At 53.2% G+C, this 50,452-nt stretch carries 51 protein-coding genes, 1 pseudogene and 1 CRISPR repeat array; of the genes and pseudogenes, 45 read left to right on the top strand and 7 right to left on the bottom strand.

Going from position 1 to position 50,452, the window contains the following annotated elements; translation table 11 throughout:
* Window positions 1-242 precede the first annotated feature (242 nt).
* Window positions 243-416 (bottom strand): annotated as a pseudogene (locus tag ETC02_RS10820) (terminase gpP N-terminus-related DNA-binding protein); the annotation flags it as partial.
* Window positions 417-578: 162 nt separating this feature from the next.
* Between ETC02_RS10820 and ETC02_RS10815 the strand changes: the two are divergent.
* The 8 genes from ETC02_RS10815 (at window position 579) to ETC02_RS18085 (ending at window position 8,556) form a co-directional block, all read left to right on the top strand.
* The gene (locus ETC02_RS10815) at window positions 579-2,771 is read left to right on the top strand and encodes a CRISPR-associated helicase/endonuclease Cas3 (protein ID WP_047818728.1); all 2,193 of its coding nucleotides are present in this window, start codon (window positions 579-581) and stop codon (window positions 2,769-2,771) included.
* A gap of 26 nt (window positions 2,772-2,797) precedes the next feature.
* Window positions 2,798-3,508, top strand: a complete 711-nt coding sequence (cas5c, locus tag ETC02_RS10810; RefSeq protein ID WP_063330856.1) for a type I-C CRISPR-associated protein Cas5c — start codon at window positions 2,798-2,800, stop codon at window positions 3,506-3,508.
* Window positions 3,489-5,264, top strand: coding sequence for a type I-C CRISPR-associated protein Cas8c/Csd1 (gene cas8c / locus ETC02_RS10805; protein WP_227412609.1), 1,776 nt, complete (start codon window positions 3,489-3,491; stop codon window positions 5,262-5,264). Before cas5c ends, cas8c begins: the two co-directional genes overlap by 20 nt.
* A complete protein-coding gene (cas7c, locus tag ETC02_RS10800; RefSeq protein WP_049625190.1) occupies window positions 5,264-6,376 on the top strand; it encodes a type I-C CRISPR-associated protein Cas7/Csd2 in 1,113 nt (370 codons plus the stop codon). Before cas8c ends, cas7c begins: the two co-directional genes overlap by 1 nt.
* A gap of 24 nt (window positions 6,377-6,400) precedes the next feature.
* Window positions 6,401-7,015, top strand: a complete 615-nt coding sequence (gene cas4 / locus ETC02_RS10795) for a CRISPR-associated protein Cas4 (RefSeq protein ID WP_047818725.1) — start codon at window positions 6,401-6,403, stop codon at window positions 7,013-7,015.
* Window positions 7,008-8,039: a type I-C CRISPR-associated endonuclease Cas1c gene (gene cas1c, locus ETC02_RS10790; protein ID WP_049625189.1), complete on the top strand. Its 1,032-nt coding sequence runs from the start codon at window positions 7,008-7,010 to the stop codon at window positions 8,037-8,039. The genes cas4 and cas1c overlap by 8 nt, the downstream gene beginning before the upstream one ends.
* 6 nt (window positions 8,040-8,045) lie before the next feature.
* Window positions 8,046-8,336 (top strand): CRISPR-associated endonuclease Cas2, encoded by a 291-nt coding sequence (gene cas2 / locus ETC02_RS10785; RefSeq protein ID WP_025949257.1) that lies wholly within the window; start codon window positions 8,046-8,048, stop codon window positions 8,334-8,336.
* A gap of 91 nt (window positions 8,337-8,427) precedes the next feature.
* A complete protein-coding gene (locus tag ETC02_RS18085; RefSeq protein ID WP_255408620.1) occupies window positions 8,428-8,556 on the top strand; it encodes a hypothetical protein in 129 nt (42 codons plus the stop codon).
* A gap of 9 nt (window positions 8,557-8,565) precedes the next feature.
* A CRISPR array of direct repeats spans window positions 8,566-9,533; the repeat unit is 37 nt; unit sequence GTTGCACCCGGCTATTAAGCCGGGTGAGGATTGAAAC.
* A 50-nt stretch (window positions 9,534-9,583) separates the two neighbouring features.
* Here the strand turns inward: ETC02_RS18085 and comER are convergent.
* Window positions 9,584-10,402: a late competence protein ComER gene (gene comER / locus ETC02_RS10780; RefSeq protein ID WP_050367571.1), complete on the bottom strand. Its 819-nt coding sequence runs from the start codon at window positions 10,400-10,402 to the stop codon at window positions 9,584-9,586.
* Window positions 10,403-10,504: 102 nt separating this feature from the next.
* Here comER and ETC02_RS10775 point away from each other — a divergent pair, with 102 nt between their 5' ends.
* The 3 genes from ETC02_RS10775 to ETC02_RS10765 all read left to right on the top strand — a co-directional run bounded on the left by ETC02_RS10775 (window position 10,505) and on the right by ETC02_RS10765 (window position 13,971).
* Window positions 10,505-11,128: a helix-hairpin-helix domain-containing protein gene (locus ETC02_RS10775; protein ID WP_171698264.1), complete on the top strand. Its 624-nt coding sequence runs from the start codon at window positions 10,505-10,507 to the stop codon at window positions 11,126-11,128.
* A gap of 129 nt (window positions 11,129-11,257) precedes the next feature.
* Window positions 11,258-11,725 (top strand): ComE operon protein 2, encoded by a 468-nt coding sequence (locus ETC02_RS10770; RefSeq protein WP_033009609.1) that lies wholly within the window; start codon window positions 11,258-11,260, stop codon window positions 11,723-11,725.
* Window positions 11,722-13,971, top strand: coding sequence for a DNA internalization-related competence protein ComEC/Rec2 (locus tag ETC02_RS10765; RefSeq protein ID WP_050367569.1), 2,250 nt, complete (start codon window positions 11,722-11,724; stop codon window positions 13,969-13,971). Before ETC02_RS10770 ends, ETC02_RS10765 begins: the two co-directional genes overlap by 4 nt.
* A gap of 70 nt (window positions 13,972-14,041) precedes the next feature.
* On the opposite strand, the gene ETC02_RS10760 is transcribed toward ETC02_RS10765, so the two are convergent.
* Window positions 14,042-14,176 (bottom strand): YqzM family protein, encoded by a 135-nt coding sequence (locus ETC02_RS10760; protein WP_011231993.1) that lies wholly within the window; start codon window positions 14,174-14,176, stop codon window positions 14,042-14,044.
* A 283-nt stretch (window positions 14,177-14,459) separates the two neighbouring features.
* Here ETC02_RS10760 and holA point away from each other — a divergent pair, with 283 nt between their 5' ends.
* The gene (gene holA, locus ETC02_RS10755; protein WP_063211681.1) at window positions 14,460-15,497 is read left to right on the top strand and encodes a DNA polymerase III subunit delta; all 1,038 of its coding nucleotides are present in this window, start codon (window positions 14,460-14,462) and stop codon (window positions 15,495-15,497) included.
* A gap of 105 nt (window positions 15,498-15,602) precedes the next feature.
* On the opposite strand, the gene rpsT is transcribed toward holA, so the two are convergent.
* Complete coding sequence (rpsT, locus tag ETC02_RS10750) at window positions 15,603-15,872, bottom strand: 30S ribosomal protein S20 (protein WP_055357967.1); 270 nt, start codon at window positions 15,870-15,872, stop codon at window positions 15,603-15,605.
* Between the two features lie 172 nt (window positions 15,873-16,044).
* On the opposite strand from rpsT, the gene gpr reads away from it, so the two are divergent.
* The 13 genes from gpr (at window position 16,045) to deoC (ending at window position 31,014) form a co-directional block, all read left to right on the top strand.
* Window positions 16,045-17,163, top strand: coding sequence for a GPR endopeptidase (gene gpr / locus ETC02_RS10745; RefSeq protein ID WP_063211683.1), 1,119 nt, complete (start codon window positions 16,045-16,047; stop codon window positions 17,161-17,163).
* Between the two features lie 74 nt (window positions 17,164-17,237).
* Entirely contained in the window at window positions 17,238-18,437 is a 1,200-nt protein-coding gene (gene spoIIP / locus ETC02_RS10740; protein ID WP_171698263.1) for a stage II sporulation protein P, read from the top strand.
* A 15-nt stretch (window positions 18,438-18,452) separates the two neighbouring features.
* Window positions 18,453-18,791 carry a DUF3679 domain-containing protein gene (locus ETC02_RS10735; protein ID WP_033009625.1) on the top strand — a complete coding sequence of 113 codons (339 nt, stop codon included), beginning with the start codon at window positions 18,453-18,455 and terminating at the stop codon, window positions 18,789-18,791.
* A 144-nt stretch (window positions 18,792-18,935) separates the two neighbouring features.
* Complete coding sequence (gene lepA / locus ETC02_RS10730; RefSeq protein ID WP_033009627.1) at window positions 18,936-20,765, top strand: translation elongation factor 4; 1,830 nt, start codon at window positions 18,936-18,938, stop codon at window positions 20,763-20,765.
* Between the two features lie 107 nt (window positions 20,766-20,872).
* A complete protein-coding gene (gene hemW, locus ETC02_RS10725; RefSeq protein WP_033009628.1) occupies window positions 20,873-22,012 on the top strand; it encodes a radical SAM family heme chaperone HemW in 1,140 nt (379 codons plus the stop codon).
* An 83-nt stretch (window positions 22,013-22,095) separates the two neighbouring features.
* Window positions 22,096-23,130: a heat-inducible transcriptional repressor HrcA gene (gene hrcA, locus ETC02_RS10720; protein WP_047818719.1), complete on the top strand. Its 1,035-nt coding sequence runs from the start codon at window positions 22,096-22,098 to the stop codon at window positions 23,128-23,130.
* A 97-nt stretch (window positions 23,131-23,227) separates the two neighbouring features.
* A complete protein-coding gene (gene grpE / locus ETC02_RS10715; protein WP_033014705.1) occupies window positions 23,228-23,899 on the top strand; it encodes a nucleotide exchange factor GrpE in 672 nt (223 codons plus the stop codon).
* A 22-nt stretch (window positions 23,900-23,921) separates the two neighbouring features.
* On the top strand, window positions 23,922-25,742 hold the full coding sequence (dnaK, locus tag ETC02_RS10710) for a molecular chaperone DnaK (RefSeq protein WP_033009632.1): 1,821 nt from the start codon (window positions 23,922-23,924) through the stop codon (window positions 25,740-25,742).
* A 129-nt stretch (window positions 25,743-25,871) separates the two neighbouring features.
* Entirely contained in the window at window positions 25,872-27,020 is a 1,149-nt protein-coding gene (dnaJ, locus tag ETC02_RS10705) for a molecular chaperone DnaJ (protein ID WP_063211690.1), read from the top strand.
* A 5-nt stretch (window positions 27,021-27,025) separates the two neighbouring features.
* Window positions 27,026-27,964: a 50S ribosomal protein L11 methyltransferase gene (prmA, locus tag ETC02_RS10700; protein ID WP_033009663.1), complete on the top strand. Its 939-nt coding sequence runs from the start codon at window positions 27,026-27,028 to the stop codon at window positions 27,962-27,964.
* A gap of 18 nt (window positions 27,965-27,982) precedes the next feature.
* Window positions 27,983-28,759 carry a 16S rRNA (uracil(1498)-N(3))-methyltransferase gene (locus ETC02_RS10695; protein WP_033009635.1) on the top strand — a complete coding sequence of 259 codons (777 nt, stop codon included), beginning with the start codon at window positions 27,983-27,985 and terminating at the stop codon, window positions 28,757-28,759.
* Between the two features lie 67 nt (window positions 28,760-28,826).
* Entirely contained in the window at window positions 28,827-30,176 is a 1,350-nt protein-coding gene (mtaB, locus tag ETC02_RS10690) for a tRNA (N(6)-L-threonylcarbamoyladenosine(37)-C(2))-methylthiotransferase MtaB (RefSeq protein WP_033009637.1), read from the top strand.
* 166 nt (window positions 30,177-30,342) lie between these two features.
* Window positions 30,343-31,014: a deoxyribose-phosphate aldolase gene (deoC, locus tag ETC02_RS10685; protein WP_033009639.1), complete on the top strand. Its 672-nt coding sequence runs from the start codon at window positions 30,343-30,345 to the stop codon at window positions 31,012-31,014.
* Here deoC and ETC02_RS10680 read toward each other — a convergent pair.
* A complete protein-coding gene (locus ETC02_RS10680; RefSeq protein WP_050367564.1) occupies window positions 31,011-31,946 on the bottom strand; it encodes a Na/Pi symporter in 936 nt (311 codons plus the stop codon). The two genes, deoC and ETC02_RS10680, sit on opposite strands and share 4 nt — an antisense overlap.
* Before the next feature lie 164 nt (window positions 31,947-32,110).
* Between ETC02_RS10680 and rpsU the strand changes: the two genes are divergently transcribed.
* The 20 genes from rpsU (at window position 32,111) to ETC02_RS10580 (ending at window position 48,816) form a co-directional block, all read left to right on the top strand.
* The gene (rpsU, locus tag ETC02_RS10675) at window positions 32,111-32,284 is read left to right on the top strand and encodes a 30S ribosomal protein S21 (RefSeq protein ID WP_008879912.1); all 174 of its coding nucleotides are present in this window, start codon (window positions 32,111-32,113) and stop codon (window positions 32,282-32,284) included.
* Window positions 32,285-32,313: 29 nt separating this feature from the next.
* Complete coding sequence (locus tag ETC02_RS10670; protein WP_033009641.1) at window positions 32,314-32,760, top strand: GatB/YqeY domain-containing protein; 447 nt, start codon at window positions 32,314-32,316, stop codon at window positions 32,758-32,760.
* 105 nt (window positions 32,761-32,865) lie between these two features.
* Entirely contained in the window at window positions 32,866-33,159 is a 294-nt protein-coding gene (gene yqfC, locus ETC02_RS10665; RefSeq protein WP_050367563.1) for a sporulation protein YqfC, read from the top strand.
* A complete protein-coding gene (gene yqfD / locus ETC02_RS10660) occupies window positions 33,156-34,343 on the top strand; it encodes a sporulation protein YqfD (protein WP_033009647.1) in 1,188 nt (395 codons plus the stop codon). Before yqfC ends, yqfD begins: the two co-directional genes overlap by 4 nt.
* Window positions 34,344-34,345: 2 nt before the next feature.
* Entirely contained in the window at window positions 34,346-35,308 is a 963-nt protein-coding gene (locus ETC02_RS10655) for a PhoH family protein (protein WP_033009649.1), read from the top strand.
* Between the two features lie 54 nt (window positions 35,309-35,362).
* Entirely contained in the window at window positions 35,363-37,465 is a 2,103-nt protein-coding gene (locus ETC02_RS10650; RefSeq protein ID WP_171698262.1) for an HD family phosphohydrolase, read from the top strand.
* A complete protein-coding gene (gene ybeY / locus ETC02_RS10645) occupies window positions 37,462-37,932 on the top strand; it encodes an rRNA maturation RNase YbeY (RefSeq protein ID WP_033009652.1) in 471 nt (156 codons plus the stop codon). Before ETC02_RS10650 ends, ybeY begins: the two co-directional genes overlap by 4 nt.
* 2 nt (window positions 37,933-37,934) lie before the next feature.
* Entirely contained in the window at window positions 37,935-38,288 is a 354-nt protein-coding gene (locus ETC02_RS10640) for a diacylglycerol kinase family protein (protein WP_033009653.1), read from the top strand.
* A 122-nt stretch (window positions 38,289-38,410) separates the two neighbouring features.
* Window positions 38,411-38,809: a cytidine deaminase gene (locus ETC02_RS10635; protein WP_033009654.1), complete on the top strand. Its 399-nt coding sequence runs from the start codon at window positions 38,411-38,413 to the stop codon at window positions 38,807-38,809.
* Window positions 38,802-39,710 (top strand): GTPase Era, encoded by a 909-nt coding sequence (gene era, locus ETC02_RS10630; protein ID WP_050367562.1) that lies wholly within the window; start codon window positions 38,802-38,804, stop codon window positions 39,708-39,710. The genes ETC02_RS10635 and era overlap by 8 nt, the downstream gene beginning before the upstream one ends.
* A gap of 102 nt (window positions 39,711-39,812) precedes the next feature.
* Window positions 39,813-39,956 carry a YqzL family protein gene (locus ETC02_RS10625; RefSeq protein WP_080985660.1) on the top strand — a complete coding sequence of 48 codons (144 nt, stop codon included), beginning with the start codon at window positions 39,813-39,815 and terminating at the stop codon, window positions 39,954-39,956.
* 31 nt (window positions 39,957-39,987) lie between these two features.
* Window positions 39,988-40,764, top strand: coding sequence for a DNA repair protein RecO (recO, locus tag ETC02_RS10620; RefSeq protein ID WP_033009656.1), 777 nt, complete (start codon window positions 39,988-39,990; stop codon window positions 40,762-40,764).
* Between the two features lie 82 nt (window positions 40,765-40,846).
* Window positions 40,847-41,473, top strand: a complete 627-nt coding sequence (gene ccpN / locus ETC02_RS10615; protein WP_255350126.1) for a transcriptional regulator CcpN — start codon at window positions 40,847-40,849, stop codon at window positions 41,471-41,473.
* A gap of 18 nt (window positions 41,474-41,491) precedes the next feature.
* Window positions 41,492-42,292, top strand: a complete 801-nt coding sequence (locus ETC02_RS10610; RefSeq protein WP_033009661.1) for a pyruvate, water dikinase regulatory protein — start codon at window positions 41,492-41,494, stop codon at window positions 42,290-42,292.
* Window positions 42,293-42,822: 530 nt separating this feature from the next.
* Window positions 42,823-44,619 (top strand): DNA primase, encoded by a 1,797-nt coding sequence (gene dnaG, locus ETC02_RS10605; RefSeq protein ID WP_171698261.1) that lies wholly within the window; start codon window positions 42,823-42,825, stop codon window positions 44,617-44,619.
* 34 nt (window positions 44,620-44,653) lie between these two features.
* A complete protein-coding gene (gene rpoD, locus ETC02_RS10600; RefSeq protein WP_050367560.1) occupies window positions 44,654-45,784 on the top strand; it encodes an RNA polymerase sigma factor RpoD in 1,131 nt (376 codons plus the stop codon).
* A gap of 75 nt (window positions 45,785-45,859) precedes the next feature.
* A complete protein-coding gene (locus ETC02_RS10595; RefSeq protein WP_050367559.1) occupies window positions 45,860-46,378 on the top strand; it encodes a hypothetical protein in 519 nt (172 codons plus the stop codon).
* Window positions 46,379-46,486: 108 nt separating this feature from the next.
* Window positions 46,487-46,849 carry a cytochrome c550 gene (cccA, locus tag ETC02_RS10590; protein WP_050367558.1) on the top strand — a complete coding sequence of 121 codons (363 nt, stop codon included), beginning with the start codon at window positions 46,487-46,489 and terminating at the stop codon, window positions 46,847-46,849.
* A 144-nt stretch (window positions 46,850-46,993) separates the two neighbouring features.
* Complete coding sequence (locus ETC02_RS10585) at window positions 46,994-47,698, top strand: tRNA (adenine(22)-N(1))-methyltransferase (RefSeq protein WP_033007937.1); 705 nt, start codon at window positions 46,994-46,996, stop codon at window positions 47,696-47,698.
* Complete coding sequence (locus ETC02_RS10580; RefSeq protein WP_033007938.1) at window positions 47,695-48,816, top strand: Nif3-like dinuclear metal center hexameric protein; 1,122 nt, start codon at window positions 47,695-47,697, stop codon at window positions 48,814-48,816. Before ETC02_RS10585 ends, ETC02_RS10580 begins: the two co-directional genes overlap by 4 nt.
* A gap of 79 nt (window positions 48,817-48,895) precedes the next feature.
* Here the strand turns inward: ETC02_RS10580 and ETC02_RS10575 are convergent, their stop codons facing one another.
* Together ETC02_RS10575 and vrrA are read right to left on the bottom strand one after the other, a co-directional pair.
* On the bottom strand, window positions 48,896-49,846 hold the full coding sequence (locus tag ETC02_RS10575) for a 4-hydroxy-3-methylbut-2-enyl diphosphate reductase (RefSeq protein ID WP_044743145.1): 951 nt from the start codon (window positions 49,844-49,846) through the stop codon (window positions 48,896-48,898).
* Between the two features lie 123 nt (window positions 49,847-49,969).
* A partial coding sequence (gene vrrA, locus ETC02_RS10570) for a VrrA/YqfQ family protein (RefSeq protein WP_171698260.1) occupies window positions 49,970-50,452 on the bottom strand: 483 nt, incomplete at its 5' end.

Here is a 50,452-nt window from a genome sequence, read left to right as displayed (position 1 = left end):
CGGGGAGCTGATGTTCAATGATCAAAGCCAGCTCTTTTTCCTGCTCAGGGGTCAATCGACGTGGGGCGCCAGGTGAGTATTTCATCTCCAGTCCATCAAGACCGCGCTGGGCGTAGGCATGAATATATATAAGTGGCAATTTTGTTTTACATGGCATTGTTCGCTCTTCTTGTCACCGTGCCAGCTTGTTAGGTGATAAAGTAAAGACGGGACATGGAGGTCGGAAATTCTTTATTACAACCTATATAGTTATAAATAGTTTTCTTGGATCGACCAATAATCGTTGCGATTTCTCCTTTGGTATATCCCTGCAAATGAAGATAAATCGCTTGGTAGCGTTCATATGCTCGTTTACTTTTTGCTTCTTTCATGGCAGTGGACAACTTTTCGATCTCGTCTTTGTGATTTGGCATCATATTTTCTCTCCGTTCCCCTATTTTCTCTTTTATTTATTCGCCGTGGAACGGGAGAAAACCTTTATTTCAATTTATATAGAAGGATTATGAAGATATTGGTTGAAATAAATAAATATAAGGCAAATGTCCTAAGAGAAAATGTCTGATGGAGTCGAATGAAACATGAATGATGTGTATGCTCATACGCCACGGGCAAATGGACAGGAATGGCATCGGTTGGACGAACATTTGGTAAGCGTAGCGGAAATGGCTCAATCATTCGCCGCTCCTTTTCAAGGGGGAAGAGTGGCTTATTTATGCGGCCTTTTGCATGACTTAGGAAAATTCCATCCTCTTTTTCAACAGTATTTGAAAAAGCAAGCAGATGGAGAAATGGGCCAAAGCGTCCCTCATGCGATTTGGGGAGCGGCGTTGATGTACCAAGTGTATTGGAAAAAAACAGGAAATCGACATGCCTGGCAATGGTTTTCGTTGCCGATCGCCGGCCATCATGTGGGTTTGCATTCGTCTCACTATTTATCATCTACCCTTGGACAGAGCTTAAAAGAACAACATTTGCACTTTCGGGAAGTCTTGAAGCAAGCCGAATCGTTCCTAAAGAAATTCGTATTTCCATGCATGCAAAGTGTGGAAAATATTTCTTCGCTTTCTGAAACCGATAGGGAGATGTGGATTCGCCTGATCTTTTCTGCGCTTGTTGACGCTGATTATTTAGATACAGAGCGCCACTTCCAGCCGGAGCTTTCTCCGCTCCGAACGCCTGTGGCTTCGATAACGGATTTATGGAATCAATTTACCGCCGATCAGGAACAATTAACAAGCCGCACGGATGATACAGCGGTGAATCGGATGAGAAGGGAAGTGTATGAGGAATGCGTCCGCTCCGCCTCCAGACCGCAGGGAGTATATCGGTTGACCGTGCCGACCGGAGGGGGGAAGACGAGAAGCAGTTTAGCTTTTGCATTGAAACATGCTGTGGAACATGGACTTGACCGCGTTATTGTCGCCATTCCGTATACAAGCATTATTGAGCAGACGGCGGATGTATACCGCGGCATTTTCGGGAACGATGCGGTGTTGGAGCACCACAGCCAAATTGAGGTGGATGATGAGAAGGAAGAAGCGGATGAAAGGCTCATCCAACAACGCCTCGCTGCGGAAAATTGGGATGCTCCCCTCATTGTCACGACAACCGTGCAGCTGTTTGACAGCCTGTTCAGCAATCGTCCAAGCAAGGTGCGCAAACTGCATAACTTGTCGCGCAGCGTCGTAATTCTCGATGAGGTTCAAACGCTCCCGACAGAACTGCTAAAGCCGACATTAGATGCATTGGCCATGTTGGTGCGTCATTGTCAGACAACCGTTGTCTTATCGAGCGCCACTCAGCCGTTTTTTGAGGAAAGCCGATTTTTGGATGTATTTTCCGAAATAGAGGTCAAAGAAATGTTGCCGTTGCCGACCGTGAATCGTCATTTTCAACAAATGCAGCGGGTGGACTATGAAATATGGAAATCACCCGTTTCATTGCCACAACTTGTCCGTTTCATTCGAGAACAAAAGCAATTATTGGTTGTCTTTAACACGAGAAAAGAGGCGAAAGAGTGCGTCGAGCTCCTTCAAGAAGATGATGGGGTATTCCATCTTTCCACCCTTCTTTGCAGCGCGCATCGTCGCCGAATTTTAGAGGAAGTTCGTGAACGTCTAAAGAAAAATCAACCTGTCCGCCTCATCAGTACACAAGTGGTGGAAGCAGGGGTTGATTTAGATTTTCCGATTGTCATGCGGCAAATGGGGCCCCTCGACCGGATTGTCCAAGCGGCAGGACGCTGCAATCGCGAAGGAAAAATGGATAAAGGAAACGTGATTATTTTTGAAACAGAAGACATGCCAAGCCCAAGAGGATCGTATCGAACAGCGACGGAAACAGCACGGTTCTTATTGGCACAACGCCATCCTGATGATTTGCACGATCCCAATATATTTCGGGAATATTTCCGTCGTTTATTCGCCTCGGTGGATGTGGATTCGAAAAACATCCAAAAAGATCGGGAAATGCTTGATTATCCATTAGTTGCCGAAAAGTATCGCCTTATTGATCAGGATACGGTTTCCGTCATCGTTCCATATGAGGAGGCGTCGGAATACTTGCGAATGTGGGAATCTTCTCCGTCCCGCTATTCGTTTCGCCGTTTGCAGCCATATATGGTTCAGTTGTATCGTTTTGAGGCGGAAAAGAAAGAAAAGGACGGATGGCTGCGGGAAGTGGCGGACAATGTCTATGAATGGCTTGGTGACTATGATGAACGGATCGGAATTAAAGAAGAAGTTTACGATCCACTCAGTTTGATTGGATAGAAATGGCGATGGAAAGGAGACATGAAATGCAACGTCAAGCGAAAGTGCAGGTGAAAGTGTGGGGAGAATATGCCTGTTTTACAAGACCGGAATTTAAAGTCGAGCGCATCAGTTATCCGGTGATGACGCCGAGCGCAGCGCGGGGGATATTGGAAGCGATTTTTTGGAAACCGGAATTTCGTTATGAAATTCGCCAAATCGGGATTTTGAGTTTAGGGGGTCAGCAGGCGATTTTGCGTAACGAACTTAAAAACAAACAAGGTAAAAAACCAATTTTGATTGAAAACGATCGTGCTCAACGAACAAGCTTGATTTTAAAAAACGTTGCTTATTGGGTTGTTGCGGATATCGTTTTAACAGGACGAGCAGTGGATCCAGTCGCCAAATATCGTGACCAGTTTAACCGCAGGATTGAAAGGGGGCAGTATTATCATACGCCATATTTAGGAACAAGGGAATTTGCTGCCAATTTTTCACCTATAAACGAAAAGGATGTCGTGCAGCCTATTGATATGGATATCGGCACAATGTTGTTCGATCTCGCTTTTATCGAAGACAAATCCAGAAAAGAAATGGAGTTTCTCCGTCATGATGAAACAGGAACGCGAGCGGTGGCTGGATTCGCAAAGCCCATCTTTTTTGAGGCAAAAGTAGAAAACGGCTGGATGCATATTCCGAAAGAAAGATATCAACAGTTATATGTATTGGAGGGCCAAGATGCTTTACGAGTTGATTGAGTTGGCGGATCAGTTGCAGAGGAAAAAGAAAATGCCTCCTCTTTGCTATGAAAAAAAACTGATTAATTGGATTATCGATTTAAGCGGAGCGACCCCTTATTTAAAAGGCCCATTTGAAAAAGGGGAGTATCGCATGATTGAAGCTCCTATTCGACAGAGATCGGGACAATTGTCCGAGAATAATGTGAAACCATATTTATTAGTGGACGATGCGCGATATGTGTTGGGAGTTCCAGAAAATAACGAACCAAAAAAGATTCGTGAAGCACAGCTTGCGCATCAGGAATATGTGAGACTCATAGAAGAGGCCTATGATCATACAAATATGGCAGAGTTAAAAAGAGTTCTTGACTTTCTTCAAAGCTCTTTGAAAGAGCAGTTTTTTTCATCGATCAGGCCAAGAGATATTGTTACATTTCAAGTAAATGAAGAATCGCTGATTTGCGAGCATCCGAAAATCCAGCAGTTTTGGGTTCAACATTTAGAACAAGAGCTGGCGTCTAACGATAAAAACAATTGTGCGATTTGCAGAAACTACGCTCCTTATGTGCGCATTTTTCCAAGTGTGATTTCATTATTTGGCCAACGGTGCATACTGACAAGCTTTAAGGAAAAAGCCTTTAAATCGATGGGGAAAGACCAGACGAATAATGCGCCTATATGTTTTCAGTGCGCAACGTTGACTGTAGACGTTTTTAATTACTTGTTACGGGAAGATAAACATCATGCAGAGTTATATAGAGACAAAAAAAAGAGAGACGATTTGCAAGCTCAAATGGCTGTATATTGGATCAATGATTCCATGAATGAAGGGGAACGAGGAGAAATTCAAATCGACGAGAGTGTGCTCGCTTCTATACTTGAATCAGGATCCTTTGAAGACGGGACAAACAACTTAACACCTCCCCCTGAGCTAAAGCAGCTCGAGGAATTGCTTGCCCTCCCAAAAACAGGGCGCGAGCAGGCATTGCATTTAGACAAGACGTTTTTTCATATGGCTGTCCTTTCGGCCAATAAAGCGAGATTAGTCGTTCGCGAATGGATTCACACATCGATTTCTCAATTGCTGATGCATTTGGAGAGGTATGTGGCCGCTGTGCGCATCGTTCAACCGACTGGGGAAAAAGGCTATTTATTGCCGTTGGGAGTCTTGATTCGCGCTGTCGACATGTCTCCAGGGTTGGTGCGGCAATGTTTGCGCATGATTTATCAAGGGGCTTTGCCGCCCGCTGAATTGCTGCCGTTAGCGCTTCAACGTTTCCGCTCTTTGAAAGTATTGAGTGATCCGAAGGAAACGTGGAGATATCATTCATCAGCCAGTTTGATAAAACTCGTTCTCACATATGGAAAGGAGGAAGCAAATACAATGCAATCGTTAAACAACCATTGCTTGCAGCCGGCTTATATTTGTGGACGATTATTGGCCGTATTGGAAGAAATTCAACGGCGCGCTTCAGGATACCGAATTGGAAGCACAATCGTTGATCGATTTTATGGCGCGGCTTCTACAGCTCCAGCATCGACATTCGGTTCATTGCTGAGGCTTTCGACAACCGCTCATCTGCCGAAAGTGTCTGTTGAGCTTGGCCGTTTGCTCGAAGAAGTGATGAAACAGTTGGATGAAGCTGGCGGTTTTCCAACGATTTTCAATTTGAGAGAACAAGCAGAGTTCGCGCTCGGTTTTTATCATCAACGTGCTGAATTCCGCAGTCGCCATCAAGCCAATCAAACAAAAGAAACGGGGGAAAGCCAGTGATGGAGCGCTATATTGATCCGACAAAACGTCACGAATTTGTGTTGCTTTTTGATGTCAAAGATGGGAATCCAAATGGGGATCCAGATGCGGGCAACATGCCGCGTGTCGATCCGGAAACGATGCACGGCATTGTGACCGACGTCGCTATCAAGCGGAAAATTCGCGATTACGTCGCGATGGTATTAGGCAAACCGATTTTTATTCAAAGCCAAACAGCTTTAAACACCATCATTTTTCAAGCATATCAAGACGTCGGAGTGAAACTGGCGACGATTGAGCTGAATGAAGAAGAAAAAGAAAATGGGGAATTGATGAATTGGCTTTCACAGCTTGAGGAACAAGGATTGGTGCTCGAAGACAATCGGGTGATCTATACTGGCGAGGACGTCAAGGATAAGGATATTCGGGAAAAATTAACGGAAGGATTAGAAGAAGCCGGTCTTAAAAAACAGCTGGAAAAGTCATTGCGAAATATGGCGAAACGTTTGGCACAGGCGGCAAATAATATGAAAATTGATGACCAAACACGCCAAAATGCGCAAAAGGCTTTATGCCAAAAGTACTATGATGTCCGCATGTTCGGGGCTGTGATGTCAACAGGGTTGAATGCTGGTCAAGTGCGCGGGCCGATGCAGCTGACATTTTCTCGCTCAATTGATCCGGTATTTCCATGGGATTTGACCATCACACGCTCCGCGATCACCAAAGAATCGGATCGCCGCAGAAAACAAACGGAAATGGGAAGAAAACCGTTAATTCCATACGGGTTGTATCGATTGCATGGATTCTACAATCCATTTTTAGGAGAAAAAACAGGGGTTACGGCGGAAGATTTAGCTGATTTTTGGGATGCGCTCGTTCATTTATTTGCATTTGACCATTCTGCGGCTAGAGGAGAAATGAATGTCAGAGCACTGTATATTTTTAGCCATGAAAATGCGAAAGGATCAGCCCCAGCTCATAAACTGTTTGACTTGGTGAAAGTCGAGCGCCGCCAACAGGAAGCGCCAAGGTCATTCCATGACTATGTTTTGCTCGGACCGGCAGATGAGGGGCAAAAAGACGTTTTTCTTGAAGGGTTTTCTGGAGTCACCGTGACGCGCCTCGTATAAAACGTTGGCGAAAGGGTTGGTTTTATGCAGTGGAGTGAAGATGAGTGGATTATGTTATCGGCTTTGCAACATTATGTGTACTGCCCGCGTCAATGTGCATTGATTCATCTCGAACAGACTTTTGAGGAGAATGTTTTTACACTGAGAGGGAATCGGGTGCATGAACGGGTAGACAGACCCGAAGGAGAACAGTTGGGAGACAGAAGAGTAGAGCGTGCTTTGCCAATCTGGTCGGAACGTTTGGGGATTATAGGAAAAGCAGATTGTGTAGAATTTCTTCCTGATGGAACGCCATATCCAGTGGAATACAAAGCCGGAAAACGAAAAACGAAAGAGGCGGATATGGTGCAGTTGGCGGCTCAAGCTCTCTGCCTAGAAGAAATGTTCGATCGACCGGTGGCAAAGGGGGCCTTATACTATTATCAGTCAAGAAGACGGTTGGAAGTGGACGTGACCAAGCCTTTGCGGCGACTTGTGGAAGAAACGATACAAAATGTAAGAGAAATGTTGGGAAAAGACCGATTGCCGCCGCCCGTCAATGATGCACGATGCCGTGATTGCTCGTTGCAGGACGTTTGCATGCCACAGGTTCCTGCGAACGTAGCCGCTTGGATAAGCGAGGAGAACGATCATGATTAAAGTATTGTTGAATACGTTATACGTTCAAACGCAACAGTCGTATATACGGCTTGATCATGAAACCATTGTCGTTGAGGTGGAAGGGGCAAAGACATTGCAAGTCCCTATCCACCATATTGGCGCCATTGTCATGTTTGGACATGTTTCGATCAGCCCGTATTTGCTTGGCAAATGTGTCAACCAAGGCATTTCTGTCATTTGGTATGATGCATATGGCCGTTTTTTGGCCCGAGCCACTGGAAGAACAAATGGAAATGTATTGCTTCGAAGAGCACAACATCAACTATTGGAAAATGAGAAAAAGATGCTCCATATTGCTTCGCGTTTTGTATCCGGTAAAATTCGCAACAGCAAAAGCGTGCTGCAACGGGCGATGCGTGATTATCCAGAGCAGCGAGCGAGGTTGGAGCAATCTGTAAAGCAACTAGACCAAAGTTTACGCAATATTGGAAAGCAATCGACATTGGATGAACTGCGGGGAGTCGAGGGATACGCCTCATCCGTCTACTTTGAAGCGTTCGCATCGCTCATACGGTCAGATGAGGACGGATTTTTTGCCTTTACCGTACGGTCTCGGAGGCCTCCCCGCGATCCGGTCAATGCTTGTTTATCATTTGCTTACAGCATTTTAACACAAGACTGTATCTCGGCATTGGAGGGAGTGGGGCTTGATCCGCAAATCGGTTATTTGCATGCGTTGCGGCCTGGGAAGCCATCATTAGGTTTGGATCTTGTTGAAGAATTTCGGCCTTACTTGGCTGATCGATTTGTTCTGACATTAATCAACCGGAGGCAACTGGATAAAAGCCATTTTGACATGCGCCCAGGCGGAGCTGTATTTTTGAATGAAAAGGGGAGAAAAACCTTTTTGGCTGCTTATCAAAAACGGAAACAAGAAGAAATCCAGCACCCGATTATCAATCAAAAAGTTCCACTAGGGTTGTTGCCTCACGTACATGCTCGATTATTAGCTCGACATTTACGGGGAGATATTGAGGAGTACACTCCATTTATCATGAGGTGATCATGATTGGATATTTTAGTGACATATGATGTAGAAACATTAGAACCAAGCGGTCAAAAACGGTTGCGAAAAGTGGCGACCATTTGCCAAAATTTTGGTCAGCGGGTGCAAAAATCAGTGTTCGAATGCAGCGTTAGTCAAGCGCAGCTAGAAGAAATGGAGCATCAATTGTTGCGCGTCATTGACTTGGAAAAAGATAGTTTGCGGATATATACATTGTACGGCAGCCGGTCAAAGGCGGTTCGTGTCTATGGAAAAGATTATTACGTTGATTATAATGATCCCATCATTTTGTAATGACAAAGATGACAAAATGCCGATGATATGTGCGGCAAGAAGAGAATGATGCGCGAACATAAAGCGATGCTGAAAAAGAAGGGGGATCGCGATGGGCGGAAAAGCTGGTTATAAAGCCGAAGAGGGAAAATGGATCTGTGATCATTATGACTTTGCCCCAAACAGAATGCGTAAGTTCGCGTTTTTATATCTTGAAATGCGCTCAACACAAGATATCTAAACGCGGGCGGTTGCACCCGGCTATTAAGCCGGGTGAGGATTGAAACACAAGATGATGAGTTTGATGTGGAAGTGTATCGAGTTGCACCCGGCTATTAAGCCGGGTGAGGATTGAAACACCGAAGGGGAAACGTGGGAATCCCCCACTTCCGTTGCACCCGGCTATTAAGCCGGGTGAGGATTGAAACAGTCAAATCGGCTCTTGGATTGCCTGTCATCGCTCGTTGCACCCGGCTATTAAGCCGGGTGAGGATTGAAACGGGATGTGGTACTTGTCTTGGTATTCAGCCGTCGGTGTTGCACCCGGCTATTAAGCCGGGTGAGGATTGAAACGATTTACGGTATCCAAACCAGCGCAGGAATGGCCAGTTGCACCCGGCTATTAAGCCGGGTGAGGATTGAAACAAGCTTAGATAGGCCCGACGAGCATTAGCCATATGCGTTGCACCCGGCTATTAAGCCGGGTGAGGATTGAAACCTCATAGATTTCTCCTTTGGCCGGGTCAATCGCCGTTGCACCCGGCTATTAAGCCGGGTGAGGATTGAAACTCATCTTTATAATATTTTGATGAACCTATATTATAGTTGCACCCGGCTATTAAGCCGGGTGAGGATTGAAACAATTTCAGCGTCTCGCAATAGACGATTGCATCGACGTTGCACCCGGCTATTAAGCCGGGTGAGGATTGAAACACAATCTCATGATTCATGCCGGCGGTGTTCAAAGTTGCACCCGGCTATTAAGCCGGGTGAGGATTGAAACTTGGACGGGTCGATGATCCACTACGACCGATATTGTTGCACCCGGCTATTAAGCCAGGTGAGGATTGAAACATTCGTCTCAAAGGTCTAATTAAAGGTGGAACAATGTTGCACCCGGCTATTAAGCCGGGTGAGGATTGAAACTAACTCACACATCTTTTTCAATTGCACAGCAGTCGGTTGCACCCGGCTATTAAGCCGGGTGAGGATTGAAACAAATTTGGTCAGGCCAAGCAGGAATTTGCCGCTTGCTGTCGAATTCATGTTCACGAAAATTGTTGCTTCACCTTCTCCACATCTTCTTGAAACTTCTCATGTGTTTTCGCCAGCACTTCTTCGAAGACGCCGTCGAGCCGCTGTTCGAGGACGGCGATTCCTTCCCCGGTGATTCCGCCTTTGACGCACACTTTTTCCTGCAGCGTCGGGAGCGTGTACAAGTTTTGCTTCAACAATTCCCCAAGACCGATGATCATGTCAGTTGCCAGCATCGTCGCCTGTTCTTTCGTGATGGCGGTTTTGGCCGCTGCGGCGTCGATGAAGCGTTGCAGCAAATAGCTGAAAAACGCCGGACCGCAGCTGGAGATGTCGGAAGCGACGCGGGTGATGGCCTCATCGATATACACCGGCGAGGCGATGCGCCGGAGAAGATCATCGATCGTTTGCCGGCAGTCGGCCGAACAGCGTGATCCGATTGTGATGAGTATGCTGCCGGAGAGCGCGCGGTTTGTGATGCTCGGAATGGCGCGCACGACTTGGCAAGGGACGGCTGTTTCAAGCTGTTTTACGCTGATCGGGCTTGTGATCGACACAAGGCAATGCTCCTTTGTCCAGTGCGGGGCCAGCTGCTGCAACAATGGGTGGATGTCGAGCGGTTTGACGCATAAAAAAACGAGACTGGATTGTTTGACGACTTCAGCCGCATCGGCAACCACTGCCATGCCGGGATGCGCGCGTTGTATCGCGAACGCTTTCGCAAGCGTACGGTTCGTGATGACGAGCTGATCCGCTTTCACGGCGCCGGAGTCGAGGAACGCTTCGATTAAGATGGTGCCCATATTCCCCGTGCCGATGACGCCGATGTTCATGTGTTGTCCCCCCTCCCGGTTTTGGTTCACCGGAAATCTCTTTTTTGATATGTATGAGAAAAAGGCTCGGTTTATGACTTGAGATGGAAAGGATGGGATCGTATGTGGGAGCATGTGCAGGAGCTTGGCAAACGGTATGGAAAAGTCGGGATGTTCTTGTTGTTTGCCGCGGCGGCGGGGTTATGGGTGTTTCATCATCCGACGGATGAAAAGGGGCAAGTCGTTTTGCCGGCGGCGGCTGAAACGGATGCCACCCGGACGGAAGAAAAAAAGAACGAGGCGTCAAAAACCGCTGTGGTGGATGTGAAAGGGGCGGTCGCGAACCCCGGAGTGTATGAGGTGGCGACGGACGCTCGCGTTCGCGATGCCATCGCCCTAGCTGGCGGATTAGCGGATGAGGCGGATGAAACGAAAGTCAATTTGGCGGCGAAAGTGCATGATGAAATGATGATTTACGTGCCGAAAAAAGGCGAGGCCGCACCGGCGTCAAATGCCGTCGGCAAGTCTCCAAGCGATGGGGATCGAAACGGGATGCAAGTGGCCATCAATACGGCGACGGAAGAGGAGTTGATGCAGCTTCCCGGCATCGGACCGGCGAAGGCAAACGCGATCATCGCCTATCGTGAAGAACACGGGCCGTTTCGGCGGGTGGAGGATTTGTTGAATGTGACTGGAATTGGTGAAAAAACGCTGGAGAAATTGAAGCCGTATTTGCTTGTTCCGTAAGCGAGGCGGGGGAGGGCAATGCTTCTTCATTTATGGCGGATCAAGGCTGCTGTGGACGTTTTTCGGCGTTGACGGGGGCAAGAGGCAGTGGGTAGACTAAAAGCATGGACACGAGCGGAGGGATGGAAAATGGAACGCATCACATGGGATCAATACTTTATGGCGCAAAGCCATTTGCTTGCGCTGCGCAGCACGTGCACGAGGCTCGCCGTCGGAGCGACGATCGTGCGCGATAAGCGCATCATCGCCGGCGGGTACAACGGGTCGATCGCCGGCGGCGCCCATTGCATTGATGAGGGGTGCTACGTCATTGACGGTCATTGTGTGCGGACGATTCACGCCGAAATGAACGCGATTTTGCAATGCGCCAAGTTCGGCGTCCCGACCGAGGGGGCGGAGATGTATGTCACTCATTTTCCGTGCTTGCATTGCTGCAAGGCGATCATTCAAAGCGGCATCCGCGCGGTCTATTACGCCCAAGACTACAAAAACCACCCGTACGCCTTGGAGCTGTTTGCTCAAGCTGGCGTCCGTCTCGTGCAAGTGCCGCTGAAAATGGATGTGTTCGCCTTGCTTTCCGGCGGCGGGGAATCATGAAAGGACAAGCCGTCTATCCCGCTGCGGCGGCGCTTTTGGCCGTCGCGGCGGCCTCGCCGTCCCCAACCGCCTGTCTTCTCCTCGTTGTGTATCTCCTTCTTCTTTTCATCCGCCGGCCGCACTGTTTCCTTCCTTCTCTCGTTGCCGCTCTCTCCTTTTTTGCCTATTTTCTCATCGTTGACTATCATAACAACACTTCCCTTTCCGGCGGCCGTCATTCGCTTTCCGTTCGTTTTTCCGCCGCGCCGGCAATTGACGGTGATCGATTGCAGGCGGCGGTGCAAGCTGGCAAGGAGCGGGTGCAGCTCCGTTACATCATTCGGACGGCTGCGGAAAAAGAGACGCTGCAAGCGCACCTGGTGCCTGGAACGGTATGCCGCGTCACCGGAACGCTTGAGCGCCCGATGCCAGCTGGTAATCCGTATGCGTTTGATTACCGCCTTTATTTGCGCCGCCACCGCATTCATTGGCTCTTTCTCCCTGAGGCGATCGATCTCTCTGCTTGCATGCGCGTCCGTCCCACTATCATCGAACGTCTTGAAGCCATTCGCGAGGCTGGCGTCCGCCGCATTGAAGCCCGGTTTCCGCCGGAAGCGGCTGGCATCGCCGCTGCACTGATTTATGGGGAGCAGCGCACCCTTGATGAGTCGGTCCTTGAAGGGTATCAGCAGCTCGGTCTCATCCATCTGCTAGCCATTTCAGGAGGGCATGTCACGCTGCTGATTGGCGCTGGTTTTGCCGGTGCGATTCGCTTCGTGACGAGGGAAGCCGTGCTGGCAGGGCTGTTGGCGTTTTTGCCTGTGTACGCCGTTCTCGCTGGCGCTTCGCCGTCGGTGCTGCGCGCTTGTGCGACTGGGATGATGGTGTTGGCCGTTCAGTGGAAAAAAGGAAGGATCCATCCGCTGGATGCGTTGAGTTGGACAACGCTTGCCTTGCTCGTCTTTGATCCCTATATGGTTTGGGATGTCGGTTTTCAGCTGTCGTTTCTTGTCACATTTGCTCTTCTTGCCCATGTGTCGGTGCTCGCCTCTGCTCGTTCGATGCTCCAAAACTTGCTTCAGACCGCGCTCGCCGCTCAGCTTGCCGCACTGCCGATTTTGCTTTACCATTTTTATGAAATTTCTGTTTGGAGCATAGGGCTGAATGTCTTCTTCGTCCCTTGGTATTCATTTGTCATTTTGCCACTCGCGTTTCTATCTGCAGTTTTTCCCTTTTCTCCGTTCATTTGGCTGTTTAGCCGTCTCATTGAGCTGACAGACGCGGTTGTCTATTTTTTCGCGGCCGATCACCCGTTTATGCTTGTGCTCGGCCGTCCGGGGCCGTGGTGCTTAGCTGGCTATCTGACGGCCATCACGGCGGCGTTTTTGGATTGGGAACGCGGCCGCCTGATCCGCGGATTGACAGCGGTGGCGGCGGCGACGGCGCTTCAGCTGACCGCCCCATACGTGGATCCGCACGGGGAAGTGACGGTATTGGATGTTGGGCAGGGGGACTGTATTTATATTGAGCTTCCTTATCGAAAAGCAGTTTATCTCATTGACACGGGCGGGGCGGCAGAATGGGGAAAGGAATCGTGGCGCAGGCGGGCTCACCCGTTTTCCGTCGGCCGCGATGTCGTCGTCCCGTTTTTAAAAGCGCAAGGGGTGCGAACGATCGATAAGCTCATATTGACGCACGATGATGCCGACCATATCGGGTCCGCTCCTGAGGTGTTCGAAGCGGTCAAGGTGAAGGAAATGGTCACAAGCCCGGGGGCGCTGCCGCGCGTCCAAAAGATGGCGCGCCCGTTTTCCGGGCCGGTCCGCACCGCTGTGCGGGGAGAAAGATGGACAGAGGGAGGCGTGCAGTTCATTGTGCTCCACCCAGAAAAAGGCAACAACGAGGACAACAACGGCTCGCTTGTGTTGCTCGCCCGTCTCGGCGGCTTGATATGGCTGTTTGCTGGGGACATCGAAGAAGAGGCAGAACAGGCGCTCATCGATGCTTATCCGACGCTGCGTGCCGATGTATTGAAAGTCGCCCACCACGGCAGCAAAACGTCGACAACAGAGCCGTTTTTGCGGACAATCAAGCCGCGAGCGGCCATCATTTCCGTCGGGCGCTACAATCGCTACGGGCATCCGTCCTCCGAGGTGCTTATGCTGCTTAGGCAACAGCGGACGATCGTTTGGCGGACGGATGAAAACGGAGCCATTCGCTATGTGTATGGCGAAAACGGTGGAACCTTTCAGGTGATGAAACCATAAGATGTAGTGCACAAAAAAGCGGAACGTTTCAGCCAAAACAAAAAATAAGGATTGCTTATGTAAGCAATCCTTATCGACCGAAAAATTCGATCAACGTGGCGATGATGAACATGGTAGCGAAAAAGCCGAACGACACGATGAATCCGACGGCGGAATCGACGGCGTCATTTCGTTGGCTTTGCACTTCCTTTTCAAATACGTTCATCGTTTTCCCCCTCCTCGTTCAATCATTTTTAGTATAGACGAAAACGTGTGAAAAATCTACCGCCGCCCGCTTGTTTTCCTTCCTTGACAACAGTTGACACAAATACTTTCAAACGGCTGGGAAAACATAAAAATAACCCGCTGGCCAATAAGGTCCTAGGACTTGTCGGCTGGCGTTTATATAAAGGGGAACCGGTTTTCTCGACGGCCGGTTCCCTTGTAAAATGACGAAAAACGGTGTATCTTTCTAGAAGAGACTTTCGCTTGGAAATGGAGAAGGGAACATGTTGGAACGTGTATGGGGAAACATGGAAAAACGGCGGTTTTCTCCGCTTTATTTATTATATGGCAGCGAGCCGTTTTTATTAACGGAAACGTATGACCGTCTCGTCAAGGCGGCTCTTAGCGAGGAGGAGCGCGAGTGGAATCTGGCCGTGTACGACTGCGAGGAAACGCCGGTCGAGGCGGCGCTTGAGGAGGCGGAGACGGTGCCGTTTTTCGGCGAGCGGCGCGTCATTTTGGTGAAGAATCCATATTTTTTTACGGCGGAAAAGGACAAAGAGATCGAGCACGATTTGGCTAAGCTGGAGAACTATTTCAGGGCGCCGGCGCCGTTCTCGATCGTCGTCTTTTTGGCGCCGTATGACAAGCTCGATGAGCGGAAAAGAATTACCAAGCTCGCCAAGGAGCAGTGCGAAGTTGTGGCCGCCGCCCCGCTTCAGGAAGCGGAGCTGCGCGCTTGGGTGCGCCGCCGGTTGGAAAGCCAAGGAGCATCGGTGGCCGAGGAAGCCATTGAGCTGCTTTTGCAGCGGGCCGGAACGCGGTTGTCCGCGCTGGCGAACGAAATCGACAAGCTCGCTTTGTTTGCCGGACCGGGCGGAGTGGTGGATGAGGCGGCCGTCGAGCAGCTTGTCGCTCGCACGCCGGAAGAAAACGTCTTTGCGCTTGTCGAACAAGTGGCGAGGCGCGATATCCCGGGAGCATTGCAGACGTTTTACGATTTGCTTGAACATAATGAGGAGCCGATCAAAATTTTGGCGTTGCTTGCAAGCCATTTCCGCCTGTTGGCGCAAGTGAAATGGCTCGCCCAAACAGGTTATGGGCAGACGCAAATCGCTTCGGCCCTCAACGTGCATCCGTTCCGCGTCAAGCTCGCCCTTGCCCAAGCCGCCCGCTTTTCCGATGCGGAGCTGACGGAAGCGATCACCGAGCTGGCCGCCGCTGATTATGACGTAAAAAGCGGAGCCATGGACCGCCGGTTGGCCGTTGAGCTGTTGTTGATGCGTTGGGGCGCTCGCCCGGGGCGGAAAAGCCAGCGATAAAAAGCATGCGCCGTTGGCTTTTTTGCCGTCTGCTTCGCCTGCATGGCGGCGCCACAAAGAAAAAAGAGGGAACAAAAAAACGACCTGGCGCCAGGTCGTTTTTCATTAGGAAGCTTGAATGCTGTTCAATTTTTTCGCTAAGCGCGATTTTTGCCGGCTGGCGGCATTTTTATGGATAAGGCCTTTGCTCGCGGCTTTGTCTAATTTTTTCGACGCGACAATGAACGCTTCTTTCGCTTTTTCCACGTCTTTCAATTCAACGAGCGCTTCAAATTTTTTGATAGCCGTGCGCATGGCCGATTTCATCGAGGCGTTGTGGGCCCGACGTTTTTCGCTCGTTTTCGCGCGTTTGATCGCCGATTTAATGTTCGCCACGTCCGTTCACCTCCGTTATCGTTCCGATTTTTGCTCTGAACAAGAACAAGTGTTATTCTATCAAACGTGTTTTGATTATGCAAGAGTGTTCAAGCAAAAATCCTTTACGAAATATGAATGACGGCGCTTCATTGCGGCGACAATAAAAGAAAACGGCACAAGGAGGAACGACATGAAACAGCCGCTCGATTTGCGCATGTATTCGGTGCGCACCGACTTGGCGATCGAGGCGCATGAAATTGCGGTCGAGGAGCGTTTGCAACAAAAAAAGGAAGGCGCCTCCTCGATTGAGGGGGTCATCATCCGCGACCAAGAGATCGATGGCGTCAAGCTGTCGCACGTGCACGTCACAGAACAAGGAGCGGCATCGATCGGCAAAAAGCCGGGCCATTATGTGACGATTGAGACGCAAGGCATCCGTGAACAAAATACGGAATTGCAGCAAAAAGTGCAGCGTATTTTTTCGGAACAACTGAGCGCCTTTTTACAACGGCTCCGCATTCCCGAGCAAGCGAGCTGCCTAATTGTCGGGCTTGGCAACCAAAACGTCACGCCGGATGCGCTTGGGCCGCTGACGGTGGAAAACGTGCTTGTCACCCGTCATCTGTTTCAATTGCAGCCGGAAAGTGTTGAGGAAGGATTTCGCCCGGTGAGCGCCCTCGCTCCAGGGGTGATGGGAACGACCGGCATTGAGACGAGCGATATTATTGATGGCGTCGTCCGGAAAACGAAGCCGGATTTTGTCATCGTCATCGATGCGCTGGCCGCCCGTTCAATCGAACGGGTCAACGCGACGATCCAAATTTCCGACACCGGCATCCACCCCGGCTCGGGCGTTGGCAATAAGCGGAAAGAACTGAGCTACGAGACGCTCGGCATCCCGGTCATCTCGATCGGCGTCCCGACGGTCGTCGATGCCGTTTCGATCACAAGCGATACGATCGATTTCATTTTAAAGCATTTCGGCCGCGAAATGCGCGAAAGCCAGCGGCCGTCAAGCGCGCTGGCTCCGGCCGGCTGGGCGTTCGGGCGCAAAAAGAAGCTGACGGAGCAAGATATGCCGTCGCCAACCGAACGGTCGACGTTTCTCGGCATGATCGGCACGCTTGGTGATGAAGAAAAGCGGCGTCTGATTTACGAAGTGCTCGCCCCGCTCGGTCATAACTTAATGGTGACGCCAAAAGAGGTCGATTCGTTCATCGGCGATATGGCGAACTTACTGGCCGGCGGCTTGAACGCGGCGCTGCACCGGCAGGTTGACCAAGGCAACGTCGGCTCTTACACCCACTAGACAAAAAACGGTTCTATCTTTCCTGGCTTGGCCATACGTTAAAGTGAGGAGACAAGCCGGGAAAGGGTGGGAATATGAAACGATGGCGCTCCCCCAATGTCGTGATCGCCGTTCCAGGAGCCAGCTTAAAAAAACTGTTTATGCTCATCATCCTTGGATGCATGATGATGTTTATGCTCGTCGGAGCGCTTACGTCGCTGCGGCCCGAATACCGTCCGTCGTCATCATCGCTGAACGATATGGCCGCCCATTTTCCGGAAGAGATGTTCATTCGCCTGTTTGGGCTCGAAAACCGGTATTTTCTCCAAATGCTTCCAAAAGAGCGGCAACAGACGAACTATTCATCGCTGTTGTTCCGCTTGGCGACAAGCATCAACCCCGACGATCCGCGCAGCTTGCTCGGCAGCGAGCTGCCGGGCTTTGCCTTGTATGACAGCAAAATTTTAATCGCCGGAGAAGGGACCGACTACACGAACATCCCGTATGAGTCGGCGCCGCCGCTGGAAGTGATGTTTGCCGAGCGGCAGGCGTCGGTCGAGGAGCTTGAGCAAGCCGAGCAAACCCAAGACGAAAAAGCGCTCCCTCCCCCGAAGCAAACGACGCAAGGCCGAAAAGTCGTCTATATTTACCATACACATACGCGCGAGTCGTATTTGCCGGCTTTAAAAGGCGTAACCGATCCAAATTTGGCGTTTCATTGGAGCGTGAATGTGACCAAAGTCGGGGAGAAATTGATGGAAGAATTGGAGAAGAGGGGCATCGGCGCGCAAGTGAACAAAACCGACATCGAAGCGGAGCTGTTGAAAAAAGGAATGACATACACACAGGCGTATAACATGTCGCGGCAGACGGTCGTGGCAGCGATGAAGCAAAACCGTGACTTGCAATATTTTATTGACATTCACCGCGATGCGCATCGCCGGAAGTATACGACCACGACGATCAACGGTGTTGATTACGCGCGCGTGGCGTTTATCGTCGGCGGTGAGAACGCGGAATACGAAAAAAACTTGCAGCTGGCGACCGAGCTGCACCATTTGCTGCAGAAGAAATACCCGGGGTTGAGCCGCGGGGTCATTAAGAAGCAAGGAACAGGAACCGATGGGAAATTTAACCAAGATTTATCCAGGAACGCCATTTTAGTGGAGTTTGGCGGCGTCGACAATACGTTCGCCGAGCTGTTCCGTTCGGCTGCGGCCTTTGCCGATGTGTTCAGCGAGTATTATTGGCAGGCGGAAAAAGTCGAGGCGCCGGCTCCGGCGGAGAAAAAGTAAAAAGGGGCATCGCATATGGCAAGATGGTTCATCCGGTTTAGCGCAGCGCTTTTCCTCTTGTTTTTTGGCGTGCTGCTCGGCATGCAGCAGGCGCACCGCGGCATTGAGAAGATGCGCGGCTATGCAGATCCGTCGCTTCCCGCCGTCATTGATCTCGAGAAAAACGGAAACGGGGAGATTGAGGCAGCCGTGTTCGGGCAGACAGTGGCGGCGGGCGATTTGCAGAAAAAACAAGAAGTGGTTCGGGAACTGAAAACGTTCAACCTCTTTTCTGAACTCGGCCGGCGGCTGGCCGATGGCGCAACCGCGCTTGTGGAAACGTTGCTGTCATTCGCTGGGCGGGCCGTCGACTAAATCGGTCCGCCGCTTTCGGCGCGGCGCCGGCAGACGATTCACCGCCTCGTATGGGCGGCTTTTTTGTTTGTCATTGAATCTTCTCTCCTCTGTTGCTATAATCAAAGCTAGTGTAGTTTTGCGAAAAAGCAGGAGTGAGAGACGATGAACCGGGAAGAACGGTTGAAACGGCAGGAACGGATTCGCAACTTTTCCATTATCGCTCACATTGACCACGGAAAATCGACGCTTGCGGACCGCATTTTGGAAAAAACAGGCGCGCTGTCGGAGCGCGAGTTGCGCGAGCAGACGTTGGACATGATGGATCTTGAGCGCGAGCGCGGCATTACGATCAAATTGAATGCGGTCCAGTTGACATACAAAGCGAAAAATGGCGAGGAGTATATTTTCCATTTGATCGATACGCCGGGCCATGTCGATTTTACGTACGAAGTGTCGCGCAGCTTGGCGGCCTGCGAGGGAGCGATTTTGGTCGTCGATGCGGCGCAAGGCATCGAAGCGCAGACGCTTGCAAATGTGTATTTAGCGATCGATAACAACTTGGAAATTTTGCCTGTTATTAACAAAATTGATTTGCCAAGCGCCGAACCGGAGCGCGTCCGCCAAGAAATCGAGGACGTCATCGGCCTCGATGCGTCTGAAGCCGTGCTCGCTTCAGCGAAAGTCGGCATCGGCATTGAAGAAATCTTGGAACAAATCGTGGAGAAAATTCCCGCTCCGTCGGGCGATCCAGACGCGCCGCTGAAAGCGCTCATTTTCGACTCGCTTTACGACCCGTACCGCGGCGTTGTCGCGTATGTCCGCATTGTCGACGGGACGGTGAAGCCGGGCCAGCGCATTAAAATGATGTCGACCGGCAAAGAATTTGAAGTGACCGAAGTCGGCGTCTTTACGCCGAAACAAAAAATCGTCGACGAGCTCACGGTCGGCGATGTCGGCTATTTGACAGCGTCCATTAAAAATGTCAAAGATACGCGTGTCGGCGATACGATCACCGACGCCGAACGGCCGGCCGCCGAGCCGCTCCCCGGCTACCGGAAGCTCAACCCGATGGTGTTTTGCGGCATGTATCCGATCGATACGGCGCGCTACAATGACTTGCGCGAGGCGCTCGAGAAGCTGCAATTGAACGATGCGGCGCTCCACTTTGAGCCGGAAACGTCGCAGGCGCTTGGGTTCGGCTTCCGCTGTGGGTTTCTCGGCTTGCTGCATATGGAAATCATTCAAGAGCGGATTGAGCGCGAGTTTCATATCGACTTAATTACGACGGCTCCGAGCGTCGTCTACAAAGTTCATTTGACCGATGGCACCGAAGTTTCGGTCGACAATCCGACGAACATGCCGGATCCACAGAAAATCGACCGCATCGAAGAGCCGTATGTGAAGGCGACGATCATGGTGCCGAACGACTACGTCGGGCCGGTCATGGAGCTGTGCCAAGGAAAGCGCGGCACGTTCGTTGATATGCAATATTTGGACGAAAAGCGGGTCATGCTGATTTATGACATTCCGCTGTCGGAAATCGTGTACGACTTTTTTGACGCCTTAAAGTCGAACACGAAAGGGTACGCGTCATTCGACTATGAGTTGATCGGCTATCGGCCGTCCAATCTTGTCAAAATGGACATTTTGTTGAATGGCGAAAAAATTGACGCTTTGTCGTTTATCGTCCATCGCGAGGCGGCGTACGAACGCGGCAAAGTGATCGTGGAAAAACTGAAAGACTTAATTCCGCGCCAGCAGTTTGAGGTGCCGGTGCAAGCCGCCATCGGCAACAAAATCATCGCCCGCTCGACGATCAAGGCGCTGCGCAAAAACGTGCTCGCCAAATGTTACGGCGGCGACGTGTCACGGAAGCGGAAGCTGCTCGAGAAGCAAAAGGAAGGAAAAAAACGGATGAAACAAATCGGCTCGGTCGAAGTGCCGCAAGAAGCGTTTATGGCTGTCTTGAAAATCGACGACCAGAAAAAATGACGGGCAAGGCTGTCTCCTTCGGGGATGGCCTTGTTTGTTTATCGCCATGCGACGCTGACGGGAAGATGAGGGACGGCAGTCCGGCTGCAGCCGAAGGGAGGATGACGATGGCAACATCAGCATATTTTCACATTCCGTTTTGCGCCCATATTTGCCATTATTGCGATTTTAACAAAGTGTTTGCTGCCGGTCAGCCGATTGACGACTATTTGCGGGCGATGGACAAGGAAATGGCGCGGACGGCGGCCGAGTTCGGCAACCGTCTTGAGACGCTGTTTATCGGCGGCGGCACGCCGACGGTGCTGGAGCCGGCGCAGCTTGGGCGCTTGCTTGAGAGCATTCACCGCCATTTTCAGTTTGATCCGCAAACGGCTGAATTTACGGTTGAGGCGAACCCGGATGGGCTGACGAAAGAAAAACTCGCCGTTCTCCGCGAAGCCGGGGTCAATCGGTTGAGCCTTGGGGTGCAGACGTTTGATGACCGGCTTCTGCAAGCGATCGGCCGCACGCACCGGCGCGGGGATATCGTGCAGGCGGTAGAGCGGGCGAGGGAGGCCGGGTTTGCCAACATCAGCCTCGATCTGATGTACGGGCTTCCCGGGCAGACGCTTGAGCAGTTTCTCGCCGATTTGGACGCCGCGTTTTCGCTTCACGTTCCGCACCTCTCCGCCTATTCGCTTATCCTTGAGCCGAAAACGATCTTTTACAACGAGTGGCGCAAGGGCCGACTCCATCTCCCGGGAGAAGAGGCGGAAGCGGCCATGTACGAAGCGGCGATGGAGCGAACCGAAGCGTGCGGCTACCAGCAGTATGAAATCAGCAATTACGCGTTTCCGGGGTTTGAAAGCCGTCACAACCTCACTTATTGGAACAACGAAGAGTATTACGGCATCGGCGCCGGGGCGCACAGCTATATCGGCGGGGTGCGGCGCGCCAATATCGGTCCGGTCCGCCATTACATCGCCAAGGTGGACAACGGCGAATGGCCGCACCGCGATGTGCACCGGTTGACGCTTCAAGAGCAAATGGAAGAGGAAATGTTTTTAGGGTTGCGCAAAACGGAAGGAGTGTCGAAAGCTCGCTTCCGGCAAAAGTTTGGCCGCGATATGCACGATATCTTCGGCAAGGCGATCCGCGCCGAAGTGGAAAACGGGCGCTTGGAAGAAACGGAGACCCACGTCCGCTTGACAAAGCGCGGCAAGCTGCTCGGCAACGAAGTGTTCGCCGCCTTTCTCGGCGAAATGTAAAGATTGACATTTGCCGGGCGATTTGTTACCCTAGTAATAGATTTAGCACTCGAATTGATCGAGTGCTAATAGAGGTGAGAAACGTGTTAACGGACCGCCAACTGCTGATTTTGCAGGTGATTATCGACGATTTCATTCGTTCCGGGCAGCCGGTCGGTTCGCGGACGTTATCGAAAAAGCACCAAATTGCGTTCAGTTCAGCGACGATTCGCAATGAAATGGCGGATTTGGAAGAGCTCGGCTACATTGAAAAAACGCACATTTCCTCTGGCCGCGTGCCGTCGGAAAAAGGGTATCGGTACTACGTCGACCATCTGCTGCCGCCGCAGCGGCTGACAAGAGCCGATATTCAGAAAATCCGCTCCGTGTTTGCCGAACGCATCTATGAGCTCGAGAAGCTGATGCAAAAGTCGGCGCAAATTTTATCCGACTTGACGAACTACACGTCGATCGCCCTCGGTCCGGCGTTTAAAGAAAGCAAACTGAAGCGAATGCAAATCGTTCCGCTCAACGAGCAGACGGCTGTGGCCATCGTTGTGACCGATACCGGCCATGTCGAAAACCGGGTCGTGACGATTCCGCCATCGGTCAACGCCGGCGACCTTGAAAAGATGGTCAACATTTTGAACGGGCGGCTCAGCGGCGTTCCGCTCATCGATTTAAAAGAAAAAATCAAGACGGAAGTGGCCGATGTGCTGCGCCGGCACATCCGCAATTATGACAGCCTGCTCAATATGCTGATCGACACGCTCGATCTTCCTGAAGAGGAGAAAATGTTTTTCGCCGGCACAGCCAACATGCTCAATCAGCCGGAATTCAGCGACATTGAAAAAGTGCGCCCGCTTCTGAACATCATTGAGCAGGAAAAAGACATTTACCGTCTGCTTCGCAAGCAAAGCCAAAAAGGGGTGCAGGTGTCGATCGGCCGGGAAAACGAATTGCACGGCATGGAAAACTGCAGCCTCATTACGGCGACATACTCGGTCGGCGAGGAGCCGCTCGGAACGATCGCGATTCTCGGGCCGACGCGAATGGAGTATTCGCGCGTCATCACGGTGTTGAACCGCGTCGCTTCCGATTTGTCGGCCGCGCTGACGAAATGGTATCAAAATCAGTAACAATGGCCATATTGGTTAACGGATGGATTCGCCAATCCATCCGTTCCTTGTGGCCATTGATACATAGAATGACGAGCCCGAAGGGGAGGTGAAGGCAATGGAACAAGGAGACAAACGTGCTGGTCAAGCTACATACAACGAGCCGGAGATGGAACAGCCGGCATCGGCGGAAGAGGCAGGCGTGCCACCGGAAGGCGAAAGGGACGACGCTAGGCAAAACGATGCCGCCGGGCAAGGCGATGGGAAGCCGGCGGAGGCTTCCGCGGGGGCCGAACCTGCCGGGGAGGAGCGCGCCGAGACAGAGGAGCTGGCTGCCGCCAAAGCGCAAGTAGCGGAGCTGGAAGCGAAGCTGGCTGAGATGGAACACCGCTATCTCCGCCTGTATGCCGATTTTGAAAACTTCCGCCGCCGGACGCGCCAAGAGCTGGAAGCGGCTGAAAAATACCGCGCCCAAAGTTTGGCGAGCGATTTGCTTCCGGTGCTCGACAACTTTGAGCGCGCGTTGAAAATAGAGACGGAAAACGAGCAGGCAAAATCGATTTTGCAAGGAATGGAGATGGTGTATCGCTCGCTTTTGGACGCCTTGAAAAAAGAAGGCGTCGAGGCGATTGAGGCGGTCGGAAAACCGTTTGACCCCCATCTGCATCAGGCGGTCATGCAGACGGACGAAGATGGCTATGAGCCGAATACAGTCGTCGAAGAGCTGCAAAAAGGCTACAAGCTGAAAGACCGCATTCTCCGTCCTGCGATGGTCAAAGTCAGCCAATAACGGAAATGGAGGGTGATGAGCGATGAGTAAAATTATCGGCATTGACTTAGGAACAACGAACTCTTGCGTCGCCGTGCTCGAAGGCGGCGAGGCGAAAGTCATCCCGAACCCGGAAGGAAACCGCACGACCCCATCGGTCGTGGCGTTCAAAAACGGGGAGCGCTTAGTGGGCGAAGTCGCCAAACGGCAGGCGATCACGAACCCGAACACGATCATCTCGATCAAGCGCCATATGGGCACGGACTACAAAGTGGAGATTGAAGGAAAGCAATATACGCCGCAAGAAATTTCAGCCATCATTTTGCAATATTTGAAATCGTACGCCGAAGACTACTTGGGCGAACCGGTGACGCGGGCGGTCATTACGGTGCCGGCCTATTTCAACGACGCGCAGCGCCAAGCGACGAAAGACGCCGGCCGCATCGCCGGGCTTGAAGTCGAGCGCATCATCAACGAGCCGACGGCAGCAGCGCTTGCTTACGGCCTCGACAAAGAAGAGGACCAAACGATTCTCGTCTATGACTTGGGCGGCGGAACGTTTGACGTTTCGATTTTGGAGCTTGGCGACGGCGTCTTTGAAGTGAAAGCGACCGCCGGCGACAACCATTTGGGCGGCGACGATTTCGACCAAGTGATCATCGATTATTTGGTCAATCAGTTCAAACAAGAGCACGGCATCGATTTGTCCAAAGACAAAATGGCGCTCCAGCGCTTGAAAGATGCGGCTGAAAAGGCGAAAAAAGAACTGTCGGGCGTGACGCAGACGCAAATTTCGCTGCCGTTTATCAGCGCCAATGAAAACGGTCCGCTTCACTTGGAAACGACGCTCACGCGGGCGAAGTTTGAAGAACTGTCCGCCCACCTCGTTGAACGGACGATGGGGCCGGTTCGCCAGGCGCTGCAAGATGCCGGCTTGACGCCTGCCGATATTGACAAAGTCATTTTGGTTGGCGGTTCGACCCGCATTCCAGCTGTCCAGGAAGCGATTAAGCGCGAGCTTGGCAAAGAGCCGCATAAAGGCGTCAATCCGGACGAAGTCGTGGCGATCGGCGCCGCGATCCAAGGCGGGGTCATTGCCGGCGAAGTGAAAGATGTCGTCTTGCTTGACGTCACACCGCTGTCGCTCGGCATTGAGACGATGGGCGGCGTATTTACGAAATTGATCGAGCGGAACACGACCATTCCGACAAGCAAGTCGCAAGTGTTCACAACAGCCGCCGACAACCAAACGACCGTAGACATTCATGTGCTGCAAGGGGAGCGTCCGATGGCGGCGGACAACAAAACGCTCGGCCGCTTCCAGCTGACTGGGATTCCGCCGGCGCCGCGCGGCGTGCCGCAAATTGAAGTGACGTTTGACATTGACGCCAACGGCATCGTCCATGTGCGCGCGAAAGACTTGGGGACGAACAAAGAACAGTCGATCACGATCAAATCGTCGTCCGGCCTGTCGGAAGAAGAAATCCAGCGCATGATCAAAGAGGCGGAAGAAAACGCCGAAGCCGACCGGAAGCGGAAAGAGGCTGCCGAACTGCGCAATGAAGCGGACCAGCTTATTTTCACGACAGAAAAAACGTTAAAAGAAGTCGAAGGAAAAGTGAGCGCCGATGAGATCAAGAAAGCGCAAGAGGCAAAAGATGCGTTGAAGGCGGCGCTTGAGAAAAACGACATCGATGACATCCGCAAGAAAAAAGACGCGCTGCAGGAAGCGGTGCAGCAGCTGTCGATCAAGCTGTATGAGCAAGCGGCGAAACAGGCGCAAGACGCTGGAGCGCAAGCCGACGCGGCCAAACGGGACAACGTTGTTGATGCGGAATTTGAGGAAGTGAAGGATGACAAATAATGCTGCCGAAAGTCAAAGTCAGGCCTGCCTTGGCTTTGACTTTTTTTCTAGCATTCACATATTGCCATTAACCAAAGGGAAATGATAAAATAAAATTTATGTGAATGAATCGGGAGTGGATGATCAACGATGGCGAAGCGCGATTACTACGAAGTTCTCGGCGTCAGCAAAAACGCGACGAAAGACGAGATCAAAAAAGCGTACCGAAAGCTTTCGAAGCAGTATCATCCAGACATTAACAAAGCGCCGGACGCCGCGGAAAAGTTTAAAGAAATTAAAGAGGCGTACGAAGTATTGAGCGACGACGAAAAGCGGGCCCGCTACGACCGGTTCGGCCATGCCGACCCGAACGAAGCGTTTGGCGGCGGCGGATTCCAAGGCGGAGGGTTTGATTTCGGCGGCTTTAGCGGCTTTGGCGGGTTTGAAGATATTTTTGAGACGTTTTTCGGCGGCGGGCCGCGCCGGCGGGCGAGCGGGCCGCGCAAAGGGGCCGATGTGGAATACATGATGACGCTCACATTTGAGGAAGCGGCATTTGGAAAAGAAACGGAAATTGAAGTGCCGCGCGAAGAGACGTGCGACACGTGCCAGGGCAGCGGAGCGAAACCGGGCACAAGCCCCCAGCCGTGCTCACGTTGCGGCGGCAGCGGGCAAATCACGAGCGAGCAGGCGACGCCGTTTGGCCGCATCGTCAACCGCCGGACATGCCCCGTCTGCGGTGGCACGGGCCGGTACATTCCGGAGAAATGCCCAACGTGCGGCGGGACGGGCCGCGTCAAACGGCGGAAAAAAATTCACGTCAAAATTCCAGCCGGCGTCGACGACGGCCAGCAGCTGCGTGTCGCCGGCCAAGGGGAGCCAGGGGTCAACGGCGGGCCGCCGGGGGACTTGTACATCATTTTCCGCGTGGAGCCGCATGAATTTTTCGAGCGCGACGGGCTCGACATTTATTGTGAAGTGCCGCTTTCCTTTGCTCAAGCGGCGCTCGGCGATGAGATTGAGGTGCCGACGCTCTATGGCGATGTGAAGTTGAAAATTCCGGCCGGCACGCAAACGGGCACGCGCTTCCGCCTGAGAGGGAAAGGAGTGCCAAACGTGCGCGGCTATGGACAGGGGGATCAGCACGTCATCGTCCGCGTCGTGACGCCGACGAAGCTGACGGAAAAACAAAAGCAACTGCTGCGCGAGTTTGACCGGCTTGGTGGGGAGACGATGCACGACGGGCCGCATGGCCGTTTTTTTGAGAAAGTCAAAAAGGCGTTTAAAGGAGAAGCGTGAGCGCGATGAAATGGTCGGAAATCAGCATTCATACGACGCACGAGGCGGTCGAGGCGATTTCGAACATTTTGCATGAGGCCGGCGCCGGCGGCGTGGTCATTGAAGATCCGTACGATCTTGTGAAAGACCGCGATGACTGGTACGGGGAAATCGTCGAACTCAATCCGGACGATTATCCGGAAGAAGGCGTCATCATTAAGGCGTATTTGCCGGTCAACAGCTTTCTTGGCGAAACGGTCGAACAAATTAAACAAGCGATTAACAATTTATGGCTATATGATATTGACCTTGGAAAAAATAAGATTACATTGAGCGAAGTGAATGAGGAAGAGTGGGCGACGGCGTGGAAAAAGCATTATCATCCGGTGAAAGTGTCGGAGAAGTTTACGATCGTGCCGACGTGGGAAACGTATGAGCCGGTTTCCGATGATGAGTTGATCATTGAAATGGATCCGGGCATGGCGTTTGGCACCGGCACCCACCCGACGACGGTCATGTGCCTGCAGGCGCTCGAAAAATATGTGCGCCCCGGCGATGCGGTCATTGACGTCGGCACCGGCTCCGGCATTTTAAGCATCGCTGCGGCGATGCTCGGCGCCCGGTCGGTGCGGGCGTTCGATTTGGATCCGGTCGCAGTCGACAGCGCACGGCTGAACGTCAAGCTCAATAAAGTGCAGTCGGTCGTTACGGTGGCGCAAAACAATTTGCTTGACCATGTCGATGAGCCGGCTGATGTGATTGTCGCCAACATTTTGGCGGAAATCATTTTGCGTTTTGCCTCCGACGCTTTCCGGCTGCTGAAGCCGGGCGGCCGCTTCATCACCTCCGGCATCATCCAGGCGAAAAAGCAGGACGTCAAAGACGGGCTGCTGGCGGCTGGGTTTGTCATTGAGGAAGTGAACGTGATGGAAGATTGGGTCGCGTTAGTCGCCATCAAGTCGTAAACAAAGAAGGGATGTTCGTTGCAGCGATATTTCGTTTCCGAACGGGAGCGCCGAGGCGAAGTCGTCACGATCAGCGGCGCTGACGCGCACCATATCGCCCGCGTCATGCGCATGAAGCCGGGGGATGCGATCGCTTGCGTCTTTCCGGACGGGCGCACGGCTGTATGCAGCATTGAACAAATTGCCAGTGAGCATGTGCGCGCCCGTATTGTACAATGGAAGGAAGAGGGGCGCGAATTGCCGGTGCGCATTTATATCGCCCAGGGGCTGCCGAAAGGCGAAAAGTGGGAGTTTGTCATCCAAAAAGGGACGGAGCTTGGCGCCGCCGGCTTTCTGCCGTTTTTCGCCGCCCGTTCGGTCGTCAAATGGGACATGAAGAAAGCGGAGAAAAAAGTGGAACGGTGGAAAAAAATTGCGAAAGAGGCGGCCGAACAGGCGGAACGCACGTCATTGCCCGAGGTGCGGGCGCCGCTTTCGCTGGACGCGCTGCTTGCTTTTGGCGAAACGGTGGATCAACGTCTATTCGCCTATGAAGAAGAAGGGCGCGGGGGACGGCACGGTTCGCTGCCGGCGCTGCTTGCCGGCCTCAAGCCCGGCGGCACGCTGCTAGCCGTGTTCGGACCTGAGGGTGGATTTAGCCCTGAGGAGGCAAAGCGGCTCCGACAAGGCGGCTTTTTGCCGTGCAGCCTTGGCCCGCGCATTTTGCGCACGGAAACGGCGCCGCTTTATCTGCTTGCCGCGGCTTCCTATGAATGGGAGCTGCGCGCGCCAGATTGGGAGGCGGCGCAACAGTAATCAACGGTTTGAACAAATTCAGTCATGCTGCTAGCTCAGCGGCATGGCCTGCAGTGAGGTGAACAACATGCCAACAGTGGCTTTCCATACATTAGGCTGCAAAGTCAATCATTACGAAACAGAGGCGATTTGGCAGCTGTTTAAAAAGGCCGGCTACGAACGGACGGAGTTTGAGAGCCGCGCCGATGTGTATGTGATCAACACGTGCACGGTGACGAACACCGGCGACAAAAAAAGCCGCCAAGTCATCCGCCGTGCGGTGCGCCGCAATCCGGATGCCGTCGTCTGCGTGACCGGCTGCTATGCGCAAACATCGCCGGCGGAAGTGATGGCGATTCCGGGCGTCGATATTGTCATCGGCACGCAAGACCGGCATAAAATTTTGGACTACGTTGAGCAGTTTCAGCGCGAGCGCCAGCCGATCAACGCGGTCCATAACATTATGAAAACGCGCGTGTTTGAGGAAATGGATGTGCCGTCGTTCACCGACCGGACGCGGGCATCGTTGAAAATTCAAGAAGGGTGCAACAACTTTTGCACGTTTTGCATCATCCCGTGGGCGCGCGGCTTGATGCGTTCGCGCAATCCACAAGAAATCATCCGCCAGGCGCGCCAGCTTGTCGCCGCCGGCTATAAGGAAATCGTGTTGACCGGCATTCATACGGGCGGCTACGGCACCGATCTAAAAGACTATAACTTCGCGGCGCTGCTGCGCGATTTGGATGAGCAAGTGCCGGGGCTGAAACGGATTCGCATTTCGTCGATTGAGGCGAGCCAAATTACCGATGAAGTGATCGATGTGTTGCAGCGTTCGGACAAAATCGTTCGCCATTTGCACATTCCGCTTCAATCCGGGTCGAACACGGTGCTCAAGCGGATGCGCCGCAAATATACGGTGGAATTTTTCGCCGAGCGGCTTGCCCGCCTGCGGGAAGTGTTCCCGGAACTCGCCGTAACGTCCGATGTCATCGTCGGTTTTCCGGGTGAAACGGAAGAGGAATTTATGGAAACGTACCACTTTATCCGCGAGCAGCAGTTTTCCGAGCTGCACGTCTTTCCGTATTCGAAGCGGACTGGCACACCGGCGGCGCGCATGCCGGACCAAGTGGACGAAGAGACGAAACATGACCGCGTCCGCCGACTCATTGCCCTATCTGATCAGCTGGCGAAAGAATACGCGTCGCGATTTGAAGGGCACGTGCTCGAAGTCATTCCAGAAGAGCAAGACAAAGATCATCCGGGCATGTATATCGGCTATACGGACAACTATTTGAAAGTCCGTTTCCCGGGGACAGAAGAGATGGTCGGCGAACTCGTGAAAGTAAAAATCACGAAAGCCGGCTACCCGTACAACGAAGGTGAGTTTGTCCGCATTGTGCCGGATGGGGCAGCTCATTCCGTAAAGTTAAGCTCATAACCTGATATGGAGAGACAAGCACAGACACCCCAGCCTCGGCTGGGGTTTTTTCTTCTTTTTCTCGGGAACTATACAGATGACGGCTAGTTTTTGCCTCGCAGACATGGTATGATGGTAGACGTCAGACCTTTTATCTTTTTGCAGCGGCAGAAAGGGGCAAGTGTCCATGACAGTGAACATTGCGAACATGATCGACCATACGCTGCTCAAGCCGGAGGCAACGGAAGAGCAAATCGTTCAATTATGCGCGGAGGCGAAACAGTACGGGTTTGCCTCAGTATGCGTCAACCCGTCGTGGGTGAAAACGGCGGCGCGGGAACTTTCCGGCACGGATGTCCGCGTCTGCACGGTCATCGGCTTTCCGCTTGGGGCGACAACGCCGGAAACGAAAGCGTTTGAAACGAAAAACGCCATCGAAAACGGCGCGCGCGAAGTCGATATGGTCATCAACATCGGCGCCTTAAAAAGCGGAGCCGACGACTGGGTGGAGCGCGATATTCGCGCCGTCGTCGAAGCGGCAGCCGGAAAAGCACTCGTGAAAGTAATTATTGAAACGGCGCTTTTGACGGATGATGAAAAAGTGCGCGCTTGCCAATTGGCGGTGAAAGCGGGCGCTGACTATGTGAAAACATCGACTGGGTTCTCAGGCGGCGGCGCGACGGTTGAAGACGTCGCGCTGATGCGAAAAACGGTCGGCGACAATGTGGGCGTCAAAGCTTCAGGAGGCGTTCGCGACCGGAAAACAGCTGAGGCGATGATCGAGGCTGGGGCGACGCGCATCGGGACGAGCTCCGGGGTTGCCATCGTCAGCGGCCAAACTGGGCGCGCCGATTATTAAGCCCGCTTTTGGCCATGCAAACGCAAGATGGCCGTTTCGATGATGCCGACAAACGGCAACGCGGCGGCTGAACAAATGGTGTTAAACAAGACGCTCACATGGGCGAGCTGCACATCCGGCGCCGGGCTGAGCATGGCGGCAAAACGGGCGAACGGCTCCGTCCAGAAGGCAAAGACGGCAACGCCGGCGACGTTCAGCCATAAATGGGTATAAGCGGTCAGCTGGGCTTCTTTGCTTGAACCGATGGAGGCCAGCAGCCCGGTAATGCACGTGCCGATGTTGGCGCCAAGCAATATCGCGATGGCGGCTGGAAGCGTCAACAACTGTTCGTTTAAAAACCCCATGGCGATGCCGATCGTCGCCGCGCTCGAATGGACGAGGGCGGTCAAGGCAATGCCGACGAAGAGTCCGATGGCGGTCGAGCTGTTCGTTTGCTTGAGCCAGGCGTCAACAAGCGGGTAATCGGCGAGCGGCTTGGCGAGGCTGGAGAAGCCGTTCATGGCAAACAGCAAGGCGGCAAGGCCGACGGCGATCATCCCGATGCTGTAAACGAAGCGGCGACGTCCTATGAAGACGAGAAGTGCGCCGCCGATGAGAAGCGGAATGGCGCCGTCGCCGATATTGAGTGTCATCAGCTCGGTTGTGACGGTTGAGCCGATGTTGCTGCCTAAAATGATGCCGATGGACTGGCGAAACGATAAATAGCCGGTGGCGACGAGGCCGATCGTCATCACCATGACCGCCGAGCTGCTTTGCACGAGGGCGGTTGCCGCCATCCCGGTGAGAAATCCTTGCCATGGCGCAGCGGTAAAGCGCATGAGCCATCGTTTCAACCGATGGCCGGATAATGCGTAAAACCCGGCCTTCATCATGAACATGCCGATCAGAAAAATGGCGGTGTAAATGGCAAACAGCATCAAAAGCGGCCCCACGGGCGATCTCCCCTTTCATCCTATATGTATGGGCCTCGTCCGCGGACGATGACCGCTTTTTTCGGCGCCGGGATCGCGCTTTTTTATTGACCTTTTCTGCCGGCATGTATTATAATTGACAAGTACAATATGCAATGGTTGTTGTTCGGAGGGAGGGAAGCAGGATGTCCAAAACGATCGTTCGCAAAAACGAGTCGATCGACGACGCTCTTCGTCGCTTTAAACGCGCCGTTTCGAAAACGGGTACTTTGCAAGAAGTGAGAAAGCGCGAATTTTATGAAAAACCAAGCGTCAGACGGAAGAAAAAATCTGAAGCGGCTAGAAAGCGCAAGCACTAAGAGCATGCATTAAAGAGGGTGTATAATCGGTGAGTCTTCTCGATCGTTTGAATGACGATATGAAGCAGGCGATGAAAAACAAGGAGAAAGAAAAGCTGTCTGTTCTCCGTATGCTGAAGGCGGCGCTGCAAAACGAGGCGATCAAGCTCGGCAAAAGCCCGCTTTCGGAAGACGAAGAGCTGACCGTTCTTTCTCGTGAACTGAAGCAGCGTAAAGACTCCCTCCGCGAATTTGAAAACGCTGGCCGTTCAGATCTTGTCGAAAAAGTAAAAACCGAAATTGACATCGTTCAGTCGTATATGCCGAAACCGCTGACAGAGGACGAACTTCGCGAACTGATCGAGCAGACGATCAAGGAAGTCGGGGCTTCGTCGAAGGCGGATATGGGAAAAGTGATGAGCGCCATCATGCCGAAAGTGAAAGGCAAAGCGGACGGTTCGCTCGTCAATAAATTGGTGCAACAACAGCTTTCATAAAACAAGCAATGGGCCTTGCCGGCAGGCGGGCCCGTTGTTTTTGAAAAGCGGTGCTAGAACCCCCTTTTGTCTCATACATATGAGATGAAAGGGGGGTCTTTTTGTATGATGAAGAAATGGCGCCAGCAGATGAAGCGGTGGATGGCGGAAAAGCTCGAGCTTCCCGCCGATATCGTCATGGATCTGCCCCGCATCACGATGGTGGGGCACATACATATTTACATTGAAAACCACCGTGGGCTGCTCGCGTTCAGCGATAAAGAGCTCCGCCTTTTGCTGCGGAACGGGCAGCTGCTTGTCCGCGGCGAACAGTTTGTCATCAAAACGATTTTGCCGGAAGAAATTTTATTGGAGGGGAAAATCAGCCAAGTCGTTTATATAGAGGAGGACAAACGATGAAAAATGAATGGGTTGACACGTTAGCCGGCAGCGTGCGTGTCAAGGCGGAAGGAAAAGGGATCGAACGGCTGATCAACGCCTGCGTGCGCCAGGGCATCGCCGTATGGAATGTGAAAAATCATAGCCGGGAGACGGCGACATTTTTCATTAAGCTCAGCGATGTCAAGCGGTTTCGCCATATCGCCCGGCAAAGCGAGTGCAAGCTTTCGTTTGTCGGGAGAAGAGGGTTGCCGTTTTTTTGGCGACGGGCGCGGCGAAACAGCGGGTTTGGGCTCGGGCTGCTCCTTTTTGCGGCCATTGTATTTCTGCTGTCCAACGTTGTGTGGAGCATTGACATTGAAGGCGCCTCCCCCGAGACAGAACATCAAATCGTCCGCGAACTAAAACGGATGGGCGTCGAGCGCGGCGTGTTTCAATTCCTGCTCGATGACCCGGAAACGTTGCAAAGGAAACTGACCGAACGCATCCATGACATTACATGGGTCGGCGTCGAGTGGGAAGGGACGTCGCTGCATTTCCGCGTCGTGGAAAAAGAAATTCCGGAACCGAAAGAACCGATCCCCCCGCGCCATTTAGTCGCCAAAAAAGAGGCGGTGATCGCCGATTTGTTCGTTGAAGAAGGACAACCGCTCGTTTCCGTCAATGATTATGTACAAAAAGGTCAGCTTCTCGTTTCCGGCGTGATCGGCGCCGAGGGGAGAACGAAATTTGTACCGGCGACCGGAAAGGTGCTTGGCGAGACATGGTACAAGTCCACCGTTGTCCTGCCGCTTGAGACGACGTTTCATGTGTTGACCGGCGCGTTCGCCGAACGGCATTATATCGCAATGGGCCGCTTTTCCCTTCCAATCTGGGGGTGGGAGAAGCCGGCGTTCGCCCATACGGTCATCGAAACGAAAAAGCGGCCGTTTCGGTTTTGGAAATGGGACTTGCCGGTGTATTACGAGCGTGTTACGATTCGTGAAGCCGAGGAAGTGAAACGGAGCTATACGTGGGAAGAGGCGTTTGCAGAAGCGAAAAAGATCGCCCGCCGCGAGCTGCGGGCCAAGCTGCCGGAAGAGGCGGTCATTCGCGGCGAAAAAGTTTTGCATCAGACGAAAGAGAATGGTAAAGTAAGGGTAGAATTGCATTACGAAGTCATCGAAAATATTGCTGTACCACAACCCATCGTTCAAGGAGATTGAGAATGTCAGAGCAGTTTGTCACGATCAGCCAACACGTGCGCAATCAACAGGAAGCGGCGGCGCTCTTTGGCGTTCATGACGCCCATTTAAAGCGGATTGAGGAAGAGCTTGGCGTGTCGATTGTGACGCGCGGGGAGACGGTCAACGTCTCCGGAACGCCGCAGCAAGTCCAGCTCGTCGATGAGCTGCTTCGCCATTTATTGATTGTCATCCGCAAAGGGGTGGCCGTCAGCGAGCGCGACATCATCTATGCCGTCCAGCTGGCGAAAAAAGGGGCGCTTGACGGCCTCATCCAGCTGTACGAAGAAGAGATTACGAAAAATGCCAAAGGGAAGTCGATCCGCGTCAAAACGCTCGGCCAGCGTTATTACGTGGCGGCGATTGAACAACACGACTTGACGTTTGGCATCGGGCCGGCCGGCACCGGGAAAACGTACTTGGCGGTTGTCATGGCGGTGAAGGCGCTGAAAAACGGCAGCGTCAAACGCATCATTTTGACCCGACCGGCTGTCGAGGCGGGGGAAAGCCTCGGCTTTTTGCCCGGCGACTTGAAGGAGAAAGTCGACCCGTATTTGCGCCCGCTGTACGATGCGCTAAACGACGTGCTCGGAGCGGAGTACGTGCAGCGCCTCATTGAACGCGGCACGATTGAGATCGCTCCGCTCGCCTATATGCGTGGCCGGACGCTTGAGGATGCGTTCGTCATTCTGGACGAAGCGCAAAATACGACGCCGGCGCAAATGAAAATGTTTTTAACCCGGCTTGGTTTTGGGTCAAAAATGGTGATCACCGGCGATATTTCCCAAGTCGACCTGCCAAAAGGAGTCGAGTCGGGGCTGTCGGTCGCGAAGCGCATTTTGGCTTCCATCAGCGGCATTGCTTTTGTGTTTTTGGAGCAGTCTGATGTTGTCCGCCATCCGCTTGTGGCGAAAATTATTAATGCCTACGATGAGGCCGGCTTATAGAGCACAGACCGGGATGGATGGCACAGCTTTTCTTACAAAGCGAGGGGAAAACCGGTGGGAAGGCTTCGTTTTTTTCTCGAGCGGACAAAAGACGTCCGCTTCGTCCGCTTTTGGCTGTTTTTGTTTTTGGCTGCGCTGTTGTTTGCTGTGTTGTACTGGCAAGTGAAACCGCGCCAATATGAGCTGCGCCTGTTTGACGTCGCTAAAGAAACGATCCGCTCGCCGGTGACGGTTGAGGACAAAGAAGCGACAGCCAGGCTGAAAGAAGAAGCAGCCGCCAAAGTGGCAGACGTTTATACGTTGAAAAAAGAATATGCCGAAAACCGTGTCGATCTTCTTTCCTCGCTGTTTGCCGCCATTGAGAGCGTGCAAAACGAGGCGGGTTCGGGCCGTTCGCCCGGTGATTTGACAGCGAAGCTCGAGGAACGGCTGCCGCCGGAGTGGTTTGCCTACCTGTCCTCTGAAGAATGGCGGCGGCTGCTCAGCGCTTCTCCCGGTGAACTCGAGACAGCCAAAGAAGCAGCGTTGACGGCCGTGCATGCGGCCATGAGCGAGCGCATTTCCCAGGCGGAGCTTGACGAGGCGCGCGCGAAAGCAGCGACAGAGCTCAAGTATGCGGCGCTGTCGCCGGCGTTGCGCGAAACCGTCGCCAAGTTGTGCCGGCAGGCTGTCATTCCGAACGTCGTCTACGACCGGACGGCGACGGAAGAAAAGCGGCGGCAGGCGATGGATGAAGTGAAGCTGGTGAAAATTTTGCAAGGGCAAGTGATCGTGGAGGAAGGGCAATTTATTACGAGTGACATTTACCACCGGCTTGAGCTCGTCGGCCTGCTTGGCGGCGGACGCCCGCATTGGCCGGCCGCGGGGCTTTGTTTGTTCGTGCTGCTCTTGCTTGCGCCGCTCGTTTACTATTTCCGCGCCGAGAAGACGAATGAAAACTTGCTGCTTTATGCAGCGGTGTTCACGTTGATGATGGCGGTGACGGTGCTCATTCGCCTGCTGCCGTCCGGCGGGGCCGTTTCGGCCGGCTATCTCGTTCCGGCAGCGTTCGGTCCGATGCTTGTCCGCGTGCTGCTTGGCGAGCGGCTGGCGGTGATGACCGCCATCATTGGGGCGGTGTGCGGCAGCATCTTGTTTAATGAAGAAATCGGGGCGACTGGCGCCGTATCGGTGTCCTTGGCTGTTTATTTGCTCGCTGGCGGCCTGGCTGGGACGTTTTGCCTGCCGAAGGAGCTGGCGAAGGCGAAAATTTGGCGGGCCGGTGTGCTTGTTGCCGTCGTCAATACGGGTTTGCTCCTATCGTTGTTGCTAATGAAAAATGGCCGCTACTCGCTGGCTGAGATCGGCCTTTTTCTTCTCATGGCGGCGGCCTCCGGCATTTTCTCCGCCATTTTGACGATCGGGCTGCTGCCGGTGTTTGAGACGGCATTCGGCATTTTGTCGCCGCTTCGCCTCATTGAGCTGTCGAATCCAAATCACCCGCTGTTGCGCAAATTGTTGACGGAGGCGCCGGGGACGTATCATCACAGCATCATGGTCGCCAATTTGGCGGAAGCGGCGTGCGAGGCGATCGGCGCCGACGGCTTGCTAGCGCGCGTCGCCTGCTATTACCACGACATCGGCAAGACAAAGCGGCCCCGCTATTTCATTGAAAACCAAATGGGCGGCAATCCGCACGATCATTTGTCGCCGCAATTGAGCAAAAATATTATTATCGCCCATGTCACCGACGGCGTCGCCTTGCTTCGCAAGCACCGGCTGCCAAAGGAGATTGTCGACATCGCCGAACAGCATCATGGCACGACGCTGCTCAAGTATTTTTATCATAAAGCGCTCGAGCAAACGGGAGTGGTCTCCGAAGCCGAGTTCCGCTATCCCGGGCCGAAGCCGCAGACGAAAGAGGCGGCGGTCATCAACATTGCCGACAGCGTCGAGGCGGCTGTCCGTTCGTTGGCCAACCCCTCGCAGGAAAAAATCGAAAAGATCGTCCGGGGGATCATCGCCGACCGCCTGCAGGACAACCAGTTGAACGAGTGCGACATCACGATGAAAGAGTTGGAGATCGTCGCCCGTTCGCTTTGTGAGACGCTCAACGGCGTCTTCCATTCGCGCATTGAATACCCGGAAGTACGAAAGGAAAAGGTGAAGCATGCATGACCATTCACATCGACTTTATCGACGAAACGGGCGAAGTGACCGCAGAGCAGCTTGAGATGCTCGAGCAACTCCTTCGCGAAGCGGCAGCGAGCGAGAACGTGCCGGACGGGGCGGAAGTGGGCGTCTCATTCGTGGACAACGAGCGCATTCGCCTGATGAACCGCGACTATCGCGGCAAAGACGCTCCGACTGATGTGCTTTCGTTCGCGTTGGAAGAGGAAGGAGAGGGCGAAGTCGACATCATCGGCGCCGATATGCCGCTGGTGCTTGGCGACATCGTCATCTCCATTCCGAAGGCGAAAGAGCAAGCGGCGGAATACGGGCATTCGTTCATGCGCGAGCTCGGGTTTTTGGCCGTGCACGGTTTTTTGCATTTGCTTGGCTATGACCACGAAACGGAAGAGGAAGAGCGCGTCATGTTTGCCAAGCAAGAGGAAATATTGACGCGGTTCGGATTGACGCGATAGCCATGCGAGGTGCGAGGGAACGGGATCGTTTCGCCTGGGCTTGGGCGGGAATGAAGGCGGCGGTGAAGGAGGAGGCGCATTTGCGTTTTCACTTGGCGGCCGCCGTTGTTGCCTTTGCGCTCGGTTTCGCTGTCGGGCTGTCGCGCTGGGAGTGGATTGTGTTAGTGCTGACAGTTGGTGCGGTCGTTATACTCGAGCTGGTGAATACAGCCATCGAGCGCACGGTCGACTTGGTGACAGGGGAGTTTCACCCGCTGGCGAAAGCGGCGAAAGATATCGCTGCTGCGGCTGTGCTCGTGGCTGCCGGGGTTGCTGTCATCATCGGGGCGCTGCTGTTTTGGCCGCATCTTCGCTGAACGAACGAGAAAGAAAATTCTAATTTTTCTGTTACATTTTCGTTTCAAATGATGAAATTGGCGGCGATTTTTTGTAAAATAAAAGAAAGCAGCGTTTGCTTTCAGGAAAGGAAGAGCCATTCATGGAGATCGAACAGCTCATTGCCGAAGCGAAAAAAGCGCGCGAATTCGCATACGTGCCTTATTCGAAATTCAAAGTCGGCGCCGCGTTGCTGACGAAAGACGGCAGTGTGTACCGCGGCTGCAACATTGAAAACGCCGCTTACAGCGTGTGCAATTGCGCGGAGCGGACCGCGCTGTTTAAGGCGTATTCCGAAGGGGAAACGGAGTTTGCCGCCCTCGCGGTCATTGCCGACACTCCCCGCCCGGTTCCGCCGTGCGGCGCATGCCGTCAAGTGATCGCTGAGCTTTGCCCAAGTGATATGAAAGTCATTTTGGCCAATATCAACGGCGATGTCAAAATCGTCACCGTTCAAGAACTGCTGCCAGATGCTTTTTCAGCGGAGGATATGCATGAATAAGGAAGGATACAAATCAGGGTTTGTTGCCATTATCGGAAGACCGAACGTAGGAAAATCGACGTTTTTAAACCGTGTCGTCGGGCAAAAAATCGCCATTATGAGCGACAAGCCGCAGACGACGCGCAATAAAATCCAAGGCGTGTACACGGATGAGGACGCGCAAATCATTTTTATCGACACTCCCGGGGTGCATAAACCGAAGCATAAACTCGGCGATTTTATGATGAAAGTGGCGCTCAATGCGCTGCGCGAAGTCGATTTGATTTTGTTTATGGTCAATGCCGAGGAAGGGTTTGGGCGCGGCGAGGCGTTCATTATGGAGCGCTTGAAAGAAGTCGATACGCCGGTGTTTTTGGTGATCAACAAAATCGACCGCGTTCACCCGGATGAGCTGCTGCCGCTCATTGACCAGTACAAGGATTTGCACCCTTTTGCGGAAATTGTGCCGATTTCAGCGCTTGAAGGAAACAATGTCGAGCGTCTGCTGGAGCAAATTAAAAAGCGGTTGCCGGAAGGACCGCAATATTATCCACCGGATCAAGTCACCGACCATCCGGAGCAGTTTATCATCGCCGAGCTCATTCGCGAGAAAGCGCTTCACTTGACGCGCGAGGAAGTTCCACATTCGATCGCCGTCGTCGTCGAACGCATTGAGCGGCGCGAAGAGACGGGCACGGTTTACGTCGGGGCTGTCATCGTTGTTGAGCGCGATTCGCAAAAAGGAATCATCATCGGCAAGCAAGGCCGGATGTTAAAGGAAATCGGACAGCGGGCGCGCGCTGACATTGAGGCGCTGCTTGGATCCAAAGTGTTTTTGGAGCTGTGGGTGAAGGTGCAAAAGGACTGGCGCAACCGCCTTTCGCAGTTGCGCGACTTCGGGTTTCGCGAGGACGAGTATTGACGGCTAGAAAATTTTACGCGACATAAACGGGTTTTGCCCGAGCCAACCTATAGGTAAAACCACCAATATGCAATGCCTGCAGGCAGAAAGAGGTGTCATTCCATGCTTGAGTTTACTTGGAAGTTGTTTAGCCAAACAGGCAATATCGATACGTACTTGTTGTTTAAAGAGTTGGAACGGGAGCGGCGGATCGGCGGTGAGGAGCAGAACACCGACCAGAAAGAAATCGACCAGCCGATCTCTTAGCATCGTCACTGGCCCAATTGGTGGTGGTTCAATGTTTGAAAAGTGTGAAGCGATCGTGATGCGGACCATCGATTATGGCGAGACGAATAAAATTGTCACATTGTTTACAAGGGAATGGGGAAAGGTGGCTGTGATGGCGCGAGGTGCGAAAAAGCCAAGCAGCCGCCTTTCTGCTGTTACGCAGCCGCTCGCCTATGGCCATTATTTGATCCGCCGCAGCCGCGGCGTCGGCGTTCTCCATCAAGGGGAGCTCATTGATTCGATGCGGGCGCTGCGTGAAGATTTGTTTGCCGCTGCCTATGCCGCGTATATTGTGGAGCTCACCGACAAAAGCACAGAAGAGCAAAAGCGCAATCCGTACTTGTTTGAGCTGTTGCGGCAGACGTTACAGTATATGAGCGAAGGGCGCGATTTAGAGATCATGGCGTTGATTTATGAGATGAAAATGCTCCCAGTGCTCGGCATTCCGCCGGTGCTTGACCGTTGCGCGCGTTGCGGGGCGACAGAAGGGAGCGTCTCGTTTTCGGTCAAGGAGGCGGGCTTCCTTTGTCATCGCTGCGAGGAGGCCGACCCGCACCGGATGCCGTTGTCGCCGGCGTCGGCCCGGCTGTTGCGCCTGTTTTTCCATATTGATCTTGCCCGGCTGGGCGCGATTTCGGTCAAAGAAACGACAAAGGCGGAATTGAAGGCGGTGCTGTCGGCGTACTACGATGAATATGCCGGCCTGTCGCTGAAGGCGAAACGCTTTTTGCAGCAAATGAGCGTGCTGAAAGACACACTCGCCCCCGATAGCGGCCAGGATGCTTAATTTTCCTTGTAAACGCGTGATGTAGTATAATATAAACAAGGATGATAGCGTGTGGGACCTTTTGGCAAGGTGGTGAGCGACGATCGAACTGAATAAACGCCAGGAACAAATTTTGCAAATTGTCAAAGACTACGGGCCGATCACCGGCGAGAGCATCGCCGAAAAGCTGAACTTGACGCGGGCGACGCTGCGGCCCGATCTCGCGATTTTGACGATGGCCGGCTATTTGGAAGCGCGGCCGCGCGTCGGTTATTTTTATACCGGAAAAACGGGCACGCAGCTGTTCGCCGATAAGATTAAAAAATTAAAAGTTGAAGACTACCAGTCCATCCCGGTCGTCGTCAACGAAAACGTGAGCGTCTATGATGCGATCGTCACGATGTTTTTGGAAGACGTCGGCACGCTGTTTGTCGTCGATGAGGAGTCGCTTCTTGCGGGCGTTTTGTCGCGCAAAGACTTGCTGCGCGCGAGCATCGGCAAACAGGAACTGACAGCGATTCCCGTTAATATTATCATGACAAGGATGCCGAACATCGCTGTTTGTTATAAAGATGATCCGCTGATTGAGGTGGCCGAACGGCTGATCGAGAAGCAAATCGACGCTATGCCGGTCGTGCGCAAAACGGAGAAGGGGTATGAAGTGATCGGCCGCATTACGAAAACGAATATGACGAAAGCGTTCGTCTCATTAGCCAAAGACGATGTGTGAGCGAAAAGGAGGAACAAAATGAATCAACGCCTCGTTTATGTCGTATCCGACTCGGGCGGGGAGACGGCTGAGCTTGTCGTCAAGGCGGCGGCCAGCCAGTTTTACGCCTCGCCGGTTCAAATCAAGCGCGTTCCATACGTAGAGGATAAAACGACGTTAGCCGAAGTGGTCGCGTTGGCCAAAATGAACCAAGCCATTATTGCCTTTACGCTCGTTGTTCCGGAAATGCGCGAATTTTTGCTTGCCGAGGCGGCGCGCGAAGGGGTGGTCGCTTACGATATCATCGGCCCGCTCATCGAAAAAATGAGCGGTTTGTTCCAGCTGACGCCAAGGTATGAGCCGGGCCAGGTGCGCGTGCTCGACGAAGATTACTTCAAAAAAATCGAAGCGATCGAATTCGCCGTCAAATACGACGACGGCCGCGACCCACGCGGCATTTTGCGCGCTGATATTGTGTTGATCGGCGTATCGCGCACATCGAAAACGCCGCTGTCGCAATACTTGGCGCATAAGCGGCTGAAGGTGGCAAACGTACCGATCGTTCCGGAAGTCGAGCCGCCCGAGCAGCTGTTTCAAGTCGGGCCAGGCAAATGCTTTGGTTTGAAAATCAGCCCGGACAAGCTGCTGTCGATCCGCCGCGAGCGTTTGAAATCGCTCGGCTTGAACGACCAAGCCATCTATGCGAACATGGATCGCATTAAAGAAGAGCTGGCTTATTTTGACGAAGTCGTAAAAAAAATCGGCTGCGATGTCATCGATGTAACGAACAAAGCTGTGGAAGAAACGGCAAGCATCATTATGAAAAAGTTGAAGTGTTAAGAACGTTGGATCCGCCTGTTTTGTCCGCACGATTTCCTGCCGGTAATCGTGCGCTTTTTTATGGCATACGTCCCTGAGTTATATTATAATAAAAAATTGCGGGAAAAATGACCCTGCATAGGTTTAGAGCGGGCATAAGGCGAGTAAACTATTTATAGCTGTTTGTCAAGGAAAACAAGGGGAAAGTTTTCGACAAAAACCGCCGGGCGCCCGAAAAAAAAGAAGGATTTTTGGGGATGATGTAGAATAATAGGGGGGAAGCCTTCCCTTGCTTTAGGGGCCAGGTTGTCCGCTGCAACAAAGTCAAAAAAAATGAAATGTTCCCTTTGGCCTTGAAATATAATATATCGAAGCGCCCTTTCGCCAGCTTGACGCCGTTTGCTTTACGGAGGCGGCGGGCGGATTGGGAGGGCCGGCTGTTGCGGGCAAGGGGGAAGGCAAAACGGAGGGATTGAAAAAATTTGTCGAAAGTAAAAGGGAAATCGGCTGACAGCCGAGAATAAATTAAATTATGATACGGGGTTGTTCGTATGGGACATCGCATTCCCGAAGAAACGATTGAAGCCATTCGCCGCGGCGTTGATATTGTGGATGTCATCGGCGAATACGTCCAGCTGAAACGGCAGGGCCGCAACTATTTTGGCTTATGCCCCTTTCATGGGGAAAAGACGCCGTCGTTTTCCGTTTCTCCGGAAAAGCAAATTTTCCACTGCTTCGGTTGCGGAGCAGGAGGGAATGCCTTCACGTTTTTAATGGACATCGAGGGCATTCCGTTTGTGGAAGCGGCCAAACGGCTTGCGGCCAAGGCAGGCGTCGATTTGTCCGTCTATGAGCTGGATGTTCGCGGGCGCGATGATGGTCAGACGGACGAGGCGAAGGCGATGACGGAAGCACATGCCTTGCTGAAACGATTTTACCATCATTTGCTTGTTCATACAAAAGAAGGACAAGCCGCGCTTGATTACTTGCAGGCGCGCGGATGGACAAAAGAAACGATCGACCGGTTTGAAATCGGCTATGCCCCGGATGCACCCGATGCGGCGGCCAAGTTGCTGGAGAGCCATTCCTTTTCTCTTCCGGTGATGGAAAAGGCGGGGTTGTTGACGAAAAAAGAGGACGGGCGATACGTCGACCGGTTCCGGAACCGCATTATGTTTCCGATCCACGACCACCGCGGCGAAACGGTGGGGTTTTCCGGCCGCCTGCTCGGCGAAGGGCATCCGAAATATGTCAACAGCCCAGAAACGCCCGTTTTCCGCAAAGGGGCGATTCTATACCACTTTCATGCGGCGCGGGTGCCGATCCGCAAGCGGCAGGAGGCGCTGCTTGTCGAAGGGTTTGCCGATGTCATTTCCGCAGCGCAGGCCGGCATCGATTATGCCATTGCGACGATGGGGACGTCGCTGACCGAGGAGCAGGCGCGCATTTTGCGCCGCCATGCGGACACTATAACGATTTGTTATGACGGCGACAGCGCCGGGATCGAAGCCGCTTGGCGCGCTGCTGAGCAGCTGAGCGCATTGGGATGCCGCGTCAAGGTGGCATCCCTTCCGAACGGTCTTGACCCGGATGAATATATACGTGTTTATGGCGGTGAACGGTTTGCCGGAGAAGTGGCTGCTGCCCGACCGCTCGTGGCGTTTAAAATGGCGTATTTGCGGCGCGGAAAAAATTTGCAGCACGAAGGGGAGCGGCTCCGCTATATTGATGAAGCGCTCCGGGAGATCGGCAAGCTGTCGAGCCCGGTGGAACAAGATTATTATTTGCGCCAGCTCGCCGAAGAGTTTTCGTTGTCGCTTTCCGCTCTTCATGAGCAGCTGTCCCGCAGCCAGCGCGAGAGGACAAAGCCGCGGGAGGCGCCCGATGGGGAAACGGCGCGGCCGATGCTGGCGAAAAAGTTGCTGCCGGCTTTTCAAAATGCGGAACGGCTGCTGCTTGCTCATATGATGAGAAGCCGCGATGTGGCGCTGGTCGTTCAAGAGCGGATTGGCGGCCGGTTTAACATCGAGGAGCATCGGGCGTTAGCCGCTTATATTTACGCCTTTTACGAAGAAGGGCATGAAGCCGACCCGGGTGCGCTCATCTCAAGAATCCCCGGCGAGTTGCAGCCGCTCGCGAGCGAGCTGTCGCTTTTATTGATCGCAGATGACGTTTCCGAACAGGAGCTCGAGGATTATATCAGGCATGTGTTGAATCGCCCAAAATGGTTAATGCTAAAGGAAAAAGAACAAGAAAAAACGGAAGCGGAGCGAAGAAAGGACTTTTTGACAGCCGCCCGCATCGCCAAAGAAATGATTGAAATGAAAAAAATGTTATCTTCCTCATAATATGGTGGTATGAGTTTTTAAAGGAGGTAATGAAATGGCCGAAAAACCAGCCCAATCAAAGCAGGCCGAGGCGGCTGCCGGCGAAACGCTGGAGCAGGTGAAAGAGCAGCTCGCTGAGCTCGGCAAGAAGCGCGGCATCCTCACATACGAAGAAATTGCCGAGCGGCTTTCCGGCTTTGATTTGGACTCCGACCAAATGGACGAATATTATGAATACTTGGCTGACCAAGGCATTGAAGTCATCAGCGAATCCGATTTGGAAGCCGATCCGGACATCGATGAGCTGGCCAAGGAGGCGGAATTCGACTTAAATGACTTATCCGTTCCTCCCGGCGTGAAAATCAATGACCCGGTGCGCATGTACTTAAAAGAAATCGGCCGTGTCCCCCTTTTATCAGCGGAAGAAGAAATTGAGCTGGCGAAGCGGATCGAACAAGGCGATGAAGAGGCGAAGCGCCGGCTGACGGAAGCCAACCTCCGCCTCGTCGTCAGCATTGCCAAACGGTATGTCGGCCGCGGCATGCTTTTCCTTGATTTGATCCAGGAAGGGAACATGGGGCTGATCAAGGCGGTTGAAAAGTTTGATTACCGCAAGGGCTACAAGTTCAGCACGTACGCGACGTGGTGGATCCGACAAGCCATTACGAGGGCGATCGCCGATCAAGCGCGGACGATCCGCATCCCGGTGCATATGGTCGAGACGATCAACAAGCTGATCCGCGTCCAACGGCAGCTGCTCCAAGACCTCGGGCGCGAACCAACGCCGGAAGAAATCGCCGAGGAAATGGATTTGACGCCGGAAAAAGTGCGGGAAATTTTGAAGATCGCCCAAGAGCCGGTGTCGCTCGAGACGCCGATCGGCGAAGAAGACGACTCGCATCTTGGCGACTTCATCGAAGACCAAGAAGCGACGTCGCCATCGGAACACGCCGCTTATGAGCTGTTGAAAGAGCAGCTTGAAGATGTGCTTGATACGCTGACCGACCGCGAAGAGAACGTGCTCCGCCTCCGTTTCGGGCTTGACGACGGCCGGACGCGGACGCTGGAAGAAGTAGGCAAGGTGTTTGGTGTGACGCGCGAACGCATTCGCCAAATCGAAGCCAAAGCGTTGCGCAAGCTGCGCCACCCGAGCCGCAGCAAACGGCTGAAAGACTTTTTGGAATGACCGTTCGTTCCATAGTTTACTTCTTCGGAAGTAAACTATTTTTTTCTTCTTCTTTTGGCGAAAGGTGGAATGCAAATGAACCGGAGACGGCGGGAAACGATTATCCGAGAAATCGAGTATTGGAAACGTTCGCGCCTCCTGCCAGAGCATTATTGCAATTATTTGCTCGCGCTTTATACCGAGGGCGATGCTTCCCTGAGCCCGCGCCGCCCGTTGCGCAGTCGGCTGGAGGCCAGCCTTTGTTTATTGTTGCCAGCTGCCGCCCTTGCCATTTATTTTACTGAATTGTCATTCGTTTTGCAAACACTCCTTTGTGCCCTTTTTTTCGCTGTTTGCCTGTTTTTTTGCTGGCGGTGGCGGAACGAACGACAACTTCTTCACTTTCCGCTCATCGGAAGCGCTTGGATTTTGCTCGTGGCATCCATGTTGGAGGTTGACCGCTTTTTCCAGGGGCAAGCGGGTGCGCTAGCCGCTGCCGTGATCGGAAACTGTGTTCTCTGGTTTGTAGTCGGCCGTCTGCTTCGCCTTCGCTACTTTTCGCTCGCCGCTGTCAGCGGACCGCTGCTTGTAGCCGCCGCCATCTGGTGGCGTTGAGGTGCATTGCAGCCATTTCAGCAACTTAGGGCTTTTCCTTGTCCATTATTTACAGTAAAATAAAGTTGTTTGCAGCGTTCTTCATCATACATAAAGGAGGTAAAAGAGATGAACCGCAATCCGCTCATCCCGTTTTTCATCATCATGGCATTCGGGATTGTGCTGACGTTCGTCTTGTCGTTTAAAGGGCTAGGCGATGCGAAGGAAATGGCCAAAGAGAAAAAAGGCGGCGAAAAAACGGAACAAACGGCTGAATTCAATCCGGAACAGTTTTACCAACAAACGTGTTCTAGCTGCCACGGCCAAAACTATGAAGGCGGCGTCGGCCCGGCATTAAAAGGAGTCGGCGAACGGTTATCGGCGGACCAAATTAAAGATGTCCTGCAAAACGGACGCGGCGGCATGCCGGGCGGGCTTGTGCCGGCTGACAACATCGACGCGATGACGAAATGGCTCGCCGGTTTAAAATAATGGATGGTGAACATCCCTTTGCTTTTGGCAGAGGGATGTTTTGTTTAGTACAATAGAGGCGCGCGACCTTGAGAACAGGAAAGGAGGAAGGAGCGGCCGCCTTCGCCCAGCGGTGGAAGGAAGGCGGGCTGCACCAAAGGAGCCATGAACGAGTTTCGCCTATCAAAGCGGTTGGCAACGGTCGCTTCCTTCATTCCGAAAGGAGCCGTGCTCGCTGACATTGGGTCGGATCATGCGTATTTGCCTTGCTATGCCTGCCTGCACGGGTATGTGTCAAAAGCCATTGCCGGCGAGGTCGCTGACGGCCCGCTTCGCTCCGCGCAGCAACAAGTGGAAAAGACGGGGCTTTCCGACCGTATTTCGGTGCGCAAAGGAGACGGATTGGCTGTCATCGCTCCGGGGGAAGTGGATTGCATCACGATCGCCGGCATGGGCGGCTCCCTTATCACCCGCATTTTGGATGAGGGGAAAGAAAAGCTCGTCGGTGTCCAACGGCTCATTTTGCAGCCGAACATTGGCGCTGAACTGATCCGCCGCTGGCTCTTCGATCATGGGTGGGAGTTGATTGCCGAACGCATACTGAAGGAAGATGGGCAAATTTACGAAGTGCTTGTCGCCGAGCGCGGCGACGCCCGGCGGCCGTACCGCCATCTCGAGGCGGAATTGCTCCTTGGGCCGTTTTTGCGCCGGGAAAACAGCGAGGTGTTCCGCGAAAAATGGCAGCGCGAGCTTCTGCATTGGAAACGGATTATCGCCGATTTGGCGGAGAAAGGGGAAAGCGAGGCGGCTAGGGTGAAAATGCGCGAACTGGAGAAAAAAGTCCAATTGGTAGAGGAGGCGTTGCGATGAGCCGGGTTCCGTACGGTCATGAAGTTATTCAGCTTGTGGAACGGCTTGCCCCGAAACAGCTCGCCATGGAAGGGGACCGGATCGGCCTGCAAATCGGGACGTTGAACAAGCCGGTCCGGAAAGTGATGATCGCCCTCGACGTGCTGGAAGACGTCGTCGCCGAAGCCATCAATCAACGAGTCGATTTGATTATCGCCCATCATCCGCCGCTCTACCGCCCGCTTAAGCAGCTGTTGACGGACGACGGGCACGGGCGGACGATCGCGGCGTGCATCAAGCACGACATCGCTGTGTATGCCGCCCACACGAATTTAGACGTCGCATTTGGCGGGGTCAATGATTGGCTCGCCGAGGCGCTTGGTTTAAGCGAGACGGCGGTGCTCGTGCCAACATATACAGAACCGTTGAAAAAGCTCGTTGTCTACGTGCCGGCGAGTCATGCCGAGGCGGTGCGGGCGGCGTTAGGCGATGCCGGCGCCGGCCATATCGGACGCTACAGCCATTGCACGTTCAACAGCCACGGCATCGGAACGTTTTTGCCGGAAGAAGGAGCGCAGCCGTTTATCGGGGAACAAGGGAAGCTCGAAGAAGTGGAGGAAGTGCGCATTGAGACGATCGTTCCTGCTTCCTTGGAACGGAATGTCATTCAAGCGATGCTGGCTGCCCATCCGTATGAAGAAGTGGCCTATGATCTTTATCCGCTTGACAACGAGGGGCGCCGCTTTGGGCTTGGCCGCATCGGGAGGCTGCCGCAGCCGGTGACGCTGCGCGCCTTCGCCGAACAAGTGAAAACCGCATTTTCCGTCCCGGCCGTGCGCGTCGTCGGCCGGCTCGATGACCTTGTGCAAACCGTCGCCGTACTGGGCGGGGACGGGAACAAGTTTGTCGCTGCTGCCGCCTCGGCTGGAGCGGACGTGTACGTGACCGGCGATGTGTACTACCATACGGCCCATGACGCCCAGGCGCTCGGCTTGCGCCTTGTCGACCCGGGCCATAATGTTGAAAAAGTGATGAAGCAAGGATTAGCCCGCTATTTAATGGCAGAGCTCCGGAAGCGGCAGTGGGAAACGGACGTGATCGCCTCCAGCGTTCATACGGATCCGTTTCAGTTCATCTAAGCGGCAAGCGAAAAAGGCTGTTCCACCAGGCGGTTTTGCCGACTGCGGGACAGCCTTTGTTTATAAACGGGGCGAGCTGTTACTCGTCTTTCTTTGCTTTTACTTTTGGCAAAATTTTGTGCAGCGGCACTTTCCGCTCCCGCTGCCATGTCGCCGGGTCGTTCGGGTCAAATTGCTCGAGGAAGTCGATCACTTCCTTGGTGATCGGCGTTGGGGTCGAAGCGCCGGCGGTGACGGCGACTTTTTTGGCATTTTTTATCCAATTGATGTCGATTTCCGTGACATCCGCGACGCGGTACGCTTTCGTGCCGGCAATTTCTTCCGACACTTGGGCGAGGCGATTGGAGTTGTTGCTGCGCGGGTCGCCGACAACGATCGTCACGTCGGCGTCCTTTGCCTGTTCGGCGACCGCTTCTTGCCGGAGCTGGGTCGCGAGGCAAATTTCTTTATGCATTTCCACGTGCGGGTACTTTTCCTTCACTTTCGCCATAATATCGGCGACGTCCCACTGGCTCATTGTCGTTTGGTTCGTCACCATAAGGCGCTTGTTTTCCAACGCGAGCCGTTCGACATCGTCGACCGTTTCCACAAGGTGAATGCGCTCCGGATTGATGCCGACCGCTCCTTCCGGCTCCGGGTGCCCTTTTTTGCCGATGTAAATGATGTCATAGCCATCCGCGAGCTTTTGTTCGATCAAGCGGTGTGTTTTCGTCACATCCGGGCACGTTGCATCGATCGTGACCAGCCCTTTTTCGAGCGCCCGCTTTTTCACTTCCGGCGATACGCCGTGGGCGGTGAAAATGACCGTGCCGCGGTCGATTTTTTCCAAAATCTCAAGCCGGTTTTCTCCATCGAGTGTAATAATGCCTTCTTCGGCAAACGCATCGGTGACGTGTTTGTTATGGACGATCATTCCAAGAATATAAATGGGCCTTGGCAATGACGGATCCAAAGCCGCATTGCGGGCGATCACCATCGCATCGACAACCCCGTAGCAATATCCGCGCGGGGTGATTTTAATGACTTCCATCGTTTTCCCTCCCTGCCGCCGACCGTGCGGCGGTTGTTCACCTTTCATTATATCGGAGAGCGGAAGGGAAGACAAAGAATAATCGCCCCAAACGGCAACAAGCAGCGCTGGGGCGGAAAATGGCTATATATACAGCTTGGGGGTTGATGGTTTGGGTGCGGCTGGCGTGCGCTTTTCTGCTAGCTCTTCGCGCTTTGGCCGCGGAACGGGGCGTTTCTTGGCCGCCTGCCCTCCTGATTTTCGTTTCTCCTCTTCAGCCGGTGCGCGCTCCGGTTGGGTGGGGTTCTCCTCTTTTTTATCAGCTGGTTTCAGCTCACGAAAAATGCGGATCATCGCCGGAAGATTGCGGATGAGCGGCCCGTACTGCTGCACCATTGGCACAACGTTTTGTGCGATGCCGAGCATTTTTTGCACGTTGTTTAACATGCCGATAAACCCGCTGCCTGTGTTGGCTGTTGTGGCGGCGTTGGCGGCTGTGTTTTGCAATAGCGGCATCCCCCATGGAGATGGGACCGCCGTTGGCGGCTGCCCGCGGGAAAATAAACGGGCTAGCAGGCCGCCTGCGCCGCCGGGGCGAGGGAACGGGGCCGGCATGCGGGCGAACGG

Origin of the sequence: Geobacillus sp. DSP4a, from assembly GCF_013096875.1 — a bacterium.
Lineage (GTDB): Bacteria > Bacillota > Bacilli > Bacillales > Anoxybacillaceae > Geobacillus > Geobacillus thermophilus.
The sequence above is the reverse complement of the archived record's forward strand: the minus strand, read 5'-3'. Positions and strand labels throughout refer to the sequence as shown.

Coding starts and splice junctions, on each gene's coding strand:
- ETC02_RS10815 (WP_047818728.1), top strand. CDS start 579: ATGAATGATGTGTATGCTCATACGCCACGGGCAAATGGACAGGAATGG.
- cas5c (WP_063330856.1), top strand. CDS start 2,798: ATGCAACGTCAAGCGAAAGTGCAGGTGAAAGTGTGGGGAGAATATGCC.
- cas8c (WP_227412609.1), top strand. CDS start 3,489: ATGCTTTACGAGTTGATTGAGTTGGCGGATCAGTTGCAGAGGAAAAAG.
- cas7c (WP_049625190.1), top strand. CDS start 5,264: ATGGAGCGCTATATTGATCCGACAAAACGTCACGAATTTGTGTTGCTT.
- cas4 (WP_047818725.1), top strand. CDS start 6,401: ATGCAGTGGAGTGAAGATGAGTGGATTATGTTATCGGCTTTGCAACAT.
- cas1c (WP_049625189.1), top strand. CDS start 7,008: ATGATTAAAGTATTGTTGAATACGTTATACGTTCAAACGCAACAGTCG.
- ETC02_RS18085 (WP_255408620.1), top strand. CDS start 8,428: ATGGGCGGAAAAGCTGGTTATAAAGCCGAAGAGGGAAAATGGATCTGT.
- comER (WP_050367571.1), bottom strand. CDS start 10,402: ATGAACATCGGCGTCATCGGCACGGGGAATATGGGCACCATCTTAATC.
- ETC02_RS10775 (WP_171698264.1), top strand. CDS start 10,505: ATGTGGGAGCATGTGCAGGAGCTTGGCAAACGGTATGGAAAAGTCGGG.
- ETC02_RS10770 (WP_033009609.1), top strand. CDS start 11,258: ATGGAACGCATCACATGGGATCAATACTTTATGGCGCAAAGCCATTTG.
- ETC02_RS10765 (WP_050367569.1), top strand. CDS start 11,722: ATGAAAGGACAAGCCGTCTATCCCGCTGCGGCGGCGCTTTTGGCCGTC.
- ETC02_RS10760 (WP_011231993.1), bottom strand. CDS start 14,176: ATGAACGTATTTGAAAAGGAAGTGCAAAGCCAACGAAATGACGCCGTC.
- holA (WP_063211681.1), top strand. CDS start 14,460: ATGTTGGAACGTGTATGGGGAAACATGGAAAAACGGCGGTTTTCTCCG.
- gpr (WP_063211683.1), top strand. CDS start 16,045: ATGAAACAGCCGCTCGATTTGCGCATGTATTCGGTGCGCACCGACTTG.
- spoIIP (WP_171698263.1), top strand. CDS start 17,238: ATGAAACGATGGCGCTCCCCCAATGTCGTGATCGCCGTTCCAGGAGCC.
- ETC02_RS10735 (WP_033009625.1), top strand. CDS start 18,453: ATGGCAAGATGGTTCATCCGGTTTAGCGCAGCGCTTTTCCTCTTGTTT.
- lepA (WP_033009627.1), top strand. CDS start 18,936: ATGAACCGGGAAGAACGGTTGAAACGGCAGGAACGGATTCGCAACTTT.
- hemW (WP_033009628.1), top strand. CDS start 20,873: ATGGCAACATCAGCATATTTTCACATTCCGTTTTGCGCCCATATTTGC.
- grpE (WP_033014705.1), top strand. CDS start 23,228: ATGGAACAAGGAGACAAACGTGCTGGTCAAGCTACATACAACGAGCCG.
- dnaK (WP_033009632.1), top strand. CDS start 23,922: ATGAGTAAAATTATCGGCATTGACTTAGGAACAACGAACTCTTGCGTC.
- dnaJ (WP_063211690.1), top strand. CDS start 25,872: ATGGCGAAGCGCGATTACTACGAAGTTCTCGGCGTCAGCAAAAACGCG.
- prmA (WP_033009663.1), top strand. CDS start 27,026: ATGAAATGGTCGGAAATCAGCATTCATACGACGCACGAGGCGGTCGAG.
- mtaB (WP_033009637.1), top strand. CDS start 28,827: ATGCCAACAGTGGCTTTCCATACATTAGGCTGCAAAGTCAATCATTAC.
- deoC (WP_033009639.1), top strand. CDS start 30,343: ATGACAGTGAACATTGCGAACATGATCGACCATACGCTGCTCAAGCCG.
- rpsU (WP_008879912.1), top strand. CDS start 32,111: ATGTCCAAAACGATCGTTCGCAAAAACGAGTCGATCGACGACGCTCTT.
- yqfC (WP_050367563.1), top strand. CDS start 32,866: ATGATGAAGAAATGGCGCCAGCAGATGAAGCGGTGGATGGCGGAAAAG.
- yqfD (WP_033009647.1), top strand. CDS start 33,156: ATGAAAAATGAATGGGTTGACACGTTAGCCGGCAGCGTGCGTGTCAAG.
- ETC02_RS10655 (WP_033009649.1), top strand. CDS start 34,346: ATGTCAGAGCAGTTTGTCACGATCAGCCAACACGTGCGCAATCAACAG.
- ybeY (WP_033009652.1), top strand. CDS start 37,462: ATGACCATTCACATCGACTTTATCGACGAAACGGGCGAAGTGACCGCA.
- ETC02_RS10640 (WP_033009653.1), top strand. CDS start 37,935: ATGCGAGGTGCGAGGGAACGGGATCGTTTCGCCTGGGCTTGGGCGGGA.
- ETC02_RS10635 (WP_033009654.1), top strand. CDS start 38,411: ATGGAGATCGAACAGCTCATTGCCGAAGCGAAAAAAGCGCGCGAATTC.
- era (WP_050367562.1), top strand. CDS start 38,802: ATGAATAAGGAAGGATACAAATCAGGGTTTGTTGCCATTATCGGAAGA.
- ETC02_RS10625 (WP_080985660.1), top strand. CDS start 39,813: ATGCTTGAGTTTACTTGGAAGTTGTTTAGCCAAACAGGCAATATCGAT.
- recO (WP_033009656.1), top strand. CDS start 39,988: ATGTTTGAAAAGTGTGAAGCGATCGTGATGCGGACCATCGATTATGGC.
- ETC02_RS10610 (WP_033009661.1), top strand. CDS start 41,492: ATGAATCAACGCCTCGTTTATGTCGTATCCGACTCGGGCGGGGAGACG.
- dnaG (WP_171698261.1), top strand. CDS start 42,823: ATGGGACATCGCATTCCCGAAGAAACGATTGAAGCCATTCGCCGCGGC.
- rpoD (WP_050367560.1), top strand. CDS start 44,654: ATGGCCGAAAAACCAGCCCAATCAAAGCAGGCCGAGGCGGCTGCCGGC.
- ETC02_RS10595 (WP_050367559.1), top strand. CDS start 45,860: ATGAACCGGAGACGGCGGGAAACGATTATCCGAGAAATCGAGTATTGG.
- cccA (WP_050367558.1), top strand. CDS start 46,487: ATGAACCGCAATCCGCTCATCCCGTTTTTCATCATCATGGCATTCGGG.
- ETC02_RS10585 (WP_033007937.1), top strand. CDS start 46,994: ATGAACGAGTTTCGCCTATCAAAGCGGTTGGCAACGGTCGCTTCCTTC.
- ETC02_RS10580 (WP_033007938.1), top strand. CDS start 47,695: ATGAGCCGGGTTCCGTACGGTCATGAAGTTATTCAGCTTGTGGAACGG.
- ETC02_RS10575 (WP_044743145.1), bottom strand. CDS start 49,846: ATGGAAGTCATTAAAATCACCCCGCGCGGATATTGCTACGGGGTTGTC.